This window comes from Pseudomonas asplenii (assembly GCF_900105475.1).
GTDB classification, from domain to species: Bacteria; Pseudomonadota; Gammaproteobacteria; order Pseudomonadales; family Pseudomonadaceae; genus Aquipseudomonas; species Aquipseudomonas asplenii.
Genome location: NZ_LT629777.1, coordinates 4,070,998 through 4,127,487, shown reverse-complemented (window position 1 = coordinate 4,127,487; position 56,490 = coordinate 4,070,998). Strand labels below are relative to the sequence as shown.

The following is a 56,490-nucleotide window of genomic DNA, read 5'->3' as shown; positions in this document are numbered from 1 at the left end:
GTTCGTCGGCAGCCTTGGTAAAGCTGCCATGCCGGGCCGCCGCTTCGAAGGCCACCAGGACCGACATGGAGGGAGTGAGGCGTCTGGGATTCATTCATAAAGCTCATGCAAAGGCTGCGTGTTTTACGTTTGCCAGGGGGGCGGCATCCACGAATAATCGAAACTATACCGTTTCGCCCGGATGCCGGCTCAGCCTTGAGCATACGTTAAGCGAATATAAAAACGAATCAGCCTGCAGGAACCGCCCCGAATGATCGCCCGCCTCGCCCCCGACCACGGCCAAACCGATGCCTATGCACGCTTTCTCAAACAATTGGGCAACGAAGGCTTTCAGGGGGAAATCGCTGGCGACCTGGGTTCGCGGACCGTGCTCGCCACGGACAACTCGATTTACCAGCGTTTGCCGCAGGCGGCCGTGTTTCCGAAAACCTACGCGGATGTCGAACTGGTGGCAAAACTCGCCGCCCATCCGCAGTACCGCTCCGTGGTGCTCACCCCGCGCGGCGGCGGCACCGGCACCAACGGCCAGTCGCTGACCGACGGCATCGTGGTCGACCTGTCCCGCCACCTGAACGGCATTCTCGAAATCAACGTCGAGGAGCGTTGGGTGCGGGTGCAGAGCGGTGTGGTCAAGGACCAACTGAATGCCGCGCTGAAACCCCATGGGCTGTTCTTCGCCCCCGAGCTGTCCACCTCGAACCGGGCCACCCTCGGCGGGATGATCAATACCGACGCCAGCGGCCAAGGCAGTTGCACCTACGGCAAGACCCGCGATCACGTGCTTGCGCTCTCCACCGTGCTGCTCGGTGGCCAGCGCCTCGACAGCCAACCCCTGGCTGCCGAACAGGCCGACCGCGAAGCGGCCCGGCAGGATCGGATCGGCAGCGTCTACCGCTGCACCCGCGACATCGCCGACCAGCAGGCACAACTGATCAAGGACACCTTCCCCCCGCTCAACCGCTGCCTGACCGGCTACGACCTCGCGCACCTGCGTGAAGCAGACGGCGGCTTCAACCTCAACAGCATCCTCTGCGGCTCCGAAGGTTCGCTGGGTTTCATCATCGAAGCCAAACTCAACGTGCTGCCCATTCCGCGCCACAGCATCCTGGTGAACGTGCAGTACACCGCGTTCATGGATGCGTTGCGCGACGCCAAGGCACTGATGGCGCTCAAGCCGCTGTCGATCGAGACCGTGGACTCCAAGGTGCTGCGACTGGCGATGCAGGACATCGTCTGGCATGGCGTTGCCGAGTACTTCCCGCCTATCCCCGGTCAGCAGACCCTGGGCATCAACCTGATCGAGTTCAGCGACGACGACCAGGAGAGCCTGGAGCAGCGCGTCCATGACTTCATCGAACACCTGAAGAGCGATACCAGCGTGGTGCGCCTGGGCCATACCCTGGCCGTCGGCAGCGAGGCGGTGACGCGCGTCTACACCATGCGCAAACGCTCGGTGGGCCTGCTCGGCAACGTACAGGGCGAGGCGCGGCCGCAGCCGTTCGTGGAAGACACCGCCGTGCCGCCGGAAAACCTCGCCGACTTCATCGCCGAGTTCCGCGCCCTGCTCGACTCGCACCAGCTCGAATACGGCATGTTCGGCCACGTCGACGCCGGTGTGCTGCACGTGCGGCCGATCCTCGACATGAAGGACCCGCGCCAGGCGGCGCTGATCCGGCCGATTTCCGATGGCGTGGCCGCGCTCACGCAAAAGTACGGTGGCTTGTTGTGGGGCGAGCATGGCAAGGGCCTGCGCTCCGAGTACTCCCCGGCCTACTTCGGCCCACTGTACCCGTCGCTGCAGGCGATCAAGGCGGCGTTCGATCCGTTCAACCAGCTCAACCCCGGCAAGATCGCCACGCCGTCGAGCGTCAGCGAAGCCACGCTGACCAAGGTCGACGAAGTCGTGCTGCGCGGCGAACTCGACCGGCAGATCGACGAGCGGGTCTGGCAGAGCTACCACACCGCCGCCCACTGCAACGGCAACGGTGCCTGCTACAACTTCGATCCGAATGACGCGATGTGCCCGTCGTGGAAAGCCACGCGCAACCGTATTCATTCGCCCAAGGGCCGTGCCTCGCTGGTGCGCGAATGGCTACGCCTGCAGGGCGCCCAGGGCGTCGACCTGCTGGGCAACGTGGCACAGCGTTTCACTGTCGGCAACCTGCTGACCAGGGTTCGTAATACCGTCGGCAAGCAGTTGGGCGAAAAAGACTTCTCCCACGAAGTGTATGAGGCGATGGCCGGCTGCCTGGCGTGCAAGTCCTGCGCGGGCCAGTGCCCGGTGAAGGTCAACGTGCCGGACTTCCGCTCGCGTTTCCTTGAGCTGTACCACCACCGCTACCTGCGCCCGCTGAAGGACTATGTGGTCGGCTCGCTGGAGTACAGCATTCCGTACATCGCCCGCTTCCCACGGCTGTACAACGCAATGATGAACGCCCGGCCGGTGAAGTTCCTGCTTGAGCACGTGGTCGGCATGGTCGACAGCCCGCTGCTGAGCCTGGTGGACTTTCACGCGGTTTGCGCACGCTGGAACGTGAAGGTGGCCACGGCGCACACGCTGTCGAAACTGAGTGAGGAACAGCGCCGCCGTAGCGTGATCATCGTTCAGGACGCCTTTACCCGCTACTTCGAGACGCCGCTGGCCGCCGAGTGGATCGAGCTGATTGCACGCCTGGGCTACGCCATCTACCTGGCACCCTTCGCGCCCAACGGCAAGCCGTTGCAGGTGCAGGGTTTCCTCGGTGCGTTCAAGAAGGCCGCGGCCCACAACGCCAAGGGCCTGAAGGCGCTGGAAGCCTATGGCATTCCGCTGGTGGGGCTCGACCCGGCGATGACCCTGGTCTACCGCCAGGAGTACGTCAAGACTCTGGAACAGGATGCCGCGCCGCGCGTGGTGCTGGCCCAGGAATGGCTGGCGAGCGCCCTGCCGACGCTACCGACGCCGGACGCGCCACAGACCTACCAATTTCTGCCGCACTGCACCGAGCGGACCAACGAGCCGGCGAGCGTCGAGCAATGGAAAAAGGTCTTCGACGGCTTTGGCCTGAAGTTGCAGGTACTGGCCAGCGGTTGCTGCGGCATGTCCGGTACCTATGGACATGAGACCCGTAACGTGAAGACCTCGCAGGTCATCTACGCACAATCCTGGCAACCGCTGGTGGAGCGCTACCAGCCCAGTGGCCGCTTGCTTGCCGATGGCTACTCCTGCCGCAGTCAGGTGAAACGCCAGGCCGGTGAGGTGGTGTTGCACCCGTTGCAGGTGCTGCTGGGTCAGCTTCGCGAACGCGGCAGCGTCGACGGACAGCCCGTCAACGGTTAAGCGATTCGACGGTTCACCCGTTCGGTGAGAGCCCCGCCTGGTCATTGACCCCGTGACGTTGCTCCAGATCGACAAGGAGAATGTCGTCATGAGCGATGCCACGGGTGAACGCGTCGCCGCCGGCAAGGCCCGCAGTCGGGCCGGCAAGCTCGTTCAAACGGCGACAGCCCGCTCGTGGGTGTATCGGCGAATCGAGGCCACCAGGCCGACCACCCCCAGGGAAAACACGCTGCTGACCAGCGTGACCGTATCTGCCAGGTCCCCCACCACCCACTGCGACGCGACCAGAGGCCCACAGGCACTGCCCAGCAGTTGCATGGCCGGGATCAGGATCGCCACCCGCCCGCTCGGATCCAGGCGCAGCGCCAGGCGGATCTGGAAGGGCGTGAGCGACAACCAGACAAAGCCGAACACCCCACAGAGCAACAGAAAGCCGAAGGCCCCACCCGGAATCGAGGCGTGCATGCCCAACCCGACAGCGGCCAACACCAGGGCCGCCATCGCCAGCATCGACAACTCCGGGATACGCCGCACCATCAGGGTGCCGAAGGCGCCACCCAGCACCTGCATGAACAGGGTGCCTGCGATCAGCCACTGGGCACCGGGCCCATCCAGGCCGACCGATTTGCCCAATGGCTCCAGATAGGCCCACAAGGCACCGATCGCACAGAGCTGGCCGAACACGATGAGCAGCAGCAACACCGGCCCCGTCGACCAGACAAACCCCGTGTCCCGGCCCTCTTCCAGGATCGCCGGTAACCGCTCAGGCTGCCAGCGCACCAGCATCAGCACGCCCAGGGTCAACACGGCGAGCAAGACAAATCCGCCCGCAATGCCGAGCCGCGGCAGGACGGTGAATGCCAACAACGCGGCAATGGCCGCCTGGGCCAGGGTCTGCAACAGCATGAACAGGCCCGATAGGCGATCCGGGTCGGCGGCCCGCAGCAGCAGGCTGACCGCGCCCCACACCAGCACGCCCTGGGCGAACCCGGCCAGGGTGCGCACCGCCATCAGCGAACCGTCGTTCATGGCCTGCAGCGTGGCGACGTCCATGCAGACGGCAACCAGGGCCGCCACGACCATCAACAGGCGAAAGCGCACCCGCGATTGCAGGATATCGCCGAGGACGACACCCAGGCCCAGGGACACGATCTCGCCCATGGCGACGATACCGACCCCCTCCATCGACAGGCGACCCGCCGCCAGCAACTCCCCCAGCAGCAATGGCTGCAGACCAATCATCAGTGTGCCGATCGAGCCCAGGGCAAGGGCTGCAATCACATGGCTACGGCCAAACGTAGAGGTGGCTTTCATTCTTGTTATCCCCCTGGACGACTCAATAACCACGGATTTCCTGAGGCAACTGTCCGCTGGCATAGGCTTGTGCGGCCCTCTTCTCGTCCTTGAGCAAACGGCCGTTGGCAATGAAATCGATCAGCCAGGGCAACTGGCTGATGCGCTTCCCGGTTGCCTTGGCCAAGGTATAGGCCTTGGCGCACTTTTCGAACAGTTCGGCGTTGAGCGCCATGCGCGCGGAGGTGGTGCCCAGGCATACGGGAATCCCCCGAATCAGCAGGCTGTTGCCCCCGGCCTTCAGGGTACGCGGCAATTCCCGCTCGTGCCCGGCCGGTGGTCCCATATGCCCCAGGTGGCGGGCCTGTTCGTCGAAGAGCACCGGCAATTGCCCACCGAAGCCGGCCAGGCAGAAACCAAACGTGCCGCCACCCATCAGGATCGCCCCCACATCGGGACGCGCGCGGTAGATCGCGGCATGCGTGACCACCTGGGCGTCATCGCCCGCCGGGGCCTGCCAGTCGAACGTCTGCGGGTCGCCCTTGAGCACCCGGCCCACCAGCATCGAGCGGCCGCCCGGTACCCGAATCGAAAAGCTGGCGTCAGGTTCGACGACCTGGTTCGCCAGGCGCTGGCGCAGATCCAGCCATTGTTGCCGTATGACCGTATTCATGAGCCGCCCCCTTACACCAGTTGAAAAACGTTATCGAAACGTTCGAGCGCGTCGTCGATCACCGCGTCGGTATCGGCCAGGCTGGTGTAGATCCGGCTACCGGCCAGGGTGATCAGACCATGTGCGGTGTAAGCGGCGCCCATCTCCTCCATCATGTGTTTGCGGCTTTTCGCCTCGTGGCGGGCCCGCAGCAACTTGATCGGGTTACTGGTATCGAGCAGCAGGACCCCGGAAGTCTGCAAGTGCACGATGGAGCCGATGTTATAGGCGACATAGGGCAGACCTCGGCGCGCGATGATCTCTTCCAGGCCCGCCCGCAGCCGGTCGCCCGCCCGGCCCGCGACACCCGCCGCATCCAGTTTCTGCGCCTCGCGCAAGGCGTAGTAACCCGCCAAGCAAGACAGCGGGTTGGCGGACAAGGTACCACCGACGAAAGCACGCCTGGCGGAGGTGCCGATACCGCCCGCCAACAGTTCCATCACGTCACGGCGCCCACCGATGGCACCGGCCATGGGGTAGCCTCCGGTCAGGCATTTGCCGAGGACGGTGATGTCCGGCATGACATTGAAGTAAGCCTGTGCGCCGCCCATGCCCGCACGGAACCCGGTCACCACCTCGTCGAAAACCAGCAGCGTGTCGAACTCATCGCAGAGCTTGCGCAACTGCCGGTTGAAATCCGGGTGAACGGGACGCGTACCACTTTCAGGGCCGAACGGCTCGACGATGATCGCCGCAGTGCCGCCGCGCAACCGATTGATCAGCAACCGTCGCCGCAGGGCTTCAAGGTTGTTCGGTGGACTCTCCTGGGTGCAACCGGTGGCTCCCCGGGGAATGCCGACCGCTTCCAGCCGCCCCGTTCCAGGCAGGCGCATCCCGTACACCAGTTGGTCACTCCAACCGTGATAGGCCCCGCCTACCTTGATCACCCACTTCTTGCCGGTGTAGGCACGGGCCAGGCGGATGGCCGCCATCACCGCTTCGGTCCCGGAACCGAGCAGACGCACCATGTCCACCCCAGGCATGACCTCGCAGACCAGTTGCGCCAGCTTGACCTCGTACTCGTGCAGCAAGCCGGTCACCGGGCCGCATTCATCGAGAATGCGATTGACCTGCTCGCGAATGGCCGGGTGATTGGAGCCCAGCAAGGTCGGGCCACCGGCCTGGAGGAAATCGATGTAGCGGTTTCCATCGACGTCGGTCAGGTACGCGCCCTTGGCCTGCGCAATAGCCAGTGCAAACGGATGGTTGAACGCCAGGTTGTGCTGCACACCGCCCGGGATCACCGTTTTCGCCAGGTCGGCCAGGTGCCTCGAACCTTGGCAACGCTCATCGAAGTAGGCCATCACCCGGTTGAGCGCATCCCGGCGAATCGGCCGGATCGGTTGTTTGACCAGCGCGTCGAAGCGTTGATACAGACTCTCGACGTCCGGCCAGGATGAGATCGCCGCAGACGCGGCAGGACAGGGTTCAGGCGCGGAAAATACTTGATTCATGGTTGCCTCTACGGACGGTTGAATGAAGGGACCGAGGAAGACGATTCCAGCAGTGCCTCGATCAGGGGCAGCGACGCCGAACGCAGGCCCGGTTGCTCTTGCAGACGCGCGTGGATGTGGTCGAGCAGGTATTGGCGACAGAAGTCTTCGAGCCCCTCCAGGCGCTCAAGCGTTGTTCCAATGTCCGGGCCACAGCAGAGCACGCCGTGATTGCGCATCAGATAGCCGTTGAGGTCGGGACGGATCGCCCGCTCCAGCTTGCTGGCCAGCCAACGGCTGCCGGACGGCGCATACCCCACGATGGGGATTCGCGCCCCGAGCAATTGCCGCGTGGGCGCACGATCCACGACCAGCGCCTCGCCAAACAACGTGCAGGCACTCGCCAGCGGCTGATGGGTATGAATGGTGCATTGCACATCGGCGCGTCGACGCAGCACCCGGGCATGCAGGCTGCTCTCGACCGAGGGGGTTCCCTCACCGGCGACCTTGTGCAGATCCCTGAGGCGAACGATGCACACATCCTTGGCCTGCATGCTGTGGTAATCGACGGCCGACGGCGTGACCGCCATGAACTCGGCGTCGATACGCAGCGCCAGGTTGCCACCGGTCGCGGCAAAAAATCCGAGTCGTGAAAGATGCTGGGACAGCTCCACGACCTGCTGTTGAAAGAGGCTCATCAGTTGTTCTCCGCAGGGTTGAGGCGGCGGTACAGCGGCGCCAGGCGCTTCTGCACTTCCTGGAAGGTGGCAAAACGGTCGTCGTACAGTCCCTTGAGGTGGCGGGACGGCTCATAGGTGCGGTGCGGCCGCTGCAGGCCGGCGATGTCGTCGAACGTCAAGGCGCCCAGGCCCACGGCGGCGATGAAGGCAGAACCCCGGGCGTTGGTCTGGATCGGATGGTCGGGCTGATGAATGCGATGGCCGGTGATATCGGCCATGATCTGGCACCACAAATCGGATTGGGCGCCGCCGCCCACCGCCGTGATGGCCTCGTCGGAGCGCCCGAGAAAGCGTCCGAACGGCTCCAGCATCCAGCGGGTATTGAGGGCGATACCCTCGAGAAAGGCACGAATGATGTCTTCGCGCGAATGCTCCAGTTTCAGGTTGAACAATCCGGCCCGCAGGCTCGGATCATCGACTGGAGAGCGCTCGCCACACAGCCAGGGCATATAGATCAGCCCACGGGCTCCCGCCGGTACCCGGGAGGCGATGCGGTCCAGCAACTCATAGACATCCGGATGCTGTTCATCGCTGAGCAACTCGTCAGGGTGATAGATGATCCGGTCGCGCAGAAACGACAGGTTCGCCCCTGCAGCCGTCTGCATGGCCAGCGCCAGGTAGCGCCCGCTGATGGCACTGGGCACCGCGGCCATGTGGTTGCGCACGCTGGACTTCTTGAAGGGAACGTGCGCGCCGACCCAGGAAGAAGTCCCCAGGTAGAGATGCGTGCAATAGTCGCTGACCGCCGCCCCCACCGCCACCGCCGAAGTGTCCGTAGCGCCCGCCACCACACGGGTATCGGGCGACAATCCGAGGGCACTCGACAGGTCCGGCAACAGCGGGCCCAGCACTTGCGTGGAACTCACCAGTTCGGGAAGCTTTTGCACATCGATTCCCAGCCCGTCGACCAGGCCCTGGTCATATCGGATGTGCCGCGAGTCACGGTTGTCGGTCACCCAGGCCGTCAACATCGAGTCGCCGGTTGCACAGAAGCGCCCGGTCAGTTTCAGGTTCATGTAGTCGAGCACATTGAGGAACTTGTACGTTCGGCGATAACGCTCGGGTTCGTGGTCGCAGATAAAGGCGATGTGCCCCGCCGAGTCCTTGCCGGACAGCGAGGGGGCGCCGCCGGTAAGGCGCAGCGAGCGCCACAGTTTCAGCGGTGAGTAACCGCCCAGGTTGAACCGCCCACCGCCAATACGGCGCTTGACCGCGGCTGCACCCCGCATGTCCAGCCACAGCATGGCATTGCCGATGGCCTGCCCCGAGCGATCCACACAGACGGTCCCCTCGCTCTGGGTGGAGCAACACACGGCGACCACCTGCCGACGCCGGGCCGGATCCGCCTGCAGCAGCTCGCTTGCGCCCTTGAGAAACGCCGTCCACCAGTCGTCCGGATGCTGCTCGGCACTGACCCCGTTGATGTGCAGGGGCACGCTGTTGAAGACCCAGGCATGCACCTGACCATCCAGAGACACCAGGGCGCATTTGCACCCGGATGTGCCCAGATCCACCGCCAGGACGAGTTGCTCCAGCCCGGCGGCCACCGAAGGCGCCCGGGATACGAAAAATGCAGTCATGGCAACTACTCAGAAGAGACGGGAAACCGAAAAGACCCAGCGACTGTCATCGGTGGAGCGCACATGGTCACCGTCCTGGACCTCGTACAGCTCACGCGCCCGCGTATGCGGCGAGACCCAGTCGACGCCCCAGTCGAAACCCCAGTGCCGATGCGTCAGCCCTACCCCGTAGTCGGAAAAATTGGCCTCGGAGAAATTGGCGATCTGCTGGTAGCCGGCATGCAGCTTCAACTGCGTGTTGTGCGCCAGGGAGTACTTGTAATCGAGGTCATAGAGCGTGCTGCCTCGGGAGTTCTTTTCCCCCCTGGCATAACACTCCAGCGCCTTGGTCGGGTCATTGCTGTACTGCAGCATCGCTCCGCAGACACCGCCGGTGTTCGCTCCCCGATAGGTTTTGGAGAGCACCTGGGCGATGCGCCCTTCCAGCGCGCCATACCCCACCTCGAGCACCGCGAACTGGGAGTTGTAGTTGGTGCTGTGTTCGTCAGTCGGCGTGAAGGTGTCGAAGTCGAAACGATTGGGTGCCTTGAACTGCGCGCCGGGAAACATCTCACTGGCCAGACCCACGCCGAAATGCCAGACATCCGGATTGCCGAAGCGATAGCCACCGGCGAGCAACACGCCAGCGCCGTCACCGCCGAGAAACTGCTTCTTGCTGACGGTGGTGAACTCGGCCAACGCCACCAATCCACTCTCGTGAGCGATCTGGACCGTGACCTTGGCCCCGGGCCGATTCAACGAGTCGGAAACGCCGCGCGTACGGTTGTCCGAGGCGAGACGCGCGGTGACATCGATCGCATAACTGGCGGTTGTATCCTCATCCGCCACCGCGAACGCCGGGCTGAGCAGCGGTAGCAGAATCACCGCCAGGGAGTAATGAACATGAGCTTTGCACATAGGATTCTCCTCCTGACCGGGCCGGGTTTACGCAGGGCAGACCGGGGTGGTCGGGAATGTTTCCACGCGCTTGAGGACCTCGGTCTTGCCGAGGATCTCGGTACCGACGAACGCTCTGATATTGAGCAGACCGTCCTTGAGGCGAACGACGCCTTTGTACTTCTTGTGATCACGCGGGTCGTAGACCCAGCCATCACGCCAGGCATCACTGTCGTAGCGGGACATCTGCAGGACATGGGTACCGCAATCGCTGGCAACGGAGGACGCATCCTTGACCCACACCACCTCGCCACACAACATCGATGGCCCCGTCGGACAATCCGCCAGCCGGATGACCGCATCTTCATCCTCGGTGAGCCACAGCCCTTTTGCCTCGGTGGGGCCCTGGGCCGCATAGCCGCTAGCGCAGAGCAATCCAACCAGAGAGAACACAACGCCTTGTCTTAGATTCATCGCTTCACCCTTTCATTGATTTTTTTGTTCTACAGAAAAGGCAGTCACACACCGCATCGATCAGTTATGATAGTGATGACTACACGATAGTTATAGCTACCATTTTCAACAAAAACAAGCTTTCAATAGTCTTCGCTATCTTTATCTGCTTTTTGCCTGAAGGGACCCCATGGCCAAGTCCACCCCAACGCCCGCCTCGTCCACGACTGCGGGTACCACACTCGAAGCGAAAAAACGCCCCGCCCAGCAACGCGCGACCGAAACCTATGAGCGGATCCTGGACGCGACCTCAAAGATTCTCACCGAGGTCGGCATCGAGCGGCTGTCGACCAACCAGGTGTGCGCGCGGGCGGGGCTGACCCCGCCGGCGCTGTATCGTTACTTTCCCAACAAGTTCGCCCTGCTCAGCGTGCTGGGACAGCGTTTGCTGGAGCGCCAGAACGCCTGCATCGCTCAATGGATAACCCCGCAGGTTCTGACGGGCACGGCCCTTGATCTGGAAACGGCCTTGAGTGGGCTGATCCTCAATACCTACGAGGTGACGCGTGAGACCGAAGGTGGCATGTGGACCCTCAAGGCCTTGCGCGCCGTGCCAGTGCTCGAACATGTACGACTGGACTCCCATCGCCGTATGGCGCGCGAGCAGGTCGACGCGATGATGCTGCTGTTCCCACATGTCGAACGTGAAACGCTGGACGCTGCCATCCGCCTCACGGTGGAAATGATCCACGCGACGGTGGAGATGCTGTTCGACGAAAACATGGACGCGGCGAAGGTCAGCGCAATGATGGCGGCGATGATCGCCAGTCAGTTGGAGCGGATTCGGTGATCACGACGGGCCTGCTCGACTGACTGGCGGCAATAGGGAACATCGTGATTGAGTGAAGGGCTATGGCACACTCTCCCCAACTTCACCCTTCGGAGACTACTGTGCTGCGTACCTTTGAACGATGGCTCGACCCCTTCCCGCCCGACGAGACACCGCCGCCGCCCATGGGCCTGATACGGTTCCTGTGGGCGTGCACACGCGGCGCCCGCGGCTACATCCTCGCCCTGGCGCTGCTGAGTGCCGGCGTGTCGATTTACGAAGCCTGGCTGTTTTCCTTTCTCGGGCAGGTGGTCGACCTGCTGTCCAACTGGAAAGCTGGCGGTGGCGTGAGCGCAGAGGAAAGCCATGTGCTGTGGGGCATCGGTATTGTCCTGCTGATCAGCATCGGGCTGGTGGCACTGCGCACGCTGATGCAGCACCAGGTCTTGGCAATCAATCTGCCGCTGCGCTTGCGCTGGGACTTCCATCGCCTGATGTTGCGCCAAAGCCTGTCGTTCTTTTCCGATGAGTTCTCTGGTCGGGTCACGACCAAGGTGATGCAAACGGCGCTGGCCGTGCGCGAGGTGCTGTTCACCCTCATCGAAATCCTCCCCGGCATCGGCGTGTATTTCATTGCGATCATCGCCCTGGCCGGCGGCTTCGCCCTGAAGCTGATGCTGCCTTTTGTGGCCTGGATCGCCCTGTTCGGGCTGGCCATGCTGTACTTCGTCCCACGCCTGGGGCAGGTCGGCCAGGAACAGGCTAACGCTCGCTCGTCGATGACCGGACGGGTCTCGGACGCGTACACCAACATCACCACCGTGAAGTTGTTTTCGCACTCCAAACGCGAGGCGCAATTCGCCCGCGCCGCGATGGAGGACTTCAAGGAGACCGGCTTTCGCCAGATGCGCCTGGTCAGCCAGTTCGAGATCGTCAATCAGGCGCTGGTGGTCGTGCTGATCCTCGGCGCCGGGGGTTATGCGCTGTGGCTCTGGCATCAAGGCGAGATCGGTACCGGGGCCGTGGCGGCGATTACCGCGATGGCCTTGCGGGTCAATGGCATGTCGCACTGGATCATGTGGCAGATGACGTCGCTGTTCGAGAACATCGGCACCGTCCAGGATGGCATGCTCACCCTGACCCGCGGCCCCAAGGTGCAGGACGCGCCGAACGCGGGCGAACTGGTGACTGCGGGCGGCGCGGTGACGTTCGATAACGTCAGCTTCAACTACAACGGTGAACGCCAGGTGCTCGATGGCCTGAACCTGCAGATCCGTCCGGGCGAAAAAATCGGCCTGGTCGGCCGTTCCGGTGCGGGGAAATCCACCCTGATCAACCTGCTGCTGCGTTTCTATGACGTCGACAAGGGCGAGATTCGCATCGATGGACAAAACATCGCCCAGGTCACGCAAGACAGCCTGCGCAGTTCCATCGGCATGGTCACTCAGGATACCTCGCTGTTGCACCGCTCCATCCGCGACAACATTGCCTACGGCCGCCCCGATGCGACCGACGCGCAAATTCGCGACGCGGCGGCGCATGCCCAGGCCGATGGGTTCATCCACCAGTTGAGCGACCGACAAGGCCATACCGGCTACGACACGCTCGTCGGTGAGCGGGGTATCAAGCTGTCCGGCGGACAGCGCCAACGCATCGCCATTGCCCGGGTAATGCTCAAGAACGCGCCGATCCTGCTGCTCGACGAGGCCACCAGTGCGCTGGATTCGGAAGTGGAAGTCGCCATCCAGGAAAGCCTCGATAGCATGATGGAGGGCAAGACCGTCATCGCCATCGCCCATCGACTGTCGACGATCGCCGCCATGGATCGACTGATTGTCATGGATGAAGGACGCATCATCGAGCAGGGTACCCACAGCGAACTGCTGGCCAGAAACGGTACCTATGCCCGGCTTTGGCAGCACCAGAGCGGTGGATTCCTGGGTGAGGATCAGGGGGTGCTGGAGGCGTTGGAGTAGAGTGGTGAGCGGGCTTGCAGGATCGCCGCGTTGGGGCGCAGAGCGCCCCACCTCAGGCCGCGCCACTGGCCTACTCCGTCGCACGCTCGTGATTATTTTTTCATTTCATCGTTGGACATCTTGTCCTTCGACATGCTGTCTTTGGACATGCCACCTTTAGACATGCCGTCCTTGGACATGCCATCTTTAGACATGCCGTCTTTGGACATGGCATCACCTTTACCCATATTGTCGTGCATCATGCTACTTTCCTTGGCGTCTTTGCTCATAGTGTCCTTGGACATGCTATCCGCGGCATACGCACCGCCTACAACCAGCATCAAAGAACCGGCGAACAGGGTTGCGATCATCTTTTTCATGGTTTATTTCTCTTGCGTGGGTTGTTGGAGTTACAAAAAATCTAACTACCGCCGAACCAGTTGTAACCCTGGTCTTCCCAGTAGCCACCGGGATAGCGGTTGGTTATTTCGATTGAGGTAATATGTTTTGGATTTTTATATCCCAATTTTGTAGGTATCCGAAGTTTCATGGGATAGCCGTACTTCGCAGGGAGCATGTGATCATCCCAGCTTAACGCCAGCAATGTCTGAGGATGCAACGCCGAAGCCATGTCGATGCTGGTGTAGTAATCATCGGCGCATCTGAAACTGACATACTGAGCGTTGGTATCAGCACCTACGTATTGAAGAAAGTCCCTGAAACGCACCCCACCCCAACGGCCAATCGCACTCCATCCTTCAACGCAGATATGGCGAGTCGTGTGAGCAACCTGGGTCAGGGCGAGCAACTCTGACAACTTCCAGGGTTTCGTATTACGCACCAACCCCATGACTTCCAGGCGATAGTCTTCGCCGTTGATCGCTGGAATACTATCTTCTCCATAAAATGCATTGAATGGAAAAGGGCGCGTTATCTGGCTGTTGTCGTACTCTGGCGCCAGACGAGTGGGGTCGAAAAGCCAACCTTGTATGCGGTCGTTGAAACGTGAGACCGTCATGAGTATCTTTTCGGCGTCTGTATCATCATCAAGACTGCAGCCGGTCAGCATCAACATGCCGCCCAAGGTCAATCCCTGCCTCAAGAACTGTCGCCGACCGGCCATGCCAAGCTTTGGAATAATCAGGCGTTTGGCATCAGTCACCAGTTGCTGCGCATCATGTGCGGGGATCGTTGCCGGTTTTTTTTCGTTTTTCATTTTAACGCCCCCGCAAGATCGCCAGGAATGTCTTGGGCACCAATGCGACCATGACGATGTGTACGACGATGAAACCCACGATAAACGCCATTAAATAGAAGTGAATATAGCGAGCCACGTCATACCCACCGAGCAGTTCCCGAAGAGTGGGAAATTGTACGGGCTTCCATAAGACGAGCCCCGACATCACCAAGGCAATGGCCATAATGATGACAGAGAGATAGGCGAATTTTTGAACCATATTGTATTGATGAATATCGGCATGGGCCAAACGACCCTTGACTGCCGCCTGCATATCAGACATGAACTGTTTCACGCTGAGTGGGGCAAAGCGGTATTTGAAGCGTTGCGTTACCAGATTCATCAAGATGTAAATCAGGCCGTTTAGCCCAAAGAGCCACATGGCCGCAAAATGCCATTGCAGTGCTCCGCCCAACCATCCGCCTAGTGTGGCGCTTCGTGGAAAAGTAAAATCAAACAATGGAGATGCATTGTAGATGCGCCACCCGCTCATGATCATGGTCGTGATCGCGAGCACATTTATCCAGTGGCATATCCTTAACCATAGAGGATGGACTACGCTCTTTTCTGGTTTTGTCGGATTCATGATTGTAGCTACTTGGGTGGTGTGGGGTCAGTGTATTTAAATAAGGTCGCCAGATAATCACGAAAAAATAAACTTTTCGTTATAACTTGGCAGAGAGTGGATTCAGCCTGACCCCGGTGATATGCCTTATGGGTGACATCGTTCGTCGATTGCAGAATCGAGACTGGGCGCCATCACCTTTACCGCCTCCTTTACCTTTAGTTCTGACTGATGAAACAGTGGCTCGGTGTAGCCACTGTGCTCATCATCCTTTCCCCTTAAACGAGACTGCCGGCACCGGCTGCAGCAACCTGTGCGTCCTGCGCGGCCTTCACGCCCGACACCCCCACCGCGCCGATAACCTGTCCCTCGAAACGGATCGGCACCCCGCCTTCCAGAGACGTCAGCAGAGGCGCCGACAGGAATGCCGAGCGCCCGCCATTGACCATGTCTTCATAGACCTTGGATTCGCGCCGGCCCAGCGCAGCAGTACGGGCCTTCTCCAGGGCGATATAGGCGCTGATCGGCGCACAACCATCCAGCCGTTCGAAGGCCAGGGGGTGACCGCCATCGTCAACGACCGCGATCGCCACCTCCCAGTGGTTCGCCTGCGCCTCTGCCCGTGCGGCAGCCATGATCCTGGTAACGTCATCCAAGGTGAGTAGTGGCTTGGTCTGCATGTTTTGTCCTCGTCTGGGGGTGGTCAGGGGGTACAGGGGCCAGCGCTTCATCCACCAGTTCGATCCAGTGGCGTACGGGCGTGCGGCCGGCCCCGTTCAAATGGGTCTGGCAACCGATATTGGCGGTCGCTATGACCTGTGGCCTGGCACTCTCGAGCGCGTTGAGCCGGTTGTCTCGCAACTGCCGGGAGAGTTCGGGCTGGGTCAGTGAATAGGTGCCCGCAGAGCCACAGCAAAGGTGGCCGTCGGGCACGGGGGTGAGCTGGAAGCCCAGCCGCACCAGCACGTCCTCGACCACTCCACCCAGGCGCTGGGCATGCTGCAGTGTGCAGGGGCAATGGAAAGCCAGCTTGAGGTCGGTATCGAGCGTCAGGTCCTGCAAGGGTTCCGCGCGCAACACTTCGACCAGGTCCACGGCCAGGGAGCTGATCCGCCTGGCCTTGTCGGCGTACTGCCGATCACGCTCAAGCAACTGGCCGTACTCCTTGACGAAGGCGCCGCAACCGCTGGCGGTCATGATGATCGCTTCTGCGCCGGCCTCGACGGCCGGCCACCAGGCATCGATATTGCGCCGGGCGCGCTCCAGGCCTTTTTCCTGGGCGTTGAGATGGTAGTCCAGGGCACCGCAGCAGCCGGCTTCGCGGGCAACCCGTGTGCTGATGCCCAAGCGGTCCAGGACCCTCGCCGCAGCGGCATTGGTGTTGGGCGACAGACTGGGCTGAACGCACCCCTCAAGCATCAGCATCTGGCGGGAATGCCTTGCCGCTGGCCGGTGGCCGGACGGTCGCAGCTCGCTGGGGATCTTCTCCCTGAGCGCCTGAGGCAGTATCGGGCGTAACGCACGTCCGGTGCGCAGCAACAGGCTGAACAGCGACGGCTCGGCCAGTACCCAGCGCAACCCGGCCCGTAGGGACTGCTCTGCCAACGGCCGCGGAACCGCCTCTTCCACCACCGCTCGGCCGATGTCCAGAAGCTGGTGGTATTGGACTCCTGACGGGCAGATGGACTCGCAATTGCGGCAGCTCAGACAGCGGTCCAGGTGCTGTCGGGTGCTGGCCGAAGGGGTCTGCCCTTCCAGTAACTGTTTGATCAGGTAGATGCGCCCCCTGGGCCCGTCCAGCTCGTCACCGAGCAACTGATAGGTCGGACAGGTCGCATTGCAGAATCCGCAGTGCACGCAGCTTCTCAGGATGGCTTCGGCTTCTTGCGCCCGGGGCAGGGAGCGTGCCTGTTCACTCAGATGGGTCTGCATGATCTCAAAGCTCCTTGTACAGGCGGCCGGGGTTGAAGAGGCCCTGCGGGTCGAGCCGGCTCTTGAGCTGACGGTGGTAGCGCAGCAACCCTTCGGGCAGGGGATGGAAAGGCGAATCGCCTCCGGAGAAACAGGTGGCATGTCCCCCAACCTGGCTGACGACGCGCCGAATCAGTTCAGGCTCGGCGTCGCTCTTGAGCCAGCGCTGGGCGCCGCCCCAGTCGACAAGCTGGTCACCGGGCAGATCCAACGGCACGGCAACAGCCGGCACAGACAGCCGCCAAAGCGGCCGCGGGTCGGCGAAAAACGCCAGGCGGTGCTCTTTCAGGTCCTCCCAGAAACCCGGCTCGACGGTCTCGCATCCCAGGCGATCGCGCGCCGCGTGGACAGACCCCGCTCCGCCTTCCAGGCGCAGGTGCAAGGCGCTGCCGTCATGGCAGGCGGCACTGATCGGCAGCGGCTGCCGCCCCCACTCGGCCAGGTGTTGCATGGCGCCCGGCAGGTCTATGTCCAGTCGCAGATTGGCCACCGCACGCGGTTTGGGCAGTACCTTCAACGAGACTTCGGTGATCAGGCCAAGGCAACCGAAGCTGCCAGCCATCAACCTGGATACGTCATAGCCGGCGACGTTCTTCATGACCTCGGCACCAAAACGCAGGTGCTTCGCCTCGCCGGTGATCACTCGCGTACCGAGCACGAAATCCCGCACCGAGCCCGCCCAGGGACGACGAGGCCCCGACAGGCCGACGGCGACCATGCCACCCACGGTGGCGCCGGGGCCGTAATGCGGCGGCTCGCACGGCAGGCATTGCCCGTGCTCGGCCAGGGCGGCCTCAAGCGCCTGCAAGGACGTGCCTGCACGCGCCGTGACGATCAACTCGGTGGGGTCGTAATTGACGATGCCCTGATGGGACCGGGTGTCGAGGATCTGCCCCGTCACCGCCCGCCCCAGCCAGGCCTTGGACTGTCCACCGCGAATGTCGAGGCATGTGCCGGAAGCCAGCGCAGCCTTCACCTGATCCAGCAGTCGGGAACTGGCGTCGAAAGATCTCTCGTGCATCAGAAGCGCTCCAGCTCGGGAAAAGGCAACTGACCGTTGTGCACGTGCATGGCGCCGAATTCGGCGCAGCGGTGCAGGGTGGGAATGTTCTTGCCCGGGTTCAACAACCCCGACGGATCAAAGGCCGCCTTGATGGCATGGAAGGCGGTGAGTTCATCGGCATTGAACTGGGCACACATCTGGTTGATCTTCTCGCGACCGACACCGTGCTCACCGGTGATGCTGCCGCCGACCGCCACGCAAAGCTCGAGGATCCGCCCGCCAAGCTGCTCGGCACGCTCCAGTTCGCCCGGCGTGTTGGCATCGAAAAGAATCAACGGGTGCATGTTTCCATCGCCGGCATGAAAGACGTTCGCTACACGCAGGCCGTATTCGCTGGAAAGCTCGGCGATGCGTTTGAGCACCCCTGGCAGAGCCCGCCGGGGGATGGTGCCGTCCATGCAGTAGTAGTCTGGCGAGAGACGCCCGACGGCGGGAAAGGCGTTCTTGCGTCCGGCCCAGAAGCGCACCCGCTGCGCCTCATCCTGGGCCAGAAGCACCTCGGTGGCGCCCGCCTCGATCAGGATCTGGCGAACCCGGGTGCAATCGTCGTGGACATCGGACTCCACCCCATCCAGTTCGCAGAGCAGAATGGCCGCCGCGTCCACCGGGTAACCGGCGTGAATGAAGTCTTCGGCGGCACGGATGGCCAGGTTGTCCATCATTTCCAGACCGCCGGGAATGATCCCTGCGGCGATGATACTGCCGACGGCGGTCCCGGCCTTTTCCACCGAATCGAACGCGGCCAGCAGCACCTTGGCGACCTGGGGTTTGGGGAGCAGTTTGACCGTGACTTGCGTCACCACCCCGAGCATGCCCTCGGAGCCGGTGAACAGCGCGAGCAGGTCAAAGCCCGGGCAATCCAGGCTCTCCGCGCCCAGGGTGAGCCTTTCGCCCTCGACAGTGAGGATCTCGACCTGCAGCAGGTTGTGAACGGTCAGTCCATATTTGAGGCAGTGCACACCACCGGCGTTCTCGGCGACATTCCCACCGATCGAGCAGGCGATCTGGGACGAAGGATCGGGAGCGTAGTAAAGGTTCAGCGGCGCTGCGGCCTGCGAGATCGCCAGGTTGCGCACACCGGGCTCAACCCGGGCATAACGCCCCTGCGCGTTGATTTCCAGGATCCGGTTGAATCGGGACATCACCAGCAGCACGCCCTGCTCCAACGGCAACGCGCCCCCGGAAAGTCCGGTACCACTGCCGCGTGCCACCACCGGAACCTGCAGACGATGGCAGATCCTGAGTATCGATTCGACCTGTTCGATCCGCTCAGGCAACAGCACCAGCAGCGGTACCGTGCGATACGCCGACAAACCATCACACTCATAGGGCCTGAGGTCTTCGTGGCGGCTGAGTACCGTCAGGTCCGGCATGTCGGCTTCGAGTGCGGACAAAAGCTGTTGTTTATCGACCCGCGGCAGCACGCCATCGACGTTTTCGTCATAGAGAATGTTCATGATCACTACGCTCATGGCTATTGTTGTTGTGCCCAGCTCACCTTCGGCATAAACACATTGATCATTGGTCGTCTACACGCCATCGTCCAGCCACAACAACACTGGTCAGACCAGTATTTGCGGGGGAACCGGATTCAACTACGCTCTGAAAAGCCGGTAACAGCAGGCTCCGTTCGGGATAAAACAACAACAGGAAAATGCGGTTCCAGATTGGTCATACCAGCCAAGGAGAAGCCGATGTTTCAGGAAAAAACACCCGCCCCCCGTCAATTGGCCGATGTGGTCGCCGAGCGGATCGAGCAACTCATCGTCGATGGCGTGCTCAAACCTGGGCAGGCCCTGCCCTCCGAACGTCGACTATGTGAAAAGCTGGGAATCTCCCGGCCCGCGCTCCGGGAAGGTCTGCGGATATTGCGCGGCAAAGGGATCATCGACACCCAGCACGGACGCGGCTCGCAGGTTTCCCAACTGAGCAGCCCGGCCGAAACCAGCGCCTGGATGCATCTGTTCAGCTCACAACCCAAGACCATCTACGATCTGCTGGAAGTGAGGGCCTTGCTGGAAGGCGAAGCGGCAAGACTCGCGGCCTTGAGAGGCACGGATGCGGACTTTCATCTGATCTCCAGACGCTACGAGGAGATGATCGCAGCCCACGGCAGCCCCGGCGCCTGCGACTCTCGGGAACACGCCCGGCTGGACCTGGCTTTCCACCTGGCGATCTGCGATGCCTCGCATAATCCGGTGCTGGTGCACACGCTCCAGTCCCTGACCGACCTGATGCTCAGCTCCGTATTCGCCTCGGTCAACAACCTCTACCACCGCCCCGCCAGCCTCCAGCAGCTGGACCGCCAGCACGGCAAACTCTACAGATCCGTCATTGGGCGCCTGCCTGATGTGGCTCAGCGAGCCGCAAGGGATCACATCAACGGCATACGCGACGGCTTGCGCGAAATCGAACAGGAAGAGCAACGGCTTATCCGCTCAACGCTGCGGCTTAACGGCTGGGAGTAGCCGCCGCACGCCGCTGGGTCAACAGATGTTAAATAATGTTAAATAGAAAAACCACTTCACATAATCCGATCATTGGAGGATTATCCTTCCCATACGCATGACACCCTGACAAAAAAACAAAACAGGATGGCAACGATGATCGACCCCTGCCCGACTGCCCTGCCAGCGAACGCGCTGGCGCTTCCCTTCTCTTCTCTGCACCTGGACAACGGCCTGCACCTGCAGGGTGTTGACCTATCTGCTGCCTTTCGACGGAGCCTCCATGAATAACAAAAATGTCGGTGTTATCGGTTTAGGTGCGATGGGGCTCGGTATTGCCCGGTCGCTGTTGCGCAACGGCTTCAACGTGCATGCCTGTGACGTGCGCGAAACCGTAACGCAGCAGTTCGCCAGCGAAGGCGGCATTGCCTGCCACTCCCCTGCCCAGATGGCGGCAGCGTGCGATGTGATCATCACGGTAGTGGTCAATGCCGAACAAACCGAGACGGTATTGTTCGGGGAAAATGCCGCCGTCGCCGCCTTGCGCCCCGGCAGCCTGGTGATCGGTTGTGCCACGGTGGCCCCGACCTACGCGGTAGAACTGGGGCAGCGACTGATAAACGCCGGGCTGTTGTATCTGGATGCACCGATCTCCGGTGGCGCGGCCAAGGCGGCTGCCGGCGAGATGACCATGATGACCTCGGGCCCCGCTGAGGCGTATGCAAAAGCCGACGACGTGCTCGCAGGCATGGCCGGCAAGGTCTACCGCCTGGGTGACGCCCATGGCCTGGGCTCCAAGGTGAAGATCATCAACCAGCTGCTGGCCGGCGTGCACATCGCCGCCGCCGCAGAAGCCATGGCACTGGGCCTGAGGGAAGGGGTCGAGGCCGATGCGCTGTATGAAGTGATCACCCACAGCGCAGGCAACTCCTGGATGTTCGAGAACCGCGTGCCGCACATTCTCAAGGCTGATTACACGCCGCTGTCGGCCGTCGATATTTTCGTCAAGGACCTGGGCCTGGTGCTGGATACCGCACGGGCCAGCAAGTTTCCGCTGCCGCTCTCGGCCACCGCCCATCAGATGTTCATGCAAGCCTCCAGTGCCGGGTTCGGCCGTGAGGACGACTCGGCGGTGATCAAGATTTTCCCGGGTATCGAGCTACCGGCTGCCAAGAACGACCCCGTATAAGGACAACCCCATGAGTATCCCCTCCCCACGTCCCCTGCTGGGCTGCATCGCCGACGACTTCACCGGTGCCACGGACCTGGCCAACATGCTGGTGCGCGGTGGAATGCGCACGGTGCAGAGTATCGGCGTGCCCAGCGACGAGGTCGCCGCGACACTGGACGCCGACGCGATCGTGATCGCGCTGAAGTCGCGTACGGTCCCTGTCGAACAGGCGGTGGCCGACTCCCTGAAAGCCCTTGAGTGGCTGCGCGCACAAGGCTGCGAACAGATTTTCTTCAAGTACTGTTCCACCTTCGATTCGACCGCTGCCGGTAATATCGGCCAGGTCAGCGAGGCGCTGCTCAAGGCCCTGGGCAGTGATTTCACCCTGGCGTGCCCGGCGTTTCCGGAAAACGGCCGGACTGTTTTCCGTGGGCATCTGTTCGTGCAGGACCAACTGCTCAATGAGTCAGGCATGCAGCACCATCCGCTGACCGCCATGACTGACGCCAACCTGGTCCGTGTGCTGCAATCGCAAACCACGCAAAAGGTCGGTCTGCTGCGCTACGACAGCATCGCTCAGGGAGCGCTGAAGGTCCGCGAGAAAATCGCCGAACTGCGCGCCCAAGGCGTGGGGATGGCGATCGCCGATGCCCTCAGCGATCAGGACCTGTACACCCTCGGGACCGCCTGCAGCGATCTGCCTCTGCTGACCGGAGGCTCGGGCCTGGCCCTGGGGCTGCCCGACAACTTCCGCCGGGCCGGCAAACTCCGCGACTTCGACCCGACTTCGTTGCCCACAGTACAAGGGGGCGAAGTGGTCTTGGCAGGCAGTGCCTCCATCGCCACCAACGCCCAGGTGGCGGCGTGGATCGATGCCGGCCGGCCGTCGTTGCGCATCGATCCGCTGGCGCTGGCGGCCGGTGAGCCGGTCGTGGCCGATGCCGTCGCCTTCGCACTTGAGCATCCCGACACCGTGCTGATCTACGCCACCAGCCCCCCGGATGCGGTCAAGGCGGTGCAACAGCAACTGGGCGTCGAGCGTGCCGGCGAGTTGGTGGAAAACGCTCTGGGCGAGATCGCCCAAACGCTACGCCTGAACGGCGTACGGCGGTTCGTGGTCGCGGGCGGTGAAACGTCCGGGGCCGTGGTGACAGCCCTTGGCGTGCGCCTGCTGCAGATTGGCACGCAGATCGATCCCGGCGTTCCGGCGACCGTGAGCAACACCGAGGAACCCCTCGCCCTGGCACTCAAGTCCGGCAACTTCGGTGGTCGGGACTTTTTCGACAAGGCCCTGAAACAACTGGCAGGAGCTGCGCAATGAGTCACGAAAACGCCTTGCGCGAAGAAATCTGCACCGTCGGCCACAGCCTTTATCAGCGCGGGTATACCGTGGGCAGCGCCGGCAACATCAGCGCACGCCTGGAGGATGGCTGGCTGATTACCCCCACGGATGCGTGCCTGGGACGGCTTGACCCGGCCTTGATCGCCAAGGTCGACCTGAGCGGTCAATGGGTCTCTGGCGACAAACCCTCGAAAACCCTGGCCCTGCATCGCCAGGTCTACGATCGCAACCCAGGCGTGGGTGGCGTGGTGCATACCCACTCCACGCACCTGGTGGCCCTGACGCTTGCCGGTGTCTGGCGCCAGGATGACATTCTGCCGCCGCTGACGCCCTACCAGGTGATGAAAGTCGGGCACATCCCCTTGATCAACTATCAGCGTCCGGGTGCACCGCAGGTGGCGGAGCAAGTCGCGCACCTTGCCAACAGCGTGCGCGGCGTGATGCTCGAACGCCTCGGCCCGGTGGTCTGGGAAAGTTCGGTCTCCAAGGCCAGTTACGCCCTTGAAGAACTCGAGGAAACCGCACGCCTGTGGCTGATGAGCAACCCGCGCCCGGCCCCGATGGACGCCGCCGCCCTGGACGAACTACGGACTGTTTTCGGCGCCCACTGGTAGGCACCGGTTTTCCACTGCAACGCCCTTGACGCACGTCTTCGCGACGCCAGGCAGCCAGACTGTCGCGAAAAGGTGCCTGAACAATAAAAACAACAGGACCTTCCCACATGACCATTACCGACGTCAGTGTTGATATTTTCAGCCTCAAAAAACCTTCATGCGTTCGCCAGGGAGGGTCGATGCGATGAGCCCGCTTATTCTGATGGCGACCGCCGGCCTGGGCATAGCGTTGCTGCTGTTCCTGGTACTCAAATACAAATTCCAGCCGTTTGTGGCGCTGATGCTGGTGAGCATCCTGGTGGCGCTGATTGCCGGGGTGAAACCCGCCGAACTGGTCGCGACCATTGAAGGCGGCATGGGCAAGACCCTCGGCCACATTGCGATCATCATTGCGCTGGGCGCCATGATCGGTCGTATCATCGAGTTGTCGGGCGGGGCCGAGGCCCTGGCCAAAAGCCTGATCGAGCGTTTCGGTAATCGACGTACGCCCCTGGCCTTGACCATTGCCGGCTTCATCATCGGCGTACCGGTGTTCTTCGAAGTGGGGGTGATCATCCTCATGCCGCTGGCCTACGGCGTGGCCCGTCGCGCCCGCAAGCCGCTGCTCATGTTTGCCTTGCCGATGTGCGCCGCCTTGCTCACGGTGCATGCGTTTCTGCCACCGCATCCCGGTGCGGTGGCCGCCGCCAGTCAACTGGGTGCCGACCTGGGCCGGGTGTTGATGTTCGGGCTGCCGCTGACAGCGTTCCTGTGCTACGTCGGCTATCGCGTGGCGGGGCGCATGACCCGCCGTTTCTACCCGATGTCCGATGATATCCGCGCCGAAGTCTATGGCCCGCACGTCACCAACGATGACCTGCGCGCCTGGCAGGACGGCAACAGCCACACGGTGGAACACCTCACAGAAGCCGCCTCGCACATCGGCCCGGAAGAATCCGCCAGCAGCCTCGTGGCCAAGCTTCCCGCCGCCCCTGCACCGGGTTTCGGCTTGATCGTCAGCCTGATCCTGCTGCCCATCGTGCTGATCCTGCTGGGTACCCTGGCGACCTCACTGCTGCCTGTGGAATCGACCCTGCGCGGGATCATGACGGTACTCGGCGCGCCGCTCGTGGCGTTGCTGCTCGATACCTTGCTGTGTGCCTGGCTGCTCGGCTCCCGTCGCGGCTGGAGCCGTACCCAGGTATCGGATGTGATCGGCTCGGCACTGCCGGGTGTCGCCATGGTGATCCTGATCGCCGGTGCCGGTGGCGTGTTCGGCAAAGTGCTGGTGGACACCGGAATCGGTGCGGTAGTCTCTGACCTGCTGCGTACCACCGGGCTGCCGGTGCTGGCGCTGGGCTTTTTGCTGACCCTGTTGCTGCGCGCCGTGCAAGGGTCCACCACGGTGGCCCTGGTGACGACCGCCGGTATCATCAGCCCGCTGATTGCCACCCTCAACCTGACGCCCAACCACATGGCCCTGCTGTGCCTGGCCATGGGCGGTGGCGGGCTGGCGATGTCACACATCAACGACGCCGGATACTGGATTTTCACGAAGCTGGCGGGCCTCAATGTGGCAGACGGCCTGCGTACCTGGACAGTGATCACCACCCTCCTCGGCACGCTTGGCTTCCTGATCACCCTGTTGATCTGGCCTTTTGTCTGATCGTTTTTGACTCGGAGTTCCTATGCCTCGCTTTGCTGCCAACCTGAGCATGCTCTACCCCGAACATCCCTTTCTGGAGCGTTTCGCTGCGGCGGCGGCCGATGGTTTCGACGCCGTCGAGTACCTGTTCCCCTACGATTACAGCCCACAGGCACTCAAACAGCTCCTGAGCGACAACGGCCTGGTACAAGCCCTGTTCAACGCGCCACCCGGTGATTGGGCGGCAGGCGAGCGCGGCATCGCCACCTTGCCCGGGCGCGAGGACGAATTTCGCGCAGGGTTCGACCGTGCACTGGAATACGCCGCCGTGCTGGGCAACACGCGCATCCACGTCATGGCCGGCTTGCTGCCCTCGGAACAGGACCGCGAGCGGCATCATGCGGTGTACCTGCAGAACCTCGCCTACGCGACCCGCCAGGCGCAGCTTGCGGGTATCACGGTGTTGCTGGAACCGATCAACAACCGCGACATGCCGGGGTTTTTCCTGAACCGGCAGGACCAGGCACAGGCGATCTGCAAGGAGGTCGGCGCGACCAATTTGAAGGTGCAGTTTGACTGTTATCACTGCCAGATCGTCGAAGGCGATCTGGCCGTCAAGCTGCGTCGCGACATGGACGGCATCGGCCATATTCAGATTGCAGGCGTACCCGACCGACACGAACCGGATCTCGGCGAACTGAACTACCCCTACCTGTTCGAACTGATGGACGAATTGGGTTACGACGGCTGGGTCGGTTGCGAATACCGACCCAGACAGGGGACCTCGGCCGGACTGCAATGGCTGCGGGACTGGAAGGCACGCTAGGTTACCGACACCGCCCCTGCTCACGCTTGCAGCAGGGGTTTGCCAAACAAAAATAACAGGATACTTCCCATGCAGCGTTTCACTTCACGGCCTGCGCTCGGGCTGCTGTTGTCTCTGTCATTTAGCGTTTGCGCCGTCAGCGCCGCGACCTTGCCGGCCGCGACCGAAGGCGACTGGATCGCACCGCAGTTCACCTTTCATACGGGTGAAAAATTCACCCATCTCAAACTGCACTACCTCACCCTCGGCAACCCCAAGAACCCCGCCATCCTCTACCTGCACGGCACCAACCGGCCGGGCAGCGATGCGCTGAGCAAGGATTTTGGCGGCGAACTGTTCGGCCCGGGTCAACCGCTGGACGCCAGCAAGTACTACATCATTTCCACCGACGGCATTGGCGTCGGCCAATCAAGCAAACCCTCGGATGGCCTGCGCACCCGGTTTCCCGCGTACAACTACACCGACATGGTTCAAGCCCAGTATCGCTTGGTCACCGAAGGTCTGGGGGTCAGGCACCTGAGATTGATCATCGGCAACTCCATGGGCGGCATGCAGACCTGGATGTGGGGCCAGACCTGGCCGCAGATGATGGATGCTCTGGTGCCCATGGCCTCGCAACCCACCGAGATGTCGTCACGCAACTGGATGATGCGCCGCTTGTTGATCGAATCGATCAAGCAGGATCCGGCCTGGAACCACGGCAACTACAGCGAGCAACCACCGTCCCTGCGCCTGGCGAACGCGATGTTCAGCGTTGGCACCAGCGGCGGCACCCTGGCTTATCAGGCGGCCGCACCGACCCGGGCCCTGGCCGACAAGCTGGTGGATGAGCGTCTCAGTGCTGCGCAAACCACCGACGCCAACGATTTCATCTACCAATGGCAAGCCTCTGCCGATTACAACGCGGCCTTGGGACTGAAGAAAATCCAGGCGCCGATGCTGATCATCAACTCGGCGGACGATGAGCGCAACCCGCCGGAAACAGGGCTGCTGGAGGCCTCGATGAAAGAACTCAAGCAGGCCCGGCTGCTACTCATCCCGGCCAGCGCCGATACGCGTGGTCACGGTACGACCAGCATGGCGAAGTTTTACAGCAAGGAGCTGGGGCAATTCATGCAACAGACTGAAAAGACGCACTAGTCTGACTGGGGGTCGGACGGCAACATCAGTTCGACCCCCTGTTTGCGAATCCCATCCGCCGCTGCGGGCGCCAGCGCATCATCACTGATGATCACATCGAACTGCTCCAGCCCGGCAATTTTGTACAGACTGAACGTGCCGTACTTCGAGCTGCTGGCCACCAGCACCACCTGGGACGCCGACTGCATGGCCACCTGCTTGACTTCCACCTTGAGAGCCGACGGCGTGGTGATACCCCGCAGCAGGTCCCAGGAACTGGTCGAGATGAAGGCAATATCCGTCACCACCTGCCGCAGCGTCGCCACCGCCAGGCCGCCGACACAGGAATGATTGGAATGGTCCAACTGCCCACCGGTATGGATCACCGTCACCTGTGGCGCATCCATCAGCGCCTGGACCACCCCGAAATCGTTGGTCACCACCGTCATGCCAGCGAACGCTTTGATATAGGGCACGATCTCCAGCGTGCTGGTGCCGGCATCCAGGTAAAGGGTCATGTCCGCACGCAGCAGGCGCGCGGCGAGCTTGGCCATGGCTTGTTTCTGCGGCAGTTCGACCACCGCCTTGAGCTGATGGCTGGGCTCACTGTGAAGCTGGCTGGCAATACGGACACCGCCGGTCACCGAATACGCCCGGCCTTCCTGCTCAAGCAAGGCGATATCGCGGCGCACCGTCATGTGTGAACAGTCGAACATCTCCATCAACTGATGAACACTGAGCACCTGATGCTTGCGCAGCTGGCGCAGGATCAACTCACGACGTTGCTCAGGAATCATCGGCGCGCCGCTTTCGGCGGCCATGTCCTTCTGGCTTGGCATTCGGTGCTCCAAAGGCTGGGATCGAGTGGCGGTGATTGACCGACATAGTAGCGAATTCACCCGCCTCTCTGTAACTCCATGCCAGCCATGTGGGTCCAGCCATGTGGGTCCAGCCATGTGGGTCCAGCCATGTGGGTCACGGTATTGGCCGCCTGGCTGATCGGCCTGTCTGCTTTCCCTTAGAAACCCATAGTAAAGCGAAGCGGCTGAATATCAGAGCAGCACTCTATTTATGCACATATCGTAGAAGTGCGCCGCTTGCTTATAAGCATTCAACCCCCGACAAACAGCAGAATACCGTTCATCGCCAGAAGAAAATTTAGTTTCAACTTCTCACACATGATCCAATCCCAGTTAATGCTTGCCCTGTGGCGAGCGAGATAATTCATCAACCCAGAGGTATTATCATGACTACCAAAGGTAACTCTAACCCTGGCAACTTCGCCAACGATCGTGAAAAAGCATCCGAGGCTGGCAAAAAAGGCGGCCACGCTTCCGGAGGCAATTTTGCCAACGATAAACAGAAAGCGTCTGAAGCAGGTAAAAAAGGTGGTCAGCACAGCCACGGCGGCCAAGGCCGTAGCTAATGTCTGACTCTTTGCGCAAGGGCTTCGGCCCTTGCGCCTCTTTTTCAAAGATCATGTTCCGCTCTCCCAGTGCTACAGGCCCCCCGAGCGCTAAACGGGGCAGTGTGCGCTCAAATAAAATGTCATCCAAGGATATAAGCCCAGACTTGCAGCCATCGACATTACAAACTTGCATATGGCCTCTCGATTAATCGTGGAGTGATCTGCGCACTGAAATTTGTATATCACGATGAAGTACCCAGGTTCCTCCTACTTGATGCGGAAGCTGACTTTGCCTGGCCGTTCAAGTTCAAACGAAATCAGATTGAACTACCTTTCACCCGACCCTTTCATACCTTGGGTAACTGCACTCCTGCGAAGTACAGCCAAGGATGACGAGCATGAACAATCCTGACATCCTCGAACATGACGAACTGCAGACCCTGCTGAGCCGCTTTACCCCTGCGCCTGAGCCTGGCGCTCGGGAGAGCCACTTGATCGAAATCATGCGGAGCTTGCAAGCGCATGGCTTCGACCAGTTGCCGCTACCGGGCCATGGCAAGACCCTGCTGCGCTGGCAGAGGCTCGCCCAAGTGGCGGGCCATGACCTCTCGCTGGCCAAACTCTATGAAGGCCATACCGACGCCCTGGCGATCCTCGCTGAATGTGAGGCGGACCACCTGCAGGACCCGGCTATCTGGGGCGTCTGGGCAGCCGAGCCGCCCTACGCCCGGACCCGGATTGTCGCTCGTCAAGGTTCACGTGTGCACCTGCGAGGGCGAAAGGCCTGGTGTTCCGGTGCCCGACAAGTCAATCGCGGACTCTTGACCGCCTGGGATGAAGAAGGCCATCAGCAACTGGTCGCCATCGACCTGAACGAGCCGACACGACAGCTGGACTCCAGCACCTGGCACGCCGTGGGTATGGCCGCGACCGCCAGCGTCGAAATCGAGTTTTTCGATACCGCTGCCTACCTGGTGGGGCAACCGGGAGATTATCTGGCACGCCCGGGCTTCTGGCAGGGCGGAGCCGGTATTGCCGCCTGCTGGTATGGGGCCAGTGCAGCCCTGGCAGAATCTCTGCGCCACTACTGCTGCACCCGTAGCGCTGATCCCCATGCCCAGGCCCACCTGGGCGCCGTAGAGGCTGCGCTGTGCGCCGCCAGAGCCACGCTACGCGAATGTGCGGCCTGGATCGACGTGCATCCGCAGGCTGATGCCAGCGCACACGTACGCCGTCTACGGGCGGTGGTGGAAGAAACCGCATCGAAGGTGATCGATCATGTGGGACGTGCGCTGGGGGCGACCCCCTACTGTCGTGATCCACACTTTGCCCAGCTTGCAGCCGATCTTCCCGTGTACATGAGGCAAAGCCATGCCGAGCGGGACTTGGCCGAGCTGGGTCAACAAGTGGCCGATGCGGCGCCGGGGAGTTGGCAGCTATGAGCAGCGTCGTCGACTCAAAAGCGATTCAGGGAACAGGCACGCTTCTGGCTGACTGGCAACGCTCGGCGTCACTTTCCGCCGTGCCGCCCATAAGCCTCGACACACTGCTTCCCAAGGGATGCCGCCTGGTCGTGGTCGCACCGCACCCCGATGATGAGGTACTCATGTGCGGTGGCCTGCTGGCTGGGGTCGCCAAAGAGCAGGCACTGAACCTGCTGTTGATCTCGGTGACCGATGGCGAAGCCAGTCATCGAGGGTCAAAGCGCTGGAATGAACAACGCCTTCGACACGTGCGAACCGAGGAGAGCCTGGTCGCCCTGCAGGCACTCAGGCTCAAGACCGCCCGATTGCAGTGGGTGCGTCTGGGGCTGCCTGACAGTGGCGTTGCAAGCCATGAACATGAGCTTTGCCACGAGCTGTCGCAGCTGATCGAGCCCGGGGATCGGCTGATGACCACATGGCGCGAGGACGGTCATTGTGACCATGAAGCGGTTGGCCGGGCCTGCGCCTGGGTAGCCCATCAACGCCATGCCGTATTGTTCGAGGCGCCGGTGTGGGCGTGGCACTGGGCCCAGCCGAACGATACCCGCCTCCCATGGAAACGTGCCCGCAAACTCTCACTCGACGCCTCAGCGCTCTCACGCAAGCGCCAGGCGATCGCCGCTCACCGCAGCCAGATACTCGCGGATGAAGACACTCCACCCGTGTTGCAAGCCCATGCCCTCGCGAGGCTTTTACAACCCTTTGAACTGGTATTCACATGAGTTTGAACGAGCACTATTTCGCCCAGTTATTTGCGGCCAGTGATGACCCTTGGCAATTTCGCACCCGTTGGTATGAGCGGCGAAAACGCCAACTGATCCTGTCTTGCCTGCCACGACAACACTATGGACGAGTCTTCGAGCCCGCCTGCGCCAATGGCGAACTCAGTGCCGCCCTCGCCTCCCGCTGCAGTGCTTTACTGTGCCAGGACGGCGACCCCACCGCTGTCAGTCTGGCGCGTGCACGCCTGCATGACATTCCACATGCCGTGGTCGAACAGGGCCGGCTGCCGACGGACTGGCCCTCTGGACTGTTCGATCTGATCGTGCTCGGTGAAATCGGTTATTACTTGAGTGCCGGCGAATGGTGCCAGGTCATCGAGCAGACCCTCGCCAGCCTGGCGCCCGGGGGTGGAGTGCTGGCCTGCCATTGGCTGTCACCCATCGAAGGGTGCGTACAGGACGGACGACAGGTGCATGCCCTGCTTGAACGACACCTGCCCCTGCATCGGGTCGTGCACCATGAGGAAACACAATTCCTGTTGGAGTTCTGGGGCCCGGAGCCTTGCACCGTCAACCTTCAAGAGACCTGCCCATGATCGCCGTCATTGTCCCGGCACATAACGAGGCCGAGCATTTGGGAAGTTGCCTCAGGGCATTGAAACTGGCCGCCCATAATGTGGAACGCCTGGGTGAGGTGGTTCAGATTCTTGTCGTCCTGGATCAATGCAGCGATGCCAGTCACGCCATCGCCGTGGCCCATGGGGTTCGCACCTTGAGCATCAATGCCCGCAATGTCGGCATGGCCCGCCGTGCCGGGGCCTCCCTGATGCTTGAAAACGGCGCTCGCTGGCTGGCTTGTACGGACGCGGACGGTTGCGTACCGCCCGACTGGCTGATCTGCCAACTGGCGTTTCGCGCCGATGCCGTCTGCGGCACCGTGCATGTTGAGCAGTGGCAAGCGCATCAGGATACAAGGTTGCGCCAGCGCTATCAGTTGCATTATCAGGCCCGAGAAAACCATCGCCACATCCATGGGGCCAACCTGGGCATTTGTGCCAAGGCCTATCAACGGGCAGGCGGTTTTCAACCGTTACCATTGGACGAGGATGTTCAACTGGTCAACGACCTGCAGCAAAGCGGTGCCCGAATAGTCTGGACCGCCCGCAACAGTGTCTCGACCAGCAGCCGTGGCGACTGTCGCGTAGAGGGTGGGTTTGGCGATTTTCTCAAGGCGCTGGCAACCTGAGAGTGCTTCGCGGGGCTGATCTACCTCATGCAGACTCAAGCCTCATTGGAAGGCTTGTAGCCCAGGCTACGCATCAGGTCGAGGGCCGTGTCGAAAAAGACCTGCTTGAAACTGTCTGATCGGTGGCGGCCTGATGGTCAACGCCTACGATGCCACCGGCAGCTATGCCCTGGCGCTGATGCCACTGGCGGCACTGTGCACCTTCGCTGGCATCAGCGTGCTGCTCATTGGTCGCAAACACCACCTTGAGCAGATCGCAACCGCAGCCAGCTCCCAGTAAACCGCTACCAATCCCCACGACACCCACCCCCGACATGGGCGGCGGGTATCGCGCCCCCAGCTAGGGGCGACTGGAAACCACGACGGATTTGATCACCTGGGAACCTCGCCGTTACCCGGTTAACTTCTTCAGTTTTCCAGAGCCTTCATCGGCGTATGCCAATACGCCCAGAAACGCGGCTAGCTCGCGGGCGAGCCGTTTCTGTTGGTTGACTTCTTTTCCGATGACACGGCGAGCGATTGACAAGCGTCCGTTTTCATACTCGACATAACTGCTGTAGGACGCGTGAAAAATAACCGAGTGTCCGTCGGGTTTGAGCACGACGCGCAACGGTGTGCGTTTCGCTAGCCGATACCCTCCGAGGATAGCCACACCGGACGCCTGCACAACCAGTGAAGCACGTTCGCTGATATCCCTGCCCAATTGATATAACCACCACAGCACCACAAGGCTTGCGAGGAGGATGCCCGGCCACTCACGCCCAGGTAACGACAGCCCGGTCGCCAGGCTGATACAAAAGATTGCCGTGATGCCCCAGGGTGCCTGACGCAGCAGCAGGACAAGGAACAAACGACCGATGCCGATCTTCGGGCGGATGATGAAAACCTCGTTGGGGCCAAGTGCTGTCATCCGTAATCTCGCCATTTTAGTGCTCGCCGCAACTAGAGGTCAGGTAGCGAGGGCAACTTTCTGTTTGTGGAGGTGCAGCGTCATGTTGCAGGTAGAGGTGGTTTGGCGAGCGCGGAATCAAACGCAGTTTCTGCGCACCCCAAGGCGTCCAATAGGCAACGGCGAAAATCCTCAAGTACCGGTTGCGCCACCGATGATACACAAAGACAGACAGCGAACTCAGGCAACTCAGGAAGCCCGGCGGCATGAGGGACGGTTATCAGATCTTCCGGCACCGTAGACGCCAGCCATGCAGTGATCGCCAGGCCCACGCGTACGGTAGAAGCGGTCGCTTCGAAACTCCCATTTTCAAAGATTGCCCGCCACGTGATGCCCTCTTTCGCCAGTGCTCCAAGCACTAACGGGCGAAAGACACATCGCTCGTCGACCAGCGATAAAGGCAGGGGTCTGGTTCTCCAGATATCACTCGTACTGCTTCCTACCCAGACAAGAGGCTCAGTGCGAATAACCTCTCCTTGTGGACTGCTCGCAAGGTACTCGATGAGCGCGACGTCCAGGCGCCCTTCCTTGATATCCTCGTGCAGCTCAGGCGATGCAGCGCACTTCATCGAAAGCTCTACCGACGGATGAACGGTTGACCGCTCTCGCTTTTCTGCTCTTTTTGGTGACTGCCTATACTCTTTCTCCTGGAGGAGCTACTGCATTGACCACTGCTTCAGGCGCAGGACCTGGCCGGATCAGCTCACTGCCTCGCCCCCCAAAACCCTGGCATCGCCTCAACCTTTCGATGGCCATACTGCTCGTGCTGCCCATCGTCCCGACCTGGATATAAAAAATGCCCCTTCTGCCCTTTGCTGAGTCTTTCGATCTGGATGCTTGTTTCAACTCGATTTCTGAATACTGGTCACCCAAGGTCGTCGCGCAAGTGAATGATCAGTACGTGAAGGTCGCCAAAGTCTGCGGCCAGCTGATTTGGCACAACCATGCGACACAGGACGAACTGTTTTATGTCGTCAAAGGGAATTTGAGGATTGAGTATGAAGGTGGCCGAGCGGTCGAGCTGCCCGCAGGCTCGATGCATGTTGTACCCAGGGGCGTCATGCATAATCCGGTTGCGGAAGAAGAGTGCTGGATCGTCCTGATCGAGCCAGTGGACACCCTGCATACCGGGGATGTTTATTCACCCCTTACCAAAACCCTGGAGCAACAGTTGGGCTGAACACTGCAGAGTCCCGTAGGAACTCTTCTGCCAAGACGTCGGGATCGAGTGCTCGATAGATCCCGCCATCCTCCAGATAGAATCGTCCGCCCTCATCTGAGCAGAATTTCGCCAAGGTTCACTTGTCCAACCACTATCAACGACAAGGAACTTCCCCATGAAATTCGCCAACTTCTCCCAATCGCTTTCAAAATGGGCCGGCCATTCGAAAACCTTTATGAGCGCGATTGTGCTGATCATCATCTGGGCGGCCACCGGCCCCTATTTTCATTACAACGATACGTGGCAATTGATCATCAACACCTCAACCACGATCATCACCTTCCTCATGGTTTTCCTGATCCAGAACACTCAAAACCGAGACAATGACATCTTGCATATCAAGATTGATGAGCTGTTACGGGTGACAAAAGAAGCGCAGAACGCGGCGTTATGCCTGGATAAGCTTGAAAGCCACGAGCTGCGTGAACTACGCAAGGAATATAGCGAAATCGGATCAGAAGATAACGGCCGCTCATCCGCCCTGGCCTCCCCGCCCAATGCACCGCTATCGGCACATCGTCCACAAGAGGGCCAGTGACTGCCGTCTTCAGGCGCGTCCTTGTGTCTCAAGCAGGACCAGACGCGCGATCCATCCTTTTCAAGCACCGAAGCTGACGGTCTGCACAATGACCGACCAGCCTGCGAGCAACAGCCAGAAGAGGGCAAAAAGCAGCGGGGAACGCAGAGAGAAAAGCAGTGATTTGCGGTACCCCCGGTGCGTTGATTCAGTCGCACAGAACAACGGCGATTCATCGTAGGCCAGCCCCATCACCGGCTCACTTTGCAATAGCTGGCTTTGCTTGAAATGCCAGTGATCGATGATGTCGTACGCCGCCTTGATGCCAGGCCAGGCGTTCAGAGAACTGAGGAGGCCGAGCAAGGCCAATATCGGCGGCAGGGACAGCGTGAAGAGCTTGCCCCAATCCGGATTGAGGTTGGCCATACAGGACGCGAAAGCGATCACCAGAAAGGACTGGGCACTCAGGTAAGCATCCGTCCGATTGGACAGGATCGTGGTTTCATACTGGATTTCACGGCGATAGAAATCCAGACGCTCCTTGGGAGAGCCGAACATCTTGGCATTTTGCTCGGTCAGGTCATCTTCATTGACCTGAGATGTAAGGATACGGGTCATCGCAACAGGTTCTCGTATTCAGTTGCATCATTTTGTGGCGGACTGCCCTGAGTCAGTAAAAGATAAACTCTCAGCAAGGACCCACCCACGGCGATAATAATTTCATTTATTTCATTCAAATCCGACAGAACGTAATACGACTGCTGCATCAAGCGCCTTCGAGTGCACTCACTGCAATGACGCTATAGCGCCCCGCAATATGATGATATTCATATAACAATTATACAAAACATGTACAAAAAATAAATCCATGTACATGTTTTCCTCAGCAACAACGCCAACCCATCACTCAAACAAGTAACTTGCAGGCCTATTGATATCACCCAATTCAAATCAATTATAAAAAATTTGAACCTCCTAGTTCGGCAGTCTGCCCAATTCACACAGCAAGGAGGAGAAATGAATAACGAACTTTTCATCATCGAATACTTTCTTCATGGCGAGCACAGATCTTTCATCATCAGAGCATCCGCCATGAATAACGCCGAGGCCTGGCATTGGGCTTGTTGCGATGCAGGCATAGGCCGTATTCCCCGATTCGCCCGAGAGCGCGTCAAACGGATCAGTAAACCGCTCGCTGAACGATATGGCGTCGAGAACGTGAAATGGTGGCGTTCCGGCGAAGCACCTTTTGTTCCAAAACCCTACATCCCACCGCCACCCGATTGATCGGTTACGGAGGCCATCACTCAGGCTGGCTCCCCTCATTTGAAAGACAAACCAGAAAAAGGAGGCGTGTCATGAACCGGAGAGCGAATAACCAAAAGACCACCAAAACCCGGTGGCTAGCTGCAACCGAACGCAGCAACCACCTATTCAAGGAGGCGGCCAGGCTGGATGACGAAGCCTACGACCTGCTCAGCGACGGCGTCGTCACGTCAGACACACTGGAGAAATTTCGACTCGCCAAGGCCGCAGCCGCCGCCAAGTACGCGCAGGCCCGAAAGGCCTGGGAGCAAGCCAGGGAGGCGTTTCAGGAACAAACCGAATGAAACGGGCGACATGCAGCAGCACTTGAAGCATCGGGTCAATTCGCAGCCGTTGCCGGCCGCCGCACCCAGCCCCCATCAGTAATCCATGGCGTGCACAGGTAGCCGGGTTGAGCTCAGAGCCTCCAGGCGCCCTTCCCTCGCGATGTCATTTTCGTAAGCAACGAGGTGTTCGATGAACATGACCGTAGGCGATTTTCTAGTGGAACGCTTGTATCAGTGGGGCGTACGACGCATCTATGGCTATCCGGGAGACGGTATCAACGGTGTCTTCGGTGCCCTCAACCGAAGCCAGGGCAAAATTGAATTCATCCAGGCCCGTCACGAGGAAATGGCCGCCTTCATGGCTACCGCTCATGCCAAGTTCACTGGCGAACCCGGGGTGTGTATCGCCACCTCAGGCCCGGGTGCCTCGCACCTGCTGACCGGTCTCTACGATGCCCAGATGGATCACATGCCCGTGTTGGCGATCGTCGGGCAGCAGGCGCGCACTGCGCTGGGCAGCCATTACCAGAAGGAACTGGACCTGGTGTCGATGTTCAAGGACGTCGCCTGCGCATTCGTCCAGCAGGCCTGCGAACCCTCCCAGGTGCGCCACCTGGTCGACCGGGCACTGCGGATCGCCATCGGCGAACGACGCGTCACGGCCTTGATACTGCCTAACGATCTGCAGGACCTCGAATACCAGGAGCCACGTCACGTCCATGGCACCGCGCATTCGGGCCTCGGCTACAGCGCCCCACGGGTGATTCCCCCATGCACAGGACCTGCAGCGCGCGGCCGAGGTCCTGAACGCTGGGGACAAGGTTGCGATTCTGGTCGGGGCCGGCGCATTTCAGGCCACCGAAGAGGTCATCGCCGTGGCCGAGAAGCTGGGGGCCGGGGTCGCCAAGGCCCTTCTGGGCAAGGCTGTACTGCCCGATGACCTGCCCTGGGTGACCGGTTCGATCGGCCTGCTGGGCACCGAACCCAGCTACAAGCTGATGAATGAATGCGACACCTTGTTGATGATCGGCTCTGGGTTTCCGTATGCCGAGTTTCTGCCCAAGGAAGGCCAGGCACGCGGAGTACAGATCGATCTGCGGCCGGGCATGCTCAGCCTGCGCTATCCGATGGAGGTCAACCTGCAGGGGGATGCCGCCCAGACCCTGCAGGCGCTGCTGCCGCTGCTCGAACACAAGCGCCGCCGCCAGTGGCGCAAGAAAGTCGAGGGCTGGCGTGCCAGTTGGGACAAGACCCTGGAAAAACGCGCCCTGGTCAAGGCCGACCCGATCAACCCGCAACGGGTGGTGTTCGAACTGTCACCCCGCCTTCCGGACGACGCGATCATCACCAGCGACTCCGGCTCCTGCGCCAACTGGTACGCCCGCGACCTGCAGATCCGTCGCGGCATGCAGTGCTCGCTGTCCGGCGGCCTGGCCTCGATGGGCGCCGCAGTGCCTTATGCCATCGCCGCCAAATTCGCCCACCCGCAGCGCACGGTGGTGGCGTTGGTCGGCGACGGCGCCATGCAGATGAACAACATGGCCGAACTGATCACCGTGGCCAAGTACTGGCGGCAGTGGCAAAGCCCTCGATGGATCTGCGCGATCTTCAATAACGAAGACCTGAACCAGGTGACCTGGGAACAGCGCGTCATGCAAGGTGATCCCAAGTTCGAAGCCTCGCAGAACATTCCGGACGTGCCCTACCACCTGTTCGCGATTTCCATCGGTCTCAAGGGCATCTTCGTCGAGCGTGAAGAAGACGTCGCACCAGCCTGGGAGCAGGCCCTGGCCGCCGACTGTCCGGTGGTGATCGAATTCAAGACCGACCCCGACGTCCCACCGCTGCCCGCACATATCAAGCTTGAGCAAGCCAGAAAACTGGTCTCGGCCCTGGCCCAGGGCGACCCCGATGAAGCAGGCATCATCCTGCAGACAGCCAGGCAGGTGGTAAGCCGGGTACTGCCCAAACGCAAGAGGCTGACCCCATGAGCGAACACGTCGTGCATTTTCACTGCCAGATCGATCAGGGCACCACCGAGCGTTTTCGAAACTGCTGCCTGGAGGCCATCGAACAAGGTGCTCAGTCGCTGCTGCTCAACCTGTCCACCACTGGCGGCAGTACCAATTTCGGTTTCACGCTGTACACCTTCCTCAAGTCCTTGCCAGTGCCGCTGTGCGCGATCAATGCAGGCAACATCGAATCGATGGGCATCATCATGTTTCTCGCCGCCCATCGACGTATCACCGCACCCCACTCACGTTTTCTGATTCACCCCATGAATTGGTACTTCAGCCAAAATTCGGTGGATCACCAAAGGCTGCGCGAGTACCTATCGAGCTTGGACAATGACCTGGCGCGGTACGTGAAAATCTACGAAATCGAGACAACCGAGGCCGCCACCCAACTGGACATTTTCAAGTGCCTATCGGCCGAGGAGAAGGTGATCGCCGCTCATGACTCACTGGCCTATGGTATTGCCCATGAGGTCAGACAAATCGTGTTCGCCGAAGGCGTCAAACACTGGAAAGTCAGCGCAGAATAAGCCCAAGCCAGTAACTCGATACTTCACCTGCGCGGGTGCGCGCCGTGAGCGGAGATTTGGAAATGGCAAAACATCTGAGAAGAATTCTGAACTTCGAAGATGGCGCCGACTTCACATGAAGACCACCCTTATTGACAGTGGAGAATTATCCCCATGAACACAAACCTGCAGAGCAAAAAAGTACTCATCATCACCTCCAATACCGGTATCGAGCGAGACGAACTGTTAAAACCGCTGGAGAACTTGCGTGAACGGGGTGCGACAGTGATTCATGGTTCCTGCAAAGGAGGGACAACGCAGACCTTCCTTCACGATACCGACAAGGACAAACAGGTCGAGTCCGACGCAAGATTGGCTGATCTGAACAGCGATGGCTTCGATGCGCTGTTGATTCCAGGAGGCACCGTCAACGCCGATACGCTACGCCAGGATGCAGACGCCCTTCGTCTGATCAACGATTTTGTCAAAGCGGGCAAGATCGTCGCCTCTATCTGTCACGGGCCCTGGACACTGATTGATGTAGGCGTGATCGCTGGCAAAACACTCACTTCCTACCCCAGCGTACGTACCGACCTGATCAATGCCAAGGCTCAATGGGTCGATGCTGGCGTCAAGGAATGCCCGGCCAATGGCTGGAGGTTGATTACCTCCCGCAACCCGGGTGATCTTGCAGACTTCAACCAGGCAATCGCCCAGGCTCTGCTAGCAGCCTGATAGAGCAGGTACCGCATTATCCAGCGTCAGGTTAAAGCGCATCCCCCCATCTATCCAGACGCTGGATGATCCCCGGTGGTGGAGCTGGCGCTGTGAACGCCCCCTGGCTGGAAGGCAATGACGTCCAATTGCTGATCAATGGCAATGACTATTACAGCCGTGTCTTCGACAGCATTCGCCGCGCTCGACAACGTGTGCTGCTTGAAACCTTCATCCTCTTTGATGATGTCGTTGGTAAGGCACTACAGCAGGTACTCATAGAGGCCTCACAACGGGGCGTACAGATTGATGTCACGGTCGATGGCTACGGTACCGCCAACCTGCCTCCGACGTTCATCCAGGCCATGACATCAGCGGGCGTGCGCCTGCATGTATTCGATCCGCAACCACGCTTGATGGGCCTTCGCACCCATATCTTTCGGCGTCTGCATCGCAAGATCGTCGTGATTGATGGCCAGCTGGCGTTTATCGGCGGGCTCAACTATGCGGCTGATCACCTGGAAGAATCCGGCCCCATGGCCAAACAGGACTATGCGGTAGAGGTCACCGGCCCCGTTGTGGCCCAGATAGAAGACTGTTGCCTGCACCTGCTCGCAGAAGAACCTCCCAGGCGGCGAGCGGCCCCCACACGCCCTGACGGCGGACAGGCATGGGCACGGTTGCTTGAACGTGACAATCAGCATCACACCACTGCGATCGAGGGCCAGTACCTGGCAGCCCTTCAGGCCGCCCGCTTTCGAGTGATGGTTGCCAACGCCTATTTCTTTCCGGGTTATCGTTTGCTTCGGGAACTGCGCAATGTTGCCCGACGCGGGGTGGAGGTGACGCTGATTCTTCAGGGGCAGCCGGACATGCGTTGGGTACGTTCACTCTCCAGGCTGTTGTATAACTACCTGCTGCGCGATGGCGTCAGGGTCTTCGAATATTGTCGTCGCCCCCTGCATGGAAAGGTCGCCCTGGTGGACGATGAATGGGCCACGGTAGGCTCCAGCAATCTCGATCCGCTGAGCCTGGCGTTGAACCTGGAAGCCAATCTGTTCATCCGCGATAACCTGTTCAACGAACACCTGCACAATCATCTTCGCCAACTCATCCACTCAGACTGCAAGCGCATCACACTTGAACGGATGATCCGCGGTTACTGGTGGAGGGCGCCCCTGATCTTTCTGTGCTTTCACTGCATCCGGCATTTTCCGGCGATTGCTGGCTGGCTGCCGGCACATAAGCAGTACCTGCACCCGATGGCTCCCCGCGTGCAACACATGGGCTGTCGCGAGGGAGAAAACGGATGACTCACAGAGGGAGGCCACTGAGTACACTCTCAGGCTGAGCCTCCAGGACGTTGTAATCAGCTTCAGCCCGGGCCTGCTCATCGTTGGATTTAACCAATAGCCATTGTTCCTTCTTGCCAGCCAGGCGGGTACGAAACAGGTTCCATCTTCCCGCGAGCTTTTCGCCCAGCAGGATAAATCGCAGCCTGCCCTGTACGTAACCTTCATGCGGGTCCCCCTCGGGGCTCCATATTCCCTGGTCCCACACAATCACATCGCCTGCGCCATAGTGCCCCTCGGGAATATGCCCCTCGAAAGTGGCGTACTCCATGGGGTGGTCCTCAACGTGTATGGCAAGACGGCGGACTGAGGGATCCAGAGAAGGCCCCTTGGGGATGGCCCAGCTTTTCAACGTGCCATCAAGCTCCAGGCGGAAGTCGTAATGCAGGTGGCTGGCATCATGCTTCTGAATGCAATAGTGCAGCGCTCTGCCTGACCGCTTGTGCTTTTGGCGTCCCACGGGTTCAGGCGTCGTATTGAGGTCGCGTTTGTGTTGATACTCCCGTAATGGATCGGCCATATCGATGCTCCCTGGATGTTTCAACTGGAGCCAGCGACGAGCAGCCCCTTATCAACGTGGGCAGCCCTGCCATAGAGAAAGTTCCATCCAGCCTTCGTACGGACTACCCACTGGTTGCATCGGCTTATGCGGCTCTGGGGTGGTAGCTAAGCGACATGAACCCTCCGATCGACAGCCCGCCCCCTGCGCCGAAAAAAGTGGATCGGCTTCTGGGCCGCGCAATGGCCGAGATTGTGCCGCCGTACGTATCCAAGCTTCCCTGCTTTCATAATTTCCGATCTGCCATCGCTGCTGGAAAATCCATTACTGACGATTACAGATACCTGCATGCTGACGGGTCATTGGTGTGGTTACATGCGCATTGGCAACCGTTGACAGGTGCGACTGGCTTGTTGAGTCATATCACCTGCTATGCGACAAACATTACCTCCCGATTGGAAAAAGCATCGGAAAACGCCTCCTTCATTGACGCCTTGATTCGTTCTACGGCAGTCATTGAATTCGATCTTTCCGGGCATGTCATCATGGCCAATGACCAGTTTTTAAAGGCGATGGGTTACAACCTTAGCCAAGCTAAAGGCAGTCACCACCGCATTTTCTGCAAGCCGGAGGAAGCTTCGTCTCAGCGATATAAGGACTTTTGGTCAACGTTGAACAAGGGTGAGTTTGTTGCTGGTCGATTTGAACGGGTTGACAGTCGCGGTCAGACTGTATGGTTGGAGGCAACCTACAACCCGGTGTATGACTCGGAGGGAACGTTACGCAAGGTAGTTAAGTTTGCTACGGTAATTACCGAGCAAGTTGCCCGGGAACGAGAGGTCAGCGAGGCCGCCCAAACTGCATTTGAAATCTCACGACAGACCGATGTCACTGCTCAACGTGGAGCAATCGTGGTCAACGACACTATGCACACCATGCGCAAAGTCGCTGTCGAGATGCAGGCTGCCTCGGGCGGGGTTGAAGCGCTCGGGAAGCAGTCGCTGTTAATCAGCTCGATTATTCAAACGATCAGTAGTATTGCCCAGCAAACCAATCTGTTGGCATTGAATGCTGCTATTGAAGCTGCCCGCGCAGGTGAGCAGGGTCGAGGTTTCGCCGTCGTTGCAGATGAGGTTCGACAATTGGCCGGGCGCACCAGCACAGCGACTGAAGAGATCGCATCGGTTGTTTTGGAGAATCAAAAGCTGGTGGACCAGACCGTAGCTGAGATGGCGAACAGTAAGTCTCAAGCAGAAGAAGGTCTGGAACTGGCCACGCAGGCAGGCCAGGTAATTGTAGAGATTCAGGATGGAGCCAAAAGAGTAGTCGAAGCGGTGGGGAGGTTTGCAACTCAAGTGGCTTAAACGCGTAGTCATGCCACTGCACTTCACAACAAAAGCCGAAAAATCGGCACTTGTCAGTATGCCACCCAAGGGACAACCAGTAGCAATTGACGCCTATGAACCTAGGCGTCGAGCACCGTGCGGATTTTCCGGGGTAGATCAGCGGGCTGGTAAGGTTTGAGAATCAGCTCGAACTCATGCACCTGGATATCCGCGCGCTCCAATGAATCTTTCGCATAACCTGTCGTGAGCAAGATTCTGATGTGCGGATACAAGCGTGATATCTCGCGCGCCAGGGCCGCGCCATCCATTGCTCCCGGCATGATCAAGTCGCTGAACACCAGGTCGTAGGTTTTATGCTTGAGCAGGGTCAATGCCTTGCTGGCATCGTGGGCTATGTCTGCCGGGTAACCGTAGTCAGACAGAATCACCCGTGCCAGTTCCGCGACCTCGGGTCGGTCCTCAACTATCAGGATTCTCTCCCGGCCTCGCAGCGAGGGAGGATCGATCGGCTTCTGCTCGTCGCAGAGCTGGCTGCCATCGGCCGGAAAATACAGGCGTATTGTCGTACCGATGCCCGGATACGAAGAGAGACGGGCCGTGCCCCCCGATTGCTTGACGAAACCATAGACCATCGACAGCCCCAGGCCAGAGCCCTTGCCTTCTTCCTTGGTGGTGAAGAACGGCTGCATGACTTTTTCCTGGATATCGGCTGCGATGCCTTTGCCATTATCGCTGACCGAGAGGCTCACGTAGCATCCCTCGGCCAGCCCATCGTGCTGAACAAGGGGATCGCCTGGAACCCGGACGTTGCAGGTTTTGACGGTCACCGTCGGATCGGCGCACCCCTCCAGCGCTTCCTGGGCGTTCGATAGGAGTTGCTGGACTGCCAACTGCGCCTGGGAAGGGTCGATGCAGCAGTTCCATAAATCGTCGGCGAGTTCCACCTGCAGAGCGGCCTCATACAGCGCACCTGCCATGAAGTCGGGGCTGCTCAGCAAGGTGTTCAGATTGGTCACCCGGCTTTCGAGCCGTTGCTTGCGCGAAAACGCCAATAACTGCTGAGTCAAGGCTTGAGCCTTTTCGGCCGCTGCTCGCGCATGACTGGCGCTGTTGAAAATGCGCTGCGGGTCGCTGCCAGGGCGTTTGGCACTCTGTTGAATCAATTCGAGATAGCCGGCCATCACCTGCAGCAGATTATTGAAATCATGGGCGATGCCGCCGGTCAGTTGCCCCAGGGCCTCCAGGTCTTGTGCGCGACGTACACGCGGTTCCACATCGTGACGCCGGCTCACGTCCAACTGGGAGGCAAAAAAGTACACCAGTTGCCCGCGCTCGTTGAATAACGGAAAAATGAACAGCTCGTTCCAGAAGGCCGAGCCATCCTTACGGTAATTGAGCACCTCCACACACACTTCATGGTGGTGCAGCACCGCAAGCTGGACCTGCTGCAGGACACGCTTGTCGGTTTCCGGTCCCTGCAGGAACCGGCAATTTCGTCCGATGACTTCGTCGCGCTCAAACCCCACAAGACTCAGGAACGCCTGGTTGGCAAAGATGATCGGGTTGTCGGGCTGAGCGGGATCGGTCACGATCATCGCACTGTGACTGGTTTCCATGGCAGCGAAGAACAGATCTTTGCGATTGGAAGAAAGCCCCGCCAGATCGATACGGTCGAGCACGGGCTTTTTCTTTCTAGCCAAGATTCACCTCCGATAAATGGTGCGTTTTCCATGGACCGTGAAAACGCTTCGGAGTGCGACCGGGTTCTGAACAGGCGCTTCGCCGTATCGTACCCGGGTACCGCGTCAATACAGTCACGCTCACCGTTGAAGCTCAGGTTCTCGATCATCAGAACCGCCACGGCGTCAGATTTTTGAACTCCTTCCGTTGCGTAAAGCTCCATCGCTATGCAACACCGTCGGCGAACAGGAGTGACCATGACGACCCAAACCCTGCAAGACACGCCAGGCGCCTCAGCGGACGAGCGCTGCTACAGCACTGATATCCCTGCCCGCCTCGACCGCCTGCCGTGGACCCGCTTCCACACCCTGCTGGTGCTGGCGCTGGGTATCACCTGGCTGCTTGATGGCCTTGAGGTGACACTCGCGGGCGCCGTATCCGGTGCACTCAAGGACAGCCCCAGCCTGGCCATGAGCAATACCGATATCGGGCTGGCGGGCGCCACCTATATCGCCGGTGCGGTACTGGGCGCGTTGTTCTTCGGCTGGCTGACCGACCGCCTGGGCCGGCGCAAACTGTTTTTCATCACCCTGTTCCTGTACATCGGCGCTACCGCGGCCACGGCCTTTTCCTGGAACCTGTGGAGTTTCCTGCTGTTCCGATTTCTGACCGGAGCGGGCATCGGCGGCGAATACACGGCGATCAACTCGACCATCCAGGAATTCACCCCGGCCCGCTATCGCGGCTGGGTGGACCTGACCATCAATGGCACCTTCTGGATCGGCGCCGCCCTGGGCGCGGTGGGTTCGGTGATCCTGCTCGACCCGGACGTGGCCGGCGGTGAGCTGGGCTGGCGGCTGTGCTTCGGCATTGGCGCCGCGCTCGGACTGATCATCATGCTGATGCGCCTGTGGGTCCCGGAGAGCCCGCGCTGGCTGATGATCCACAACCAGCCGGAAGAAGCCGAGCGCATCGTCGCCGAGATCGAACGCCATTACCGTGAGCGCGGCATCGAGGTGCCGTCGGTGCAGGAACCGCCCTTGCGCTTGCACGCCCGTGACCACACGCCGCTGCGAGAGGTGTTCCACAGCCTGTTCGTCGAACACCGGTGCCGGGCGTTCGTCGGCCTGACCCTGCTGACCGCCCAGGCGTTTTTCTACAACGCGATTTTCTTCACCTATGCCCTGGTGCTCACCGACTTCTACGACGTGCCGTCCGCCCACGTCGGCTGGTACCTGCTGCCCTTCGCCCTCGGCAATTTCTGCGGGCCGCTGCTGCTCGGCCGGCTGTTCGACGTGGTCGGCCGACGCATCATGATCAGCAGCACCTATCTGATTTCCGGGGTCTTGCTCTGTTTCAGCGGCTACCTGTTCCAGCAGCAGATGATCGACGCCACCCAGCAGACCATTGCCTGGGTGGTGATTTTCTTCTTTGCCTCAGCGGCAGCCAGTTCGGCCTACCTCACCGTGGCCGAGACCTTTCCACTGGAGATTCGCGCGCTGGCCATTGCCGTGTTCTATGCGTTCGGCACCGGCCTGGGCGGGCTGGTCGGCCCGACCCTGTTCGGCGCGCTGATCGAAACCGGCCAGCGCACCAACGTGTTCTACGGCTACCTGATCGGTGCGGCGCTGATGATCATCGCGGCGGCGGTCCAGGCACTCTGGGGCGTGGCCGCCGAGCGGCGCTCGCTGGAGCATGTGGCCAGGCCGTTGTCGCAGGTGAGTGACTGATGAAAACCCTACGCAGCAATCAACACTATTGAAGCGACAAAACATCACGAGGCATTGTCTTCCAGCCTGTGGAGACAGGGTGATCGCACCTTACGCCCTGACCGGCACATTCGTTCATCTTGGCGCCCTGCATACCGAGGTAGACTTCGATCGCATGAAAAAAGGTGCGGACCACCTCAGCCCAGGAAGCCACTGATGCGACGTCTCATTCTGATCGTATGTTGCAGTCTTGCGATTCACGCACACGCCGCCGGTTTCGGCTTCGTACGCACCGACTCCCGAATTGTCGTCGACACCGAGGCACACCTGCTATTCAGCGTGGACACGCACAATAGCGATCTGGTCTCCCTGCGTTATCGCGACAACGAATTGCAGACCACCGAACCCAAAGCCTCGCAGATCGCATCCGGGCTGGGCAGCGCACAGGTAGACGCCCGCACAGTGGGTGACGTGATCGTCATCAGCGTACGGGCGGGTGATTTGATCCACTACTACCTGGCCAAAAAAGGTCGCGCGGCCATTTACATGGCGACCTACGCCCCCACCCTGCTGCCCGTGGGCGAGTTGCGCTTCGTGACGCGGCTCAACGTCAGCAAGCTGCCCAAGGCTCTGCGCGGTACCGACTCCAACGTCGGCACGGCGATCGAAGGCAAAGACGTGTTCCTGCTGCCGGATGGACGCACCAGTTCCAAGTTCTATTCGGCACAACCGATGATCGACGACTCGCTGCACGGTGTTAAAGGCCCCGGGGTCGCGGTGTATATGCTGATGGGTAATCGCGAGCTCAGCTCGGGCGGTGCATTTTTCAAGGATATTGCCACCCAGAAAACCGCGACCACCCATGAACTCTACAACTACATGTACTCCAACCACACCCAGACCGAGCCCTATCGCGGCGGCCTGCACGGGGTTTACGGGCTGTTGTTTACCAACGGTGATGCGCCTGATGCCACCTTGACCGACCTGGGCTTTGTCGCCAGGGACCTGGGCCTTGTGGGCTTCGTGGACAACGCCGGGCGCGGCACACTGGCAGGCCACGTATCCGACGTGGCGAATGAGCTGCCGGCGGTGGTGGGTTTGAGTAATGCCAACGCCGAGTACTGGGCCCGCGCAGACGGCAACGGGCGGTTCGTCGTGACCGGGATTCGACCGGGACAATACCGGGTCACGCTGTATCAGAATGAGCTGGAAGTCGCGCAGACCACAGCCACCGTGAGCGCCGGCAGCACGACGCAAACGAGCCTGCAGGCGCGACCGCTGGCCGGCCAGGTGAAATGGCAAATCGGTCTGCCCGACGGCACGCCGGCAGGTTTTCTCAATGCCCACCTGCTGGCCTCCGCACACCCCAGCGATTCGCGCATGACGCCATGGGCGCCGGTCACCTACACCGTTGGCACCAGCACGCCCAACACGTTCCCCGCCGCGCAGTGGCGCGACGTCAACAGCCCCACCCGCATCCAGTTCGTCTTGGCCGCCAACGAGGTGAGGGATTACCGATTGCGCCTGTTCATTACGCTGGCCCAAGCCGGAGGGCGCCCAGCAGTGAGCGTCAATCAGCACTGGGAAGCGCCTGTGCCTGCGCCCTCGAACCAGCCCGACAGCCGTGGTATCACCCGAGGCACTTATCGCGGTAACAACAGCCTCTTCGAGATCAGTATTCCGGCCGCAGCGCTGCATGCCGGTGTCAACACGCTGGAGATAGGCGTGGCATCGGGTAAAACGGGCAAAGGCTTTCTGAGCCCTGGCTTTGTGTTTGATAGCGTGCAGTGGGTGCAGCCATGAACAGGGACAATCAATCCGCTCACCCAACCTGCTGGGCATTCGTCACCCTGATCCAGGGCAGAGGTCGCCAGCCCCACCGGGGTGTTGCTGGCGTCCTCCTCTGCGTGCAGCGCCACTGACGCTGCCCGGTAGGCCGAGGTCTAGAAATGGTGTAGCCAGTTAAGTACCAGCTTGTTGCCCTGGGTGCGGTTCTCAGCCTGTTGCTCGAAGTACGCGTTCACTGACAGGGTATTTTCCTTGCTGAACGCGTAGATCAGGCCTGGGCCAATGGCCCAGACCTTTTCCCGGCGCCCACTCACCGCATGCCCATCCACCTCGGTGTCGGTGATCTGCTTCAACCAGTAGCCGTTAAGCCCCACACTCAGCTGTTGGTCGATCGCATACTGCAGCGTCAGGTTGGCATGCAACGCCTGACCGGCCTGGGTGTTGGAGACATCACCGAAGGCGGCCTGCGGCTGATCATTCCTGCCATTCCACAAGTACATGAAACGCCCACTTGTCGACCACTTGGGGCTGAACCAGTAAGTCGCCGCGTAATACGGGTTGAAAGACCAGAAGTTGCTGCCTGGGTTGATCGATCGATTGCGGTCGTAGGCCCCCACCGGGATCGACACATCGACTTCGACCCGCTGGGTCAGCAGCGGGCTGCCATCGGCATGGCTCAGGGTCGGCAACTGCAGGAAAGGGCCAACGGTCAAGTCACCCAAACCTGCACGAGAACTCAATGCCGCGTTATGCAGACCATCGTCCACGTCCACATGGGCCAGGGAAGTGTTGATCAGGGTAAAGCCAGGCATTGCGCCGTTGGCCAGGGGTTGGCCGACGTAAATGATCTGCGTGGTCGGCGCCACCACGTCCACGTCCTGTCGGGGCAGCGCCAGCTTGTTGCCCTGGGCATCGTTGAAGCGGCTGGCGCGCGAATACGTGAGGTACTCCTCCAGATACCAACCAGGACCGGCCGGTGCCGGTGAACCGTCATAAAAACTGGTACTGCCAAGGTTGAGTCCGGGCAAGTCATAGGCGTGTGCAGTGGCTGACAGTGCGACAAAAGTCGTGGCCGCAGCCGTGCGCAAGAGTGGCTTGAGCATCTTGTATGTCCTGTATTTTTGTTGTTGTTCAAGACCCCCGGTGTGGTGGATCCGCACCGGGGTTTGGCGCGGTGGCGCGCCCTACACGTAGGTGGCAGCCAATCCGCCATCCACCGGCAGATTGACCCCGTTGACCCAGCGCGCCGCGTCCGAGCAGAGGAAGGCGATCACCGACGCCACCTCATCGGCCAGAGCCGGACGGGTCATGCGTTGGCTGTCCTGGGCCACCCGATCCGGGCCGAGCATGCTGACGAAATCGCCCAGGATGGGGGTGAACACCGGCCCTGGCGCGACGCAGTTGATGCGCACCGCATGATCGCGAAAGCAGCCCTGGGCTTGCTGCAGGGTCCAGACGATCAGCGCTTCCTTGAAGTACTGATAACAGGTGGCCTGCTCGACCGGGTTTGCCGCGAGCCACTGCTGCCCGGCCTCGAAACTCTGCGTCGCGGCCAGGGCCTTGTGCAGCTCAAGTCGTTGCGGCCATTGTGCGCCGAGAATTGAGGCGACATTGACGATGCTGCCGCCCGCCGGCATGCGTGGCAGCAGGGATTGAGTCAGGTGCCGCAGCCCCAGGTAATTGACCGTGGCCACGGCTTGCAGGGGCGCCGTTCCGGGCACCCCTGCAATGTTGCACAGCCCATCGACCCGCGCTGGCAACCGCGCCACCAGCGCATCGATGCTCGCGGGATCGCTCAGGTCAGCCTGGAAAAACCCCTCCAGCGTCAACTGCGGCTCATGGCGATCAACGCCGATCACCGTGGCGCCCTGGAAGCGCGCCAATCGCGCAACTTCCGCTCCAATACCCGAGGCCACGCCAGTGACGATCAAGGTTTTGTTGTACAGGTTCATGGTCAAGCCCTCTTATTGTTGTATAGGCATGCGTGAGCCGAGGCTCAGAAGAGAGAGTTCAGAAGGGATGCCTCAGAAGGGATAGTTTGGCGGCGTGTTTTTCACCGTCACCCATTGCAGCTGGGTGTATTCATCCCAGTCAGCCGGCCCGCCCACGCTGCCGCCATTCCCCGAGGCGCCACGCCCGCCGAAGGGGTTGATGCACTCGTCCGCCACGGTCTGGTCGTTGATGTGCAACAGGCCGCAGTCGAGCCGCTCGGCCATGGCCATGGCGCGCCCTATCGACGGTGAAATGATGGCGGCCGACAGGCCGTATTCCGTGCGGTTGGCCAGCTCGATGGCCTCCTCGTCCGAGGCAAAACCGACCACCGTGGCCACCGGGCCGAACAGTTCCTCTTCAAAGGCGCGCATGCCCGGCCGTACCCCGCTGAGCACGGTGGGTCGATAGAACAGCTGGTGATATTCGCCACCCGCTTCCAGCCGTGCGCCGGCCTCCAGGCTCTCGCTGACGATCTCGTGCAGGCGCTGCAGTTGGCGCTGGTTGATCAATGGGCCGAGTGCGGCTTCACCCCGGGCGGCGTTGCCCACGGTGAGCGCCCGGGCTTTGTCCACCAGCTTGCGGGTCAGGCTGGCGGCGATGGACTCATGTACCAGAATCAATCCGGTCGCCATGCAGATTTGCCCCTGGTGCATCCAGGCGCCCCAGGCGGCGTTGCTTGCTGCCAAGTCGAGGTCGGCATCTTCAAGAATGATCAACGGGTTCTTGCCGCCCAGTTCCAGGGCGACTTTTTTCAGATGGCGCCCGGCTGTTTCTGCCACTTTGCGCCCTGCCGCCGTGGAACCGGTGAAGGCGATCATCCGCACATTGGGGTCGCGACACAGGGCCTCACCCTCCGGCGCAGCGCCGGGCAATACATGCAGCAGGCCCTTGGGCAAGCCCGCCTCTTCGAACAGCCGGGCGATGAGGAAACCACCGCTGACCGGCGTCTGCGGGTCAGGCTTGAGTACCACCGCATTGCCCGTCGCCAGGGCCGGCGCCACCGCGCGCAACGACAGGATCAGCGGAAAATTGAACGGCGAAATCACCCCGACCACCCCATGGGGCTGGCGCCGTGCATAAGACAGACGCCCGGCCGCGCTGGGCAGTACCACCCCGTGGGGTTGTGACAGCATGCCCGCCGCCTGGTGCAGCAGCACAATCGCCTCGCGCACTTCATGCTCGCCCTTGAACAGCGCGCCGCCGGTTTCCCTGGCGACATACAGCGCCAGTTCGGCAAATGACTGCTGGGCTATGTCGGCCGCCTTGCGAAACACCTCGGCGCGCTCCCGTGGGCCGAGCGCAGCCCAGGCCGGCTGGGCCAGGGCCGCGCCGCGACTGGCGATGGCAACGTCGGCCGGGCTGGCCATGGCACAGCGCATCAGGGTTTCGCCGGTGGCGGGTTCGATCACGGGCATCACAGAGCCCGAAGCAGGTATCCAATCGCCGTTGAACAGACATTCGGACGCTATGGCCCGCTGTAACAGCGGGGTGGTTTCAGACAGTGACATGGCAACTCCCGGTTCTTGTAATTGTCATCGTCTGCACGGGTGCAGACGCCGCATCAAGCCTTGAGCAAAGGCTGTGCCGCCTGCACCCGATCACGCTGACATAAACCACCGAGGGCTCTGGCACGGGGCCTGCCGCGCTCCAGACGCTCCCCCACCACCGGGCAACCGCAAAAACCGCGACCCTGACACTTGCTCAATTGATAAGGTTATGTTTAATAACTATCTCAGCGGTTACTCATATCGATCACTCGCTTTGCAGGGGCATAACAATGACTAATCCCCCCAACGCGCTGCCCGACGACCGGGCGGCCACGGCGTACTATCATCCTCGCGGTGACAGCCGCCAACTCAGCGACAGCAGCTCTCCCACGCCAGCGGAACTGACGGACTGCCTGTTCTTTTCTCCCCAGGACGGACGTATCTGGCTCAACGACCAACGCATGTTGCTGCTGCACAGTTCCTCCTTCGGCGCCCTGCGCAGGGAGGTCATCGAACGCCTGGGTCTGGAGCAAGCGCGCGGCCTGTTCACCCGCACCGGTTATGCCTCCGGCGCGCGGGATGCTCGATTGATCCGCGAGCGCTGGCCCCAGGCCGATGCCGCCGCCGTGTTCCGTGCCGGGACGCACCTGCACACCCTGGAAGGCATGACCAAGGTCGAACCTCTGCACTTCAAGTTCGACGCTGACTCGGGGTTTTATGAAGGCGAATTTCTCTGGCATCACTCCTGCGAAGCCGACGAACATGTGGGGGCCTACGGCGTCGGCCAGGATCCGGTGTGCTGGACCGAAACCGGCTATGCCATCGGTTTTGTCAGTGGCCTGTTCGGGCAGTTGGTGATTTTTCGCGAAGTGGAATGCCGTGGCATGGGCCATGGACGTTGCCGGGTCATCGGCAAGACCGCCGAGCAATGGGGCGACGTCGAGCAGGACCTGCGCTATCTGAATGTGTCCCAGACCGTCCCCGTCCCCGACGCCGCACCCACGCGCCACAGTCCGCTGGAAAACCGTACCGGTGCTGGCCCGCAACACCCCCTGGTGGGCGCCAGTGCGACGTTCAATGCGGCGATGCAAGCCCTGCGACGCGTCGCGCTGACGCCCGCCACCGTGCTGATCAGCGGTGAATCCGGGGTGGGCAAGGAAATGTTCGCACGCCAGTTGCACCAGCTCAGCTATCGTCATGACAACCCGTTCGTGGCGCTCAATTGCGCGGCCATCCCGGACAACCTGATCGAAGCCGAACTCTTCGGTGTCGAACGCGGGGCATACACAGGCGCCACCCATTCGCGCCCCGGGCGTTTCGAGCGCGCCCAGGGCGGCACACTGTTTCTGGATGAAATCACCAGCCTCAGCCTGGCCGGGCAAAGCAAACTGCTGCGGGCCTTGCAGGAGCGCGAGATCGAGCGGGTCGGTGGCGTGCGCGGCATCAGCGTGGATGTACGGGTGGTGGCCGCGACCAATATCGATCTGCGCAAAGCCGTGGCGGACGGCACGTTTCGCGAAGACCTGTTCTATCGGCTGAATGTCTACCCCATCGCCCTGCCGCCACTGCGTGAACGCCGCGATGACATACCGCTGTTGATCAACGCCTTCCTCACGCGTTTCTGCCAGGAATATGGGCGCACGCCCGTGGGCCTGACCATGCGCGCGATGAAGACCTTGTTGCGTTACGACTTCGCGGGCAATGTGCGCGAGCTTCAAAACCTGATCGAGCGCGGCCTGATCGCCAGTGACGACGGCCAGGCCATTGATCTGGTCCATCTGTTTCGCAACGAACCCCTGCCGGCGGCACCTTACGGCCTGGACGACCACGGCAGTCTGTCAAATGCCCCACCCACTCAACAGCCTTCACTGTTGGACACTCTCGGCCAATTGGACCAGGGGGTTTCCATCGAGGCTCTCGAATCGCGCCTGATCCATGAGGCGCTGCAACAGAACGCCGGAAATATGGCCGCAGCAGCCAGGCAGGTAGGGCTCAGCCGTGCCCAATTTGCCTACCGTTTGAGGAAGCATCAGCAGCCCCTTCCTTGAGTGGCGCTCCTCGCCTGCTTTTGCCTTGCCTGACCGTCGCTCGCCGATTTTTCGGACGATAGCTAATCGTCAATCGCTGGCAATTGCTGTTCGATAACACCGAGCCAGCCCATGCCTGGCCAGGTTTCAAAGCCCGGCGTCAGTGAGTAGCCCTGGATATGATGGTCGCTCAGCGTGCTGTAACCACTGGGCTGCCCGGCCTTGGTTCGCAATTCAATGCCCTCACCCAGGTGATCCACGGTATCGGAGCTGGCAATGATCCTGCGGTTGGCGTCGATGATCATCACTCGGCTTCGCGCGCGTTCTTCGTCGCTCAAACGCACGCTGCTGATGACCGACTCGGCCTGATTTTTCCAGTCGAAAAAAATTCCGACCACTCCAATCACCGCCGCCTGCTTTTCGGCCTTGGCCCGTACGGCTGCGCTGAATACACAGCTGGATGAGCCGTTCAGCAAAGGTTCGACGGCCACCTCACCGGCGAAATACTGATCGCCTGATGAGTGTCGCATCGCTTGCGTGAACCAGGGTGCCTGGGCAACGTTGGCGCCGGTGACTTCGCCGAACTTATCCGACCGCCCTGAAGCGATGACCCGGCCACTGGTGTCGGCGACCCAGATATCCAGGTACACGGTATAACTGTCGAGAATAATCCCCAGGCGTTTACCGGCGTGAGCGCAGCTTTGAGGGTTTTGAGTGGTCAGTGCATCCACCAGCGATGCATCGGTGGCCCACCAGCGCACGTCACAGGTGCGCTCATAAAGATTGCGGTCGATGATGTCGATCATGTTCAGCGACAGATCGGCCAGTCGCTGCCCGCGTACGTCAAAGCACATGCCTCGGCCGAGGTCAGTCAACTCATTGACTGTGCGTTGCAGATCCTCGGTCAGCCCGCTGGCTATTTTTGAAATTCGCTCGGATATGTTTTTGACTTCGTCGGCAACAACCGCAAAGCCTAGCCCGGCCTTGCCTGCATGTGCGGCCTCGATTAACGCGTTGATGGCCAGTAATCGACTTTGACGAGTGATCATATGGATATCGTTGACGCCGCGATTTGCCAGCGATTCCACTTCACGTGAGAGGGCGACGATCCGTTCAGGTTCGATCATATTGGTGACTTCGATGAGTAAGGGGTGGCGGCAGCGTTTACCTATCAACGAAGAAAGAGTGTGGGAAAACGGGCTATTGGTTGCCCTTTATGAATGCCTGCTGGCAGATCCGGCCTGATTGATCAGCTGATCGGGTCTCGGCTTGAGATTTTGTACGAAAAGTATTGCCGCATGCAACGTAGGCTGCACCGATCTAGATCAATATGGCGTGGACTGGATAGTATGTGGCCGACTTGTCCGCGTTTACCCTGTCGGTACTCGGATAAATAGCCAGGCAGCTGCGGATCAAGCTGCCGAAACCAGGATCAACTTTTTCGAAAGGACTCGCCTCATGAACGCCCCACAGCACCTGCATGCCATCAACGCGGCCGATCTTTGTGTACGACTCGATCAGGTTTTCGCCACAGCCTTGTGTGAAAAGCGCATCGTTGGCGCGATAGCCATCGTTGCGCAGCACGGCCAGGTTCTCTATCGCCGCGCACATGGGCTGGCGGATCGTGAGTCAGCACGTCCCTTGCAAGAGGACAACCTGTTCCGCCTGGCTTCCGTGACCAAACCCATCGTCACTGTGGCCGTGTTGCGGTTGATCGCCAGCGGCCATATGCGACTGGACGACCCCATCACCCGCTGGCTGCCGGACTTCACCCCGAAGTTGGCCGATGGCAGTGCCCCCGTGCTGACCGTGCATCAGTTGCTGAGCCACACCGCAGGCCTGAGTTACGTGCTGTCTGAAGAGTTCGGCACCTGCTATCACACACTCGGCATTTCCGACGGTCTCGACCTGGTCGATTTTGATCTGCAGGAGAACCTGCGTCGGCTGGCCGCCGCACCTCTGCTCTATGCACCAGGCAGCGCCTGGCGCTACTCGCTGTCGCTCGACGTGTTAGGCGCCGCCATCGAGCGCGTGACCGGCCAATCGCTGGCACAAGCGGTCGAAAAACTGGTCACCGCGCCGCTGGGCATGTTCGACACCGGCTTCGTGAGCAGTCAGCCCGAGCGCCTGGCAACGCCTTATGCCAATGCCAGTCCGGAACCCCTGCGCATGAGCGACAACCTTGATGTGCCAATGCCAGAAGGGTTTGGGGTATCCGTACGGTTCGCGCCTTCACGAATCTTCGACCCACAGGCCTTCCCATCCGCCGGGGCCGGCATGTACGGCAGCGCTGACGATCTCCTGCGTCTGCTGGAAACGATCCGCAATGACGATGTGTTCCTATCCCGGGATCTGCGCGAAAGCATGCGTGTGGCCCACGCGGGTCAGGAGGCCGAATGCAATGGGCCAGGCTGGGGGTTCGGTTACGGTGGTGCGGTGTTGGTTGATCCACAGCTGGCGGCCACACCGCAGAGTGCCGGCACGCTCAAATGGGGAGGCGTATACGGTCACTCCTGGTTCATCGATACGGCTCTCGGGCTCAGCGTTCTGTTGCTGACCAATACCGCCTACGAAGGCATGGCCGGCGATCTGCCAATGGCGATTCGGGACGTGGTGTATCAGCGTTGAAGCACCCATTGCACGGGTGCCAGGAGTGCTACATGGAAAAGCCTGTGAATGTGCTGCATGAGGCTTGGCGGACATCGCCCAGCCCACCACCCTGCGGCGCTCGTCATGACCGGCTTATCGCCTGATCATGTGGTTTAGCCCGCGGCATCACAATGCCATGCTGCCTCACCCGCCGGTACAAGGTTGCCCGAGAGATCCCCAGCGCTTGGGATGCAGGCCCGGGCTGCCAGCGGTGGCGCACCAGAGCATCGAGCAGCGCCTGGCGCTCGGGACTGGCCGGCGTTTCCGTCGTCTCGTGTCGAACAGTGCCGTGCAGATCCTCAGGCAGGTCCTCCAGGAGAATACTTTCGCCCGGGCAGATGGCGCAGGCATACCGCAAGACATGGCGCAGTTGCCGCACGTTGCCCGGCCAGCTGTAGCCCAGCAGGCACTCCA

Annotated in this window: 51 protein-coding genes and 5 pseudogenes (2 of these 56 cut by a window edge); 30 read left to right on the top strand and 26 right to left on the bottom strand. The window is 60.7% G+C overall.

Features of this window, described 5'->3' with window-relative positions; translation table 11 throughout:
- Positions 1–94, bottom strand: the 5' portion of a protein-coding gene (locus BLU37_RS19030) for a LysR substrate-binding domain-containing protein (RefSeq protein WP_026007467.1). It extends 818 nt beyond the left edge of the window; 94 of the gene's 912 nt are visible here — the first part of the coding sequence; its start codon is at positions 92–94; the stop codon falls past the left edge of the window.
- A gap of 156 nt (positions 95–250) precedes the next feature.
- Between BLU37_RS19030 and ydiJ the strand changes: the two genes are divergently transcribed.
- Complete coding sequence (gene ydiJ, locus BLU37_RS19025; protein WP_090207596.1) at positions 251–3,319, top strand: D-2-hydroxyglutarate dehydrogenase YdiJ; 3,069 nt, start codon at positions 251–253, stop codon at positions 3,317–3,319.
- Positions 3,320–3,472: 153 nt separating this feature from the next.
- Here the strand turns inward: ydiJ and BLU37_RS19020 are convergent, their stop codons facing one another.
- From BLU37_RS19020 to BLU37_RS18990, 7 genes are read right to left on the bottom strand one after another with little or no spacing between them, the layout of a single operon-like run.
- Positions 3,473–4,633, bottom strand: a complete 1,161-nt coding sequence (locus tag BLU37_RS19020; protein ID WP_090207594.1) for a hypothetical protein — start codon at positions 4,631–4,633, stop codon at positions 3,473–3,475.
- 22 nt (positions 4,634–4,655) lie between these two features.
- A complete protein-coding gene (locus tag BLU37_RS19015; protein WP_010452998.1) occupies positions 4,656–5,285 on the bottom strand; it encodes a hypothetical protein in 630 nt (209 codons plus the stop codon).
- 11 nt (positions 5,286–5,296) lie between these two features.
- Complete coding sequence (locus BLU37_RS19010; protein ID WP_090207592.1) at positions 5,297–6,778, bottom strand: aspartate aminotransferase family protein; 1,482 nt, start codon at positions 6,776–6,778, stop codon at positions 5,297–5,299.
- A gap of 8 nt (positions 6,779–6,786) precedes the next feature.
- The gene (locus tag BLU37_RS19005) at positions 6,787–7,455 is read right to left on the bottom strand and encodes a class II aldolase/adducin family protein (protein ID WP_090207589.1); all 669 of its coding nucleotides are present in this window, start codon (positions 7,453–7,455) and stop codon (positions 6,787–6,789) included.
- On the bottom strand, positions 7,455–9,077 hold the full coding sequence (locus BLU37_RS19000; protein WP_090207586.1) for a xylulokinase: 1,623 nt from the start codon (positions 9,075–9,077) through the stop codon (positions 7,455–7,457). The genes BLU37_RS19005 and BLU37_RS19000 overlap by 1 nt, the downstream gene beginning before the upstream one ends.
- Positions 9,078–9,086: 9 nt before the next feature.
- Positions 9,087–9,974, bottom strand: a complete 888-nt coding sequence (locus tag BLU37_RS18995) for a TorF family putative porin (RefSeq protein WP_090207583.1) — start codon at positions 9,972–9,974, stop codon at positions 9,087–9,089.
- Positions 9,975–10,001: 27 nt separating this feature from the next.
- A complete protein-coding gene (locus tag BLU37_RS18990; RefSeq protein ID WP_026007470.1) occupies positions 10,002–10,427 on the bottom strand; it encodes a DUF2147 domain-containing protein in 426 nt (141 codons plus the stop codon).
- 169 nt (positions 10,428–10,596) lie between these two features.
- Between BLU37_RS18990 and BLU37_RS18985 the strand changes: the two genes are divergently transcribed.
- The gene (locus tag BLU37_RS18985; RefSeq protein WP_010452988.1) at positions 10,597–11,256 is read left to right on the top strand and encodes a TetR/AcrR family transcriptional regulator; all 660 of its coding nucleotides are present in this window, start codon (positions 10,597–10,599) and stop codon (positions 11,254–11,256) included.
- Between the two features lie 101 nt (positions 11,257–11,357).
- A complete protein-coding gene (locus tag BLU37_RS18980) occupies positions 11,358–13,211 on the top strand; it encodes an ABC transporter ATP-binding protein (RefSeq protein WP_090207580.1) in 1,854 nt (617 codons plus the stop codon).
- A gap of 92 nt (positions 13,212–13,303) precedes the next feature.
- Here BLU37_RS18980 and BLU37_RS18975 read toward each other — a convergent pair whose 3' ends face one another.
- The 7 genes from BLU37_RS18975 to glcD all read right to left on the bottom strand — a co-directional run bounded on the left by BLU37_RS18975 (position 13,304) and on the right by glcD (position 19,483).
- Positions 13,304–13,570 (bottom strand): pentapeptide MXKDX repeat protein, encoded by a 267-nt coding sequence (locus BLU37_RS18975; RefSeq protein ID WP_010452984.1) that lies wholly within the window; start codon positions 13,568–13,570, stop codon positions 13,304–13,306.
- 41 nt (positions 13,571–13,611) lie between these two features.
- Positions 13,612–14,406 carry a molybdopterin-dependent oxidoreductase gene (locus BLU37_RS18970; RefSeq protein WP_090207577.1) on the bottom strand — a complete coding sequence of 265 codons (795 nt, stop codon included), beginning with the start codon at positions 14,404–14,406 and terminating at the stop codon, positions 13,612–13,614.
- A gap of 1 nt (position 14,407) precedes the next feature.
- Positions 14,408–15,013 carry a cytochrome b/b6 domain-containing protein gene (locus tag BLU37_RS18965; protein WP_090207576.1) on the bottom strand — a complete coding sequence of 202 codons (606 nt, stop codon included), beginning with the start codon at positions 15,011–15,013 and terminating at the stop codon, positions 14,408–14,410.
- A gap of 257 nt (positions 15,014–15,270) precedes the next feature.
- Positions 15,271–15,672: a heme-binding protein gene (locus tag BLU37_RS18960; protein WP_090207574.1), complete on the bottom strand. Its 402-nt coding sequence runs from the start codon at positions 15,670–15,672 to the stop codon at positions 15,271–15,273.
- Positions 15,641–16,924, bottom strand: coding sequence for a glycolate oxidase subunit GlcF (gene glcF / locus BLU37_RS18955; protein WP_090207571.1), 1,284 nt, complete (start codon positions 16,922–16,924; stop codon positions 15,641–15,643). Before glcF ends, BLU37_RS18960 begins: the two co-directional genes overlap by 32 nt.
- Before the next feature lie 4 nt (positions 16,925–16,928).
- Entirely contained in the window at positions 16,929–17,984 is a 1,056-nt protein-coding gene (glcE, locus tag BLU37_RS18950; RefSeq protein WP_090207568.1) for a glycolate oxidase subunit GlcE, read from the bottom strand.
- Positions 17,984–19,483, bottom strand: a complete 1,500-nt coding sequence (glcD, locus tag BLU37_RS18945; protein WP_090207564.1) for a glycolate oxidase subunit GlcD — start codon at positions 19,481–19,483, stop codon at positions 17,984–17,986. The genes glcE and glcD overlap by 1 nt, the downstream gene beginning before the upstream one ends.
- A gap of 237 nt (positions 19,484–19,720) precedes the next feature.
- Here glcD and glcC point away from each other — a divergent pair, with 237 nt between their 5' ends.
- From glcC to BLU37_RS18910, 7 genes are all read left to right on the top strand, one after another.
- Entirely contained in the window at positions 19,721–20,494 is a 774-nt protein-coding gene (gene glcC, locus BLU37_RS18940; RefSeq protein ID WP_090207561.1) for a transcriptional regulator GlcC, read from the top strand.
- A 262-nt stretch (positions 20,495–20,756) separates the two neighbouring features.
- Positions 20,757–21,662: an L-threonate dehydrogenase gene (ltnD, locus tag BLU37_RS18935; RefSeq protein WP_010452967.1), complete on the top strand. Its 906-nt coding sequence runs from the start codon at positions 20,757–20,759 to the stop codon at positions 21,660–21,662.
- Between the two features lie 10 nt (positions 21,663–21,672).
- Positions 21,673–22,965, top strand: coding sequence for a 3-oxo-tetronate kinase (otnK, locus tag BLU37_RS18930; RefSeq protein ID WP_090207559.1), 1,293 nt, complete (start codon positions 21,673–21,675; stop codon positions 22,963–22,965).
- Positions 22,962–23,600 carry a 3-oxo-tetronate 4-phosphate decarboxylase gene (gene otnC, locus BLU37_RS18925; RefSeq protein WP_010452964.1) on the top strand — a complete coding sequence of 213 codons (639 nt, stop codon included), beginning with the start codon at positions 22,962–22,964 and terminating at the stop codon, positions 23,598–23,600. The genes otnK and otnC overlap by 4 nt, the downstream gene beginning before the upstream one ends.
- Positions 23,601–23,784: 184 nt before the next feature.
- A complete protein-coding gene (locus BLU37_RS18920; RefSeq protein ID WP_090207555.1) occupies positions 23,785–25,245 on the top strand; it encodes a GntT/GntP/DsdX family permease in 1,461 nt (486 codons plus the stop codon).
- Between the two features lie 22 nt (positions 25,246–25,267).
- Positions 25,268–26,050, top strand: coding sequence for a 2-oxo-tetronate isomerase (gene otnI, locus BLU37_RS18915; RefSeq protein WP_090207552.1), 783 nt, complete (start codon positions 25,268–25,270; stop codon positions 26,048–26,050).
- A 69-nt stretch (positions 26,051–26,119) separates the two neighbouring features.
- Positions 26,120–27,190 (top strand): alpha/beta fold hydrolase, encoded by a 1,071-nt coding sequence (locus tag BLU37_RS18910; protein ID WP_090207547.1) that lies wholly within the window; start codon positions 26,120–26,122, stop codon positions 27,188–27,190.
- Here the strand turns inward: BLU37_RS18910 and BLU37_RS18905 are convergent.
- On the bottom strand, positions 27,187–28,008 hold the full coding sequence (locus BLU37_RS18905) for a DeoR/GlpR family DNA-binding transcription regulator (RefSeq protein WP_090207542.1): 822 nt from the start codon (positions 28,006–28,008) through the stop codon (positions 27,187–27,189). The two genes, BLU37_RS18910 and BLU37_RS18905, sit on opposite strands and share 4 nt — an antisense overlap.
- A 407-nt stretch (positions 28,009–28,415) precedes the next feature.
- Between BLU37_RS18905 and BLU37_RS18900 the strand changes: the two genes are divergently transcribed.
- The 6 genes and pseudogenes from BLU37_RS18900 to BLU37_RS29065 form a co-directional block, all read left to right on the top strand.
- Complete coding sequence (locus BLU37_RS18900) at positions 28,416–28,595, top strand: con-10 family general stress protein (protein WP_010452954.1); 180 nt, start codon at positions 28,416–28,418, stop codon at positions 28,593–28,595.
- Between the two features lie 380 nt (positions 28,596–28,975).
- Positions 28,976–30,019 carry an acyl-CoA dehydrogenase family protein gene (locus BLU37_RS18895; RefSeq protein WP_090207537.1) on the top strand — a complete coding sequence of 348 codons (1,044 nt, stop codon included), beginning with the start codon at positions 28,976–28,978 and terminating at the stop codon, positions 30,017–30,019.
- Positions 30,016–30,783 carry a PIG-L deacetylase family protein gene (locus BLU37_RS18890; protein WP_029530075.1) on the top strand — a complete coding sequence of 256 codons (768 nt, stop codon included), beginning with the start codon at positions 30,016–30,018 and terminating at the stop codon, positions 30,781–30,783. The genes BLU37_RS18895 and BLU37_RS18890 overlap by 4 nt, the downstream gene beginning before the upstream one ends.
- Positions 30,780–31,379, top strand: a complete 600-nt coding sequence (locus tag BLU37_RS18885; protein ID WP_019361037.1) for a class I SAM-dependent methyltransferase — start codon at positions 30,780–30,782, stop codon at positions 31,377–31,379. The genes BLU37_RS18890 and BLU37_RS18885 overlap by 4 nt, the downstream gene beginning before the upstream one ends.
- Positions 31,376–32,029 (top strand): glycosyltransferase, encoded by a 654-nt coding sequence (locus tag BLU37_RS18880; RefSeq protein ID WP_090207534.1) that lies wholly within the window; start codon positions 31,376–31,378, stop codon positions 32,027–32,029. Before BLU37_RS18885 ends, BLU37_RS18880 begins: the two co-directional genes overlap by 4 nt.
- A gap of 115 nt (positions 32,030–32,144) precedes the next feature.
- Positions 32,145–32,309 (top strand): annotated as a pseudogene (locus tag BLU37_RS29065) (MFS transporter); the annotation flags it as partial.
- 111 nt (positions 32,310–32,420) lie between these two features.
- Here BLU37_RS29065 and BLU37_RS18875 read toward each other — a convergent pair.
- The gene (locus BLU37_RS18875; protein ID WP_090207529.1) at positions 32,421–32,939 is read right to left on the bottom strand and encodes a hypothetical protein; all 519 of its coding nucleotides are present in this window, start codon (positions 32,937–32,939) and stop codon (positions 32,421–32,423) included.
- An 80-nt stretch (positions 32,940–33,019) separates the two neighbouring features.
- Positions 33,020–33,556: pseudogene (locus BLU37_RS18870) on the bottom strand (LysR substrate-binding domain-containing protein); the annotation flags it as partial.
- Between the two features lie 218 nt (positions 33,557–33,774).
- Between BLU37_RS18870 and BLU37_RS18865 the strand changes: the two are divergent.
- Complete coding sequence (locus BLU37_RS18865; RefSeq protein WP_010452930.1) at positions 33,775–34,158, top strand: cupin domain-containing protein; 384 nt, start codon at positions 33,775–33,777, stop codon at positions 34,156–34,158.
- Positions 34,159–34,315: 157 nt separating this feature from the next.
- Positions 34,316–34,738 (top strand): low affinity iron permease family protein, encoded by a 423-nt coding sequence (locus BLU37_RS18860; RefSeq protein WP_090207520.1) that lies wholly within the window; start codon positions 34,316–34,318, stop codon positions 34,736–34,738.
- Between the two features lie 60 nt (positions 34,739–34,798).
- On the opposite strand, the gene BLU37_RS18855 is transcribed toward BLU37_RS18860, so the two are convergent.
- Entirely contained in the window at positions 34,799–35,335 is a 537-nt protein-coding gene (locus tag BLU37_RS18855) for a hypothetical protein (protein WP_010452925.1), read from the bottom strand.
- Between the two features lie 399 nt (positions 35,336–35,734).
- Here BLU37_RS18855 and BLU37_RS18850 point away from each other — a divergent pair, with 399 nt between their 5' ends.
- The 6 genes and pseudogenes from BLU37_RS18850 to clsB all read left to right on the top strand — a co-directional run bounded on the left by BLU37_RS18850 (position 35,735) and on the right by clsB (position 40,860).
- Positions 35,735–36,004 (top strand): DUF6555 family protein, encoded by a 270-nt coding sequence (locus BLU37_RS18850; protein ID WP_090207515.1) that lies wholly within the window; start codon positions 35,735–35,737, stop codon positions 36,002–36,004.
- Between the two features lie 71 nt (positions 36,005–36,075).
- A complete protein-coding gene (locus BLU37_RS18845) occupies positions 36,076–36,327 on the top strand; it encodes a hypothetical protein (RefSeq protein ID WP_010452924.1) in 252 nt (83 codons plus the stop codon).
- Between the two features lie 172 nt (positions 36,328–36,499).
- Positions 36,500–38,300, top strand: a pseudogene (locus BLU37_RS18840) (thiamine pyrophosphate-requiring protein).
- Positions 38,297–38,854, top strand: a complete 558-nt coding sequence (locus BLU37_RS18835) for an ATP-dependent Clp protease proteolytic subunit (protein ID WP_010452920.1) — start codon at positions 38,297–38,299, stop codon at positions 38,852–38,854. Before BLU37_RS18840 ends, BLU37_RS18835 begins: the two are co-directional and overlap by 4 nt.
- A 153-nt stretch (positions 38,855–39,007) precedes the next feature.
- Complete coding sequence (locus tag BLU37_RS18830) at positions 39,008–39,568, top strand: type 1 glutamine amidotransferase domain-containing protein (RefSeq protein ID WP_090207512.1); 561 nt, start codon at positions 39,008–39,010, stop codon at positions 39,566–39,568.
- A gap of 92 nt (positions 39,569–39,660) precedes the next feature.
- Positions 39,661–40,860 (top strand): cardiolipin synthase ClsB, encoded by a 1,200-nt coding sequence (gene clsB, locus BLU37_RS18825; protein WP_090207509.1) that lies wholly within the window; start codon positions 39,661–39,663, stop codon positions 40,858–40,860.
- A 16-nt stretch (positions 40,861–40,876) separates the two neighbouring features.
- On the opposite strand, the pseudogene BLU37_RS18820 reads toward clsB, so the two are convergent.
- A pseudogene (locus tag BLU37_RS18820) lies at positions 40,877–41,419 on the bottom strand (DNA polymerase ligase N-terminal domain-containing protein); the annotation flags it as partial.
- A 155-nt stretch (positions 41,420–41,574) separates the two neighbouring features.
- Between BLU37_RS18820 and BLU37_RS29965 the strand changes: the two are divergent.
- Both BLU37_RS29965 and BLU37_RS29960 read left to right on the top strand, forming a co-directional pair.
- A pseudogene (locus tag BLU37_RS29965) lies at positions 41,575–42,225 on the top strand (PAS domain-containing protein); the annotation flags it as partial.
- A 99-nt stretch (positions 42,226–42,324) separates the two neighbouring features.
- The gene (locus BLU37_RS29960; RefSeq protein WP_408003680.1) at positions 42,325–42,762 is read left to right on the top strand and encodes a methyl-accepting chemotaxis protein; all 438 of its coding nucleotides are present in this window, start codon (positions 42,325–42,327) and stop codon (positions 42,760–42,762) included.
- Between the two features lie 101 nt (positions 42,763–42,863).
- On the opposite strand, the gene BLU37_RS18810 is transcribed toward BLU37_RS29960, so the two are convergent.
- A complete protein-coding gene (locus tag BLU37_RS18810) occupies positions 42,864–44,444 on the bottom strand; it encodes a histidine kinase famiy protein (RefSeq protein ID WP_172833034.1) in 1,581 nt (526 codons plus the stop codon).
- 237 nt (positions 44,445–44,681) lie between these two features.
- Here BLU37_RS18810 and BLU37_RS18805 point away from each other — a divergent pair, with 237 nt between their 5' ends.
- Together BLU37_RS18805 and BLU37_RS18800 are read left to right on the top strand one after the other, a co-directional pair.
- Complete coding sequence (locus BLU37_RS18805; protein WP_090207498.1) at positions 44,682–46,154, top strand: MFS transporter; 1,473 nt, start codon at positions 44,682–44,684, stop codon at positions 46,152–46,154.
- Positions 46,155–46,349: 195 nt separating this feature from the next.
- On the top strand, positions 46,350–47,936 hold the full coding sequence (locus BLU37_RS18800; protein ID WP_090207495.1) for a rhamnogalacturonan lyase B N-terminal domain-containing protein: 1,587 nt from the start codon (positions 46,350–46,352) through the stop codon (positions 47,934–47,936).
- Positions 47,937–48,076: 140 nt separating this feature from the next.
- On the opposite strand, the gene BLU37_RS18795 is transcribed toward BLU37_RS18800, so the two are convergent.
- The 3 genes from BLU37_RS18795 to BLU37_RS18785 all read right to left on the bottom strand — a co-directional run bounded on the left by BLU37_RS18795 (position 48,077) and on the right by BLU37_RS18785 (position 51,421).
- Complete coding sequence (locus BLU37_RS18795; protein ID WP_090207493.1) at positions 48,077–49,024, bottom strand: SphA family protein; 948 nt, start codon at positions 49,022–49,024, stop codon at positions 48,077–48,079.
- Between the two features lie 81 nt (positions 49,025–49,105).
- Positions 49,106–49,873 carry a coniferyl-alcohol dehydrogenase gene (locus BLU37_RS18790; protein ID WP_010446251.1) on the bottom strand — a complete coding sequence of 256 codons (768 nt, stop codon included), beginning with the start codon at positions 49,871–49,873 and terminating at the stop codon, positions 49,106–49,108.
- Between the two features lie 72 nt (positions 49,874–49,945).
- Positions 49,946–51,421 (bottom strand): benzaldehyde dehydrogenase, encoded by a 1,476-nt coding sequence (locus BLU37_RS18785; protein ID WP_090207489.1) that lies wholly within the window; start codon positions 51,419–51,421, stop codon positions 49,946–49,948.
- A gap of 269 nt (positions 51,422–51,690) precedes the next feature.
- Between BLU37_RS18785 and BLU37_RS18780 the strand changes: the two genes are divergently transcribed.
- A complete protein-coding gene (locus BLU37_RS18780) occupies positions 51,691–53,448 on the top strand; it encodes a sigma-54-dependent Fis family transcriptional regulator (RefSeq protein WP_090207487.1) in 1,758 nt (585 codons plus the stop codon).
- Positions 53,449–53,510: 62 nt separating this feature from the next.
- Here the strand turns inward: BLU37_RS18780 and BLU37_RS29700 are convergent, their stop codons facing one another.
- Positions 53,511–54,554, bottom strand: coding sequence for a methyl-accepting chemotaxis protein (locus BLU37_RS29700; protein ID WP_090207484.1), 1,044 nt, complete (start codon positions 54,552–54,554; stop codon positions 53,511–53,513).
- A gap of 331 nt (positions 54,555–54,885) precedes the next feature.
- On the opposite strand from BLU37_RS29700, the gene BLU37_RS18770 reads away from it, so the two are divergent.
- Complete coding sequence (locus tag BLU37_RS18770; protein WP_090207481.1) at positions 54,886–56,055, top strand: serine hydrolase domain-containing protein; 1,170 nt, start codon at positions 54,886–54,888, stop codon at positions 56,053–56,055.
- Between the two features lie 103 nt (positions 56,056–56,158).
- On the opposite strand, the gene BLU37_RS18765 is transcribed toward BLU37_RS18770, so the two are convergent.
- Positions 56,159–56,490, bottom strand: partial view of a sigma-54-dependent Fis family transcriptional regulator gene (locus tag BLU37_RS18765; protein WP_090207478.1) — the end only. 1,552 nt of this gene lie beyond the right edge of the window; only the last 332 of its 1,884 coding nucleotides appear in the window; its start codon lies beyond the right edge, outside the window; it ends in the stop codon at positions 56,159–56,161.

What these genes read in the sequence shown, in the direction of transcription:
- ydiJ (WP_090207596.1), top strand. Translation starts at nt 251, where the DNA reads ATGATCGCCCGCCTCGCCCCCGACCACGGCCAAACCGATGCCTATGCA.
- BLU37_RS19020 (WP_090207594.1), bottom strand. Translation starts at nt 4,633, where the DNA reads ATGAAAGCCACCTCTACGTTTGGCCGTAGCCATGTGATTGCAGCCCTT.
- BLU37_RS19015 (WP_010452998.1), bottom strand. Translation starts at nt 5,285, where the DNA reads ATGAATACGGTCATACGGCAACAATGGCTGGATCTGCGCCAGCGCCTG.
- BLU37_RS19010 (WP_090207592.1), bottom strand. Translation starts at nt 6,778, where the DNA reads ATGAATCAAGTATTTTCCGCGCCTGAACCCTGTCCTGCCGCGTCTGCG.
- BLU37_RS19005 (WP_090207589.1), bottom strand. Translation starts at nt 7,455, where the DNA reads ATGAGCCTCTTTCAACAGCAGGTCGTGGAGCTGTCCCAGCATCTTTCA.
- BLU37_RS19000 (WP_090207586.1), bottom strand. Translation starts at nt 9,077, where the DNA reads ATGACTGCATTTTTCGTATCCCGGGCGCCTTCGGTGGCCGCCGGGCTG.
- BLU37_RS18995 (WP_090207583.1), bottom strand. Translation starts at nt 9,974, where the DNA reads ATGTGCAAAGCTCATGTTCATTACTCCCTGGCGGTGATTCTGCTACCG.
- BLU37_RS18990 (WP_026007470.1), bottom strand. Translation starts at nt 10,427, where the DNA reads ATGAATCTAAGACAAGGCGTTGTGTTCTCTCTGGTTGGATTGCTCTGC.
- BLU37_RS18985 (WP_010452988.1), top strand. Translation starts at nt 10,597, where the DNA reads ATGGCCAAGTCCACCCCAACGCCCGCCTCGTCCACGACTGCGGGTACC.
- BLU37_RS18975 (WP_010452984.1), bottom strand. Translation starts at nt 13,570, where the DNA reads ATGAAAAAGATGATCGCAACCCTGTTCGCCGGTTCTTTGATGCTGGTT.
- BLU37_RS18970 (WP_090207577.1), bottom strand. Translation starts at nt 14,406, where the DNA reads ATGAAAAACGAAAAAAAACCGGCAACGATCCCCGCACATGATGCGCAG.
- BLU37_RS18965 (WP_090207576.1), bottom strand. Translation starts at nt 15,013, where the DNA reads ATGAATCCGACAAAACCAGAAAAGAGCGTAGTCCATCCTCTATGGTTA.
- BLU37_RS18960 (WP_090207574.1), bottom strand. Translation starts at nt 15,672, where the DNA reads ATGCAGACCAAGCCACTACTCACCTTGGATGACGTTACCAGGATCATG.
- glcF (WP_090207571.1), bottom strand. Translation starts at nt 16,924, where the DNA reads ATGCAGACCCATCTGAGTGAACAGGCACGCTCCCTGCCCCGGGCGCAA.
- glcE (WP_090207568.1), bottom strand. Translation starts at nt 17,984, where the DNA reads ATGCACGAGAGATCTTTCGACGCCAGTTCCCGACTGCTGGATCAGGTG.
- glcD (WP_090207564.1), bottom strand. Translation starts at nt 19,483, where the DNA reads ATGAACATTCTCTATGACGAAAACGTCGATGGCGTGCTGCCGCGGGTC.
- glcC (WP_090207561.1), top strand. Translation starts at nt 19,721, where the DNA reads ATGTTTCAGGAAAAAACACCCGCCCCCCGTCAATTGGCCGATGTGGTC.
- ltnD (WP_010452967.1), top strand. Translation starts at nt 20,757, where the DNA reads ATGAATAACAAAAATGTCGGTGTTATCGGTTTAGGTGCGATGGGGCTC.
- otnK (WP_090207559.1), top strand. Translation starts at nt 21,673, where the DNA reads ATGAGTATCCCCTCCCCACGTCCCCTGCTGGGCTGCATCGCCGACGAC.
- otnC (WP_010452964.1), top strand. Translation starts at nt 22,962, where the DNA reads ATGAGTCACGAAAACGCCTTGCGCGAAGAAATCTGCACCGTCGGCCAC.
- BLU37_RS18920 (WP_090207555.1), top strand. Translation starts at nt 23,785, where the DNA reads ATGAGCCCGCTTATTCTGATGGCGACCGCCGGCCTGGGCATAGCGTTG.
- otnI (WP_090207552.1), top strand. Translation starts at nt 25,268, where the DNA reads ATGCCTCGCTTTGCTGCCAACCTGAGCATGCTCTACCCCGAACATCCC.
- BLU37_RS18910 (WP_090207547.1), top strand. Translation starts at nt 26,120, where the DNA reads ATGCAGCGTTTCACTTCACGGCCTGCGCTCGGGCTGCTGTTGTCTCTG.
- BLU37_RS18905 (WP_090207542.1), bottom strand. Translation starts at nt 28,008, where the DNA reads ATGCCAAGCCAGAAGGACATGGCCGCCGAAAGCGGCGCGCCGATGATT.
- BLU37_RS18900 (WP_010452954.1), top strand. Translation starts at nt 28,416, where the DNA reads ATGACTACCAAAGGTAACTCTAACCCTGGCAACTTCGCCAACGATCGT.
- BLU37_RS18895 (WP_090207537.1), top strand. Translation starts at nt 28,976, where the DNA reads ATGAACAATCCTGACATCCTCGAACATGACGAACTGCAGACCCTGCTG.
- BLU37_RS18890 (WP_029530075.1), top strand. Translation starts at nt 30,016, where the DNA reads ATGAGCAGCGTCGTCGACTCAAAAGCGATTCAGGGAACAGGCACGCTT.
- BLU37_RS18885 (WP_019361037.1), top strand. Translation starts at nt 30,780, where the DNA reads ATGAGTTTGAACGAGCACTATTTCGCCCAGTTATTTGCGGCCAGTGAT.
- BLU37_RS18880 (WP_090207534.1), top strand. Translation starts at nt 31,376, where the DNA reads ATGATCGCCGTCATTGTCCCGGCACATAACGAGGCCGAGCATTTGGGA.
- BLU37_RS18875 (WP_090207529.1), bottom strand. Translation starts at nt 32,939, where the DNA reads ATGACAGCACTTGGCCCCAACGAGGTTTTCATCATCCGCCCGAAGATC.
- BLU37_RS18865 (WP_010452930.1), top strand. Translation starts at nt 33,775, where the DNA reads ATGCCCCTTCTGCCCTTTGCTGAGTCTTTCGATCTGGATGCTTGTTTC.
- BLU37_RS18860 (WP_090207520.1), top strand. Translation starts at nt 34,316, where the DNA reads ATGAAATTCGCCAACTTCTCCCAATCGCTTTCAAAATGGGCCGGCCAT.
- BLU37_RS18855 (WP_010452925.1), bottom strand. Translation starts at nt 35,335, where the DNA reads ATGACCCGTATCCTTACATCTCAGGTCAATGAAGATGACCTGACCGAG.
- BLU37_RS18850 (WP_090207515.1), top strand. Translation starts at nt 35,735, where the DNA reads ATGAATAACGAACTTTTCATCATCGAATACTTTCTTCATGGCGAGCAC.
- BLU37_RS18845 (WP_010452924.1), top strand. Translation starts at nt 36,076, where the DNA reads ATGAACCGGAGAGCGAATAACCAAAAGACCACCAAAACCCGGTGGCTA.
- BLU37_RS18835 (WP_010452920.1), top strand. Translation starts at nt 38,297, where the DNA reads ATGAGCGAACACGTCGTGCATTTTCACTGCCAGATCGATCAGGGCACC.
- BLU37_RS18830 (WP_090207512.1), top strand. Translation starts at nt 39,008, where the DNA reads ATGAACACAAACCTGCAGAGCAAAAAAGTACTCATCATCACCTCCAAT.
- BLU37_RS29960 (WP_408003680.1), top strand. Translation starts at nt 42,325, where the DNA reads ATGCACACCATGCGCAAAGTCGCTGTCGAGATGCAGGCTGCCTCGGGC.
- BLU37_RS18805 (WP_090207498.1), top strand. Translation starts at nt 44,682, where the DNA reads ATGACGACCCAAACCCTGCAAGACACGCCAGGCGCCTCAGCGGACGAG.
- BLU37_RS18800 (WP_090207495.1), top strand. Translation starts at nt 46,350, where the DNA reads ATGCGACGTCTCATTCTGATCGTATGTTGCAGTCTTGCGATTCACGCA.
- BLU37_RS18795 (WP_090207493.1), bottom strand. Translation starts at nt 49,024, where the DNA reads ATGCTCAAGCCACTCTTGCGCACGGCTGCGGCCACGACTTTTGTCGCA.
- BLU37_RS18790 (WP_010446251.1), bottom strand. Translation starts at nt 49,873, where the DNA reads ATGAACCTGTACAACAAAACCTTGATCGTCACTGGCGTGGCCTCGGGT.
- BLU37_RS18785 (WP_090207489.1), bottom strand. Translation starts at nt 51,421, where the DNA reads ATGTCACTGTCTGAAACCACCCCGCTGTTACAGCGGGCCATAGCGTCC.
- BLU37_RS18780 (WP_090207487.1), top strand. Translation starts at nt 51,691, where the DNA reads ATGACTAATCCCCCCAACGCGCTGCCCGACGACCGGGCGGCCACGGCG.
- BLU37_RS29700 (WP_090207484.1), bottom strand. Translation starts at nt 54,554, where the DNA reads ATGATCGAACCTGAACGGATCGTCGCCCTCTCACGTGAAGTGGAATCG.
- BLU37_RS18770 (WP_090207481.1), top strand. Translation starts at nt 54,886, where the DNA reads ATGAACGCCCCACAGCACCTGCATGCCATCAACGCGGCCGATCTTTGT.